Annotated in this window: 42 protein-coding genes and 1 rRNA gene (1 of these 43 running past the window's edge); 32 read left to right on the forward strand and 11 right to left on the reverse strand. The window is 74.4% G+C overall.

The window, feature by feature from the left end; genetic code table 11:
* Positions 1-87, forward strand: a 5S ribosomal RNA gene (gene rrf, locus ACFC0B_RS37565); the annotation flags it as partial.
* A gap of 95 nt (positions 88-182) precedes the next feature.
* Positions 183-1,019, forward strand: a complete 837-nt coding sequence (locus ACFC0B_RS37570; protein ID WP_376096890.1) for a phosphatase PAP2 family protein — start codon at positions 183-185, stop codon at positions 1,017-1,019.
* Between the two features lie 85 nt (positions 1,020-1,104).
* On the opposite strand, the gene ACFC0B_RS37575 is transcribed toward ACFC0B_RS37570, so the two are convergent.
* Positions 1,105-1,668, reverse strand: a complete 564-nt coding sequence (locus ACFC0B_RS37575) for an acetate uptake transporter (protein ID WP_376096893.1) — start codon at positions 1,666-1,668, stop codon at positions 1,105-1,107.
* Positions 1,669-1,966: 298 nt separating this feature from the next.
* On the reverse strand, positions 1,967-4,525 hold the full coding sequence (locus ACFC0B_RS37580) for a SpoIIE family protein phosphatase (protein ID WP_376096896.1): 2,559 nt from the start codon (positions 4,523-4,525) through the stop codon (positions 1,967-1,969).
* Between the two features lie 577 nt (positions 4,526-5,102).
* On the opposite strand from ACFC0B_RS37580, the gene ACFC0B_RS37585 reads away from it, so the two are divergent.
* The 9 genes from ACFC0B_RS37585 to ACFC0B_RS37625 all read left to right on the forward strand — a co-directional run bounded on the left by ACFC0B_RS37585 (position 5,103) and on the right by ACFC0B_RS37625 (position 18,583).
* Positions 5,103-9,665, forward strand: coding sequence for a HAMP domain-containing protein (locus ACFC0B_RS37585; RefSeq protein ID WP_376097019.1), 4,563 nt, complete (start codon positions 5,103-5,105; stop codon positions 9,663-9,665).
* A 344-nt stretch (positions 9,666-10,009) separates the two neighbouring features.
* Positions 10,010-10,648, forward strand: a complete 639-nt coding sequence (locus ACFC0B_RS37590; protein WP_376096899.1) for a response regulator — start codon at positions 10,010-10,012, stop codon at positions 10,646-10,648.
* A gap of 123 nt (positions 10,649-10,771) precedes the next feature.
* A complete protein-coding gene (locus ACFC0B_RS37595; RefSeq protein WP_376096902.1) occupies positions 10,772-13,459 on the forward strand; it encodes a DNA translocase FtsK in 2,688 nt (895 codons plus the stop codon).
* Positions 13,460-13,743: 284 nt separating this feature from the next.
* Positions 13,744-14,616 (forward strand): helix-turn-helix domain-containing protein, encoded by an 873-nt coding sequence (locus ACFC0B_RS37600; protein WP_376096905.1) that lies wholly within the window; start codon positions 13,744-13,746, stop codon positions 14,614-14,616.
* A 96-nt stretch (positions 14,617-14,712) separates the two neighbouring features.
* On the forward strand, positions 14,713-16,185 hold the full coding sequence (gene rimO / locus ACFC0B_RS37605) for a 30S ribosomal protein S12 methylthiotransferase RimO (RefSeq protein WP_376096908.1): 1,473 nt from the start codon (positions 14,713-14,715) through the stop codon (positions 16,183-16,185).
* Positions 16,182-16,820: a CDP-diacylglycerol--glycerol-3-phosphate 3-phosphatidyltransferase gene (gene pgsA, locus ACFC0B_RS37610; RefSeq protein ID WP_376096911.1), complete on the forward strand. Its 639-nt coding sequence runs from the start codon at positions 16,182-16,184 to the stop codon at positions 16,818-16,820. The genes rimO and pgsA overlap by 4 nt, the downstream gene beginning before the upstream one ends.
* Before the next feature lie 94 nt (positions 16,821-16,914).
* Positions 16,915-17,475, forward strand: coding sequence for a CinA family protein (locus ACFC0B_RS37615; protein WP_376096914.1), 561 nt, complete (start codon positions 16,915-16,917; stop codon positions 17,473-17,475).
* A 396-nt stretch (positions 17,476-17,871) separates the two neighbouring features.
* Positions 17,872-18,240 (forward strand): helix-turn-helix transcriptional regulator, encoded by a 369-nt coding sequence (locus ACFC0B_RS37620; RefSeq protein WP_350551437.1) that lies wholly within the window; start codon positions 17,872-17,874, stop codon positions 18,238-18,240.
* Between the two features lie 52 nt (positions 18,241-18,292).
* Positions 18,293-18,583 (forward strand): hypothetical protein, encoded by a 291-nt coding sequence (locus tag ACFC0B_RS37625; protein ID WP_376096917.1) that lies wholly within the window; start codon positions 18,293-18,295, stop codon positions 18,581-18,583.
* 99 nt (positions 18,584-18,682) lie between these two features.
* Here the strand turns inward: ACFC0B_RS37625 and ACFC0B_RS37630 are convergent, their stop codons facing one another.
* Entirely contained in the window at positions 18,683-23,401 is a 4,719-nt protein-coding gene (locus ACFC0B_RS37630; RefSeq protein WP_376096920.1) for an ATP-dependent helicase, read from the reverse strand.
* Positions 23,402-23,600: 199 nt separating this feature from the next.
* On the opposite strand from ACFC0B_RS37630, the gene ACFC0B_RS37635 reads away from it, so the two are divergent.
* The 7 genes from ACFC0B_RS37635 (at position 23,601) to rny (ending at position 31,485) form a co-directional block, all read left to right on the forward strand.
* On the forward strand, positions 23,601-25,181 hold the full coding sequence (locus tag ACFC0B_RS37635) for a S8 family serine peptidase (protein ID WP_376096923.1): 1,581 nt from the start codon (positions 23,601-23,603) through the stop codon (positions 25,179-25,181).
* An 87-nt stretch (positions 25,182-25,268) separates the two neighbouring features.
* Positions 25,269-25,817, forward strand: a complete 549-nt coding sequence (locus ACFC0B_RS37640) for a GNAT family N-acetyltransferase (RefSeq protein ID WP_376096926.1) — start codon at positions 25,269-25,271, stop codon at positions 25,815-25,817.
* Positions 25,818-25,867: 50 nt separating this feature from the next.
* A complete protein-coding gene (locus ACFC0B_RS37645) occupies positions 25,868-26,062 on the forward strand; it encodes a DUF3046 domain-containing protein (RefSeq protein ID WP_350551423.1) in 195 nt (64 codons plus the stop codon).
* Between the two features lie 246 nt (positions 26,063-26,308).
* Positions 26,309-27,448, forward strand: a complete 1,140-nt coding sequence (locus ACFC0B_RS37650; RefSeq protein ID WP_376096929.1) for an AI-2E family transporter — start codon at positions 26,309-26,311, stop codon at positions 27,446-27,448.
* 190 nt (positions 27,449-27,638) lie between these two features.
* Positions 27,639-28,754, forward strand: coding sequence for a recombinase RecA (gene recA / locus ACFC0B_RS37655; protein ID WP_376096932.1), 1,116 nt, complete (start codon positions 27,639-27,641; stop codon positions 28,752-28,754).
* 4 nt (positions 28,755-28,758) lie between these two features.
* Positions 28,759-29,814 carry a recombination regulator RecX gene (recX, locus tag ACFC0B_RS37660; RefSeq protein ID WP_376096935.1) on the forward strand — a complete coding sequence of 352 codons (1,056 nt, stop codon included), beginning with the start codon at positions 28,759-28,761 and terminating at the stop codon, positions 29,812-29,814.
* A 219-nt stretch (positions 29,815-30,033) separates the two neighbouring features.
* Positions 30,034-31,485 (forward strand): ribonuclease Y, encoded by a 1,452-nt coding sequence (rny, locus tag ACFC0B_RS37665; RefSeq protein ID WP_376096938.1) that lies wholly within the window; start codon positions 30,034-30,036, stop codon positions 31,483-31,485.
* 9 nt (positions 31,486-31,494) lie between these two features.
* Here rny and ACFC0B_RS37670 read toward each other — a convergent pair whose 3' ends face one another.
* From ACFC0B_RS37670 to ACFC0B_RS37690, 5 genes are all read right to left on the reverse strand, one after another.
* Positions 31,495-33,240 (reverse strand): FAD-dependent monooxygenase, encoded by a 1,746-nt coding sequence (locus tag ACFC0B_RS37670; protein ID WP_376096941.1) that lies wholly within the window; start codon positions 33,238-33,240, stop codon positions 31,495-31,497.
* A 146-nt stretch (positions 33,241-33,386) separates the two neighbouring features.
* Entirely contained in the window at positions 33,387-34,238 is an 852-nt protein-coding gene (locus ACFC0B_RS37675; RefSeq protein ID WP_376096944.1) for an amino acid ABC transporter permease, read from the reverse strand.
* The gene (locus ACFC0B_RS37680; protein ID WP_376096947.1) at positions 34,235-34,888 is read right to left on the reverse strand and encodes an amino acid ABC transporter permease; all 654 of its coding nucleotides are present in this window, start codon (positions 34,886-34,888) and stop codon (positions 34,235-34,237) included. Before ACFC0B_RS37680 ends, ACFC0B_RS37675 begins: the two co-directional genes overlap by 4 nt.
* Before the next feature lie 47 nt (positions 34,889-34,935).
* Positions 34,936-35,844 carry a glutamate ABC transporter substrate-binding protein gene (locus ACFC0B_RS37685; RefSeq protein ID WP_376096950.1) on the reverse strand — a complete coding sequence of 303 codons (909 nt, stop codon included), beginning with the start codon at positions 35,842-35,844 and terminating at the stop codon, positions 34,936-34,938.
* A 139-nt stretch (positions 35,845-35,983) separates the two neighbouring features.
* On the reverse strand, positions 35,984-36,757 hold the full coding sequence (locus ACFC0B_RS37690) for an amino acid ABC transporter ATP-binding protein (RefSeq protein WP_376096953.1): 774 nt from the start codon (positions 36,755-36,757) through the stop codon (positions 35,984-35,986).
* A gap of 426 nt (positions 36,758-37,183) precedes the next feature.
* Between ACFC0B_RS37690 and ACFC0B_RS37695 the strand changes: the two genes are divergently transcribed.
* Both ACFC0B_RS37695 and ACFC0B_RS37700 read left to right on the forward strand, forming a co-directional pair.
* On the forward strand, positions 37,184-37,936 hold the full coding sequence (locus ACFC0B_RS37695; protein WP_376096956.1) for a response regulator transcription factor: 753 nt from the start codon (positions 37,184-37,186) through the stop codon (positions 37,934-37,936).
* 6 nt (positions 37,937-37,942) lie between these two features.
* Complete coding sequence (locus tag ACFC0B_RS37700) at positions 37,943-39,382, forward strand: sensor histidine kinase (RefSeq protein WP_376096959.1); 1,440 nt, start codon at positions 37,943-37,945, stop codon at positions 39,380-39,382.
* An 11-nt stretch (positions 39,383-39,393) separates the two neighbouring features.
* Here the strand turns inward: ACFC0B_RS37700 and ACFC0B_RS37705 are convergent, their stop codons facing one another.
* Entirely contained in the window at positions 39,394-40,401 is a 1,008-nt protein-coding gene (locus ACFC0B_RS37705; RefSeq protein ID WP_376096962.1) for a TAXI family TRAP transporter solute-binding subunit, read from the reverse strand.
* 73 nt (positions 40,402-40,474) lie between these two features.
* Between ACFC0B_RS37705 and miaB the strand changes: the two genes are divergently transcribed.
* Both miaB and ACFC0B_RS37715 read left to right on the forward strand, forming a co-directional pair.
* Positions 40,475-41,977, forward strand: coding sequence for a tRNA (N6-isopentenyl adenosine(37)-C2)-methylthiotransferase MiaB (gene miaB / locus ACFC0B_RS37710; RefSeq protein WP_376096965.1), 1,503 nt, complete (start codon positions 40,475-40,477; stop codon positions 41,975-41,977).
* A gap of 79 nt (positions 41,978-42,056) precedes the next feature.
* Positions 42,057-42,755: a class III extradiol dioxygenase subunit B-like domain-containing protein gene (locus tag ACFC0B_RS37715; protein ID WP_376096968.1), complete on the forward strand. Its 699-nt coding sequence runs from the start codon at positions 42,057-42,059 to the stop codon at positions 42,753-42,755.
* A gap of 13 nt (positions 42,756-42,768) precedes the next feature.
* Here ACFC0B_RS37715 and ACFC0B_RS37720 read toward each other — a convergent pair whose 3' ends face one another.
* Positions 42,769-43,050 (reverse strand): antitoxin, encoded by a 282-nt coding sequence (locus tag ACFC0B_RS37720; protein ID WP_376096971.1) that lies wholly within the window; start codon positions 43,048-43,050, stop codon positions 42,769-42,771.
* A 145-nt stretch (positions 43,051-43,195) separates the two neighbouring features.
* Between ACFC0B_RS37720 and miaA the strand changes: the two genes are divergently transcribed.
* The 5 genes from miaA to hflX all read left to right on the forward strand — a co-directional run bounded on the left by miaA (position 43,196) and on the right by hflX (position 50,064).
* The gene (miaA, locus tag ACFC0B_RS37725) at positions 43,196-44,155 is read left to right on the forward strand and encodes a tRNA (adenosine(37)-N6)-dimethylallyltransferase MiaA (RefSeq protein ID WP_376096974.1); all 960 of its coding nucleotides are present in this window, start codon (positions 43,196-43,198) and stop codon (positions 44,153-44,155) included.
* A gap of 227 nt (positions 44,156-44,382) precedes the next feature.
* On the forward strand, positions 44,383-44,928 hold the full coding sequence (locus tag ACFC0B_RS37730; RefSeq protein WP_376096977.1) for a hypothetical protein: 546 nt from the start codon (positions 44,383-44,385) through the stop codon (positions 44,926-44,928).
* A 47-nt stretch (positions 44,929-44,975) separates the two neighbouring features.
* Positions 44,976-45,887, forward strand: a complete 912-nt coding sequence (dapF, locus tag ACFC0B_RS37735; protein ID WP_376096980.1) for a diaminopimelate epimerase — start codon at positions 44,976-44,978, stop codon at positions 45,885-45,887.
* A 203-nt stretch (positions 45,888-46,090) separates the two neighbouring features.
* Positions 46,091-48,403 carry a RelA/SpoT family protein gene (locus ACFC0B_RS37740; protein WP_376096983.1) on the forward strand — a complete coding sequence of 771 codons (2,313 nt, stop codon included), beginning with the start codon at positions 46,091-46,093 and terminating at the stop codon, positions 48,401-48,403.
* A gap of 152 nt (positions 48,404-48,555) precedes the next feature.
* Positions 48,556-50,064: a GTPase HflX gene (gene hflX, locus ACFC0B_RS37745; protein ID WP_376096986.1), complete on the forward strand. Its 1,509-nt coding sequence runs from the start codon at positions 48,556-48,558 to the stop codon at positions 50,062-50,064.
* 73 nt (positions 50,065-50,137) lie between these two features.
* Here the strand turns inward: hflX and ACFC0B_RS37750 are convergent, their stop codons facing one another.
* Positions 50,138-51,322 (reverse strand): trypsin-like serine peptidase, encoded by a 1,185-nt coding sequence (locus tag ACFC0B_RS37750; protein ID WP_376096989.1) that lies wholly within the window; start codon positions 51,320-51,322, stop codon positions 50,138-50,140.
* 328 nt (positions 51,323-51,650) lie between these two features.
* Between ACFC0B_RS37750 and ACFC0B_RS37755 the strand changes: the two genes are divergently transcribed.
* The 5 genes in view from ACFC0B_RS37755 to ACFC0B_RS37775 are tightly spaced (at most 15 nt apart) and all read left to right on the forward strand, a layout consistent with a single transcriptional unit that may run on beyond the window.
* Positions 51,651-53,510, forward strand: a complete 1,860-nt coding sequence (locus ACFC0B_RS37755; RefSeq protein ID WP_376096992.1) for an IucA/IucC family protein — start codon at positions 51,651-51,653, stop codon at positions 53,508-53,510.
* Positions 53,402-54,109 (forward strand): GNAT family N-acetyltransferase, encoded by a 708-nt coding sequence (locus tag ACFC0B_RS37760; RefSeq protein ID WP_376097022.1) that lies wholly within the window; start codon positions 53,402-53,404, stop codon positions 54,107-54,109. The genes ACFC0B_RS37755 and ACFC0B_RS37760 overlap by 109 nt, the downstream gene beginning before the upstream one ends.
* Before the next feature lie 15 nt (positions 54,110-54,124).
* Positions 54,125-55,540 (forward strand): lysine N(6)-hydroxylase/L-ornithine N(5)-oxygenase family protein, encoded by a 1,416-nt coding sequence (locus ACFC0B_RS37765; protein WP_376096995.1) that lies wholly within the window; start codon positions 54,125-54,127, stop codon positions 55,538-55,540.
* Positions 55,518-57,344: an IucA/IucC family protein gene (locus tag ACFC0B_RS37770; RefSeq protein WP_376096998.1), complete on the forward strand. Its 1,827-nt coding sequence runs from the start codon at positions 55,518-55,520 to the stop codon at positions 57,342-57,344. The genes ACFC0B_RS37765 and ACFC0B_RS37770 overlap by 23 nt, the downstream gene beginning before the upstream one ends.
* A gap of 12 nt (positions 57,345-57,356) precedes the next feature.
* On the forward strand, positions 57,357-57,671 hold the start of the coding sequence (locus ACFC0B_RS37775; protein WP_376097001.1) for an ATP-dependent DNA helicase. Its footprint extends 1,818 nt past the window's final position; only the first 315 of its 2,133 coding nucleotides appear in the window; it begins with the start codon at positions 57,357-57,359; its stop codon lies off the right edge, out of view.

Here is a 57,671-nt window from a genome sequence, read left to right on the forward strand (position 1 = left end):
GGTTACATTCCGAACCCGGAAGCTAAGCCTCACAGCGCCGATGGTACTGCAGGGGGGACCCTGTGGGAGAGTAGGACGCCGCCGAACAATCATTCCAAAAAGACCCCCTCCGGTTCAGGAGGGGGTCTTTTTGCGTTAACGTCTCCCCACCACATCGGAGCTTGGTGGAGAGGCGCGAACCGTTGCAGAACCTGACCCTGACCTGGCAGTCCGCCGGGGGCACCGCGGTCGCTCTCTACGGTGGCGCGTACGCGGCCGCCCGGGTGCGGCGGACAGGGCTCTCGGCGATCCTGCGGGAGGCCGGCACGCTCCTCGCGCTGTTCTCGCTCTGGCAGCTCGTCGGGCGGCTCTCGCTGATGAGTACCGAGCACGCGCTGGACCGGGCCCGCTGGATCCACCGGACGGAGCTGGCGGTCGGCCTGCCCGACGAGGCGTCCTGGCAGGCCGCGGTGACGCCGTACCCGGCGCTGGTGAAGCTGGCGAACTACTACTACGCGTCGATGCACTTCACCGTGATGATCGCGGTGCTGGTCTGGGTCTTCCTCAGACACCGGGAGCGGTACGCCTGGGTGCGGACCACGGTGGTCATCACGACGGCGGTCTGCCTGGCCGTCCAGTTCCTCCCGGTGGCGCCGCCCCGGATGCTGCCGGAGAACGGGTTCGTCGACGTCGCGGCGGAGTACGGGCAGTCGGTGTACGGCGGCGCGGTCGGAGGGGTGGTCAAGGCGGCGCAGCTGTCGGCGATGCCCTCGGTGCACGTGGCCTGGTGCGTGCTGGTGGCGGTCGCCGTGGTGCGGGTGTCGCGGAGCACGCTGCGCTGGCTGATCGTGCTGCACCCGGTGCTGACGATCACGGTCGTGGTGGTGACGGCCAACCACTTCTGGGCGGACGGGCTGGTCGCGGTGGCGATCCTGCTGCTGGCCTACGCGGCGCAGGGCGCCTTCGCCCGGTGGAGGGCCCGGCGGGCGGAGGAGGTCCGGCCGGCGGAGGAGCGGGAGCGGCTGGCGGCCCGGGGTTGAGGAGCCGCGCGGAGGAGCCGGCGCACGGCAGGCCGATGGGCCGGGCCCCGTGGGGGGTGGGTCCGGCCCATCGGTGTACCCGCCGTTACTTGACCGGCAGGGCCTCACGGCCCCACGCGCTGTTGGTCAGCGACGCGGTGGCCCAGTACCAGGCCGCCAGTCCGGAGGCGGCGGCGATCCAGCCGGCCGCCTTGGCGAGGCCGCCGGAGGTGTTGAAGGTGGCGATCGCGGTGAGCACCAGGGAGACCGTCAGCAGGCCGTAGACGGCGCGGCTGAGCAGGCCGGCGTTCCAGCCGGCCGCGGTCAGGGTGAGGGCGAGCAGGGCCCACAGGAGCAGGAACAGGCCGGCCGCGTTCTTGCCGGCGCCGGACGCCGTGGACCAGGTGGCCCAGAAGGCACCGAGGCTCGTGAAGGCGGTGCCGGTGAAGCCCTCGCCGCCGCGGAACTGCCAGAGGCCCGCGATGAAGAGGGTGAGGCCGCCGAGGAGGTGCGCGAGGTGGGCCGAGTTCCCGACGGCGGTGCCACTGAGCACGCCGGTGGAGAGCAGACCGTAGGCGAGCAGGGTCAGGCCGAGTGCGAGGTAACCGAGGTTACCGGCGTCGGCGCCGGAGGAGCGGGCGTTCAGTGCCCCGGTAGCTTCGTTGCTCACCGGAGGCTCCTTTCACTCATGGGCGCGCGCAGGGCGCAGTGAACGCGGGTGAGTGGCGATGAGGTGAAGGCGCGTGACCGCTCCGGGCGCGCACGGCTGGAGCGTGCGACGGCTGCGGTCGGAATGCTGGGCCAGCGGGAGAGCCGCTGGTCACGTCCCCTCCGGGGGATTCCCCGGTGAGGTCGGTGTACCCAGGGTGAGCGGCTTGTACCCTTGTGAATCGCACATTTTACGACCGTCCCCGCCATGGTTCGTTCAGGGACGGACATCGGTGCGACAGCTGTCGCACCGATGGGGCTCAGGCGGTCCGCTGGGTCGGCACCCGCAGGGTGAGGATCGCCATGTCGTCGGACGGCGGCTCCGGGGCGAACCGCTCGACGGCCCGCTGGACGCGCAGCGCGACCGCTCCGGCGGTCAGCCCGGTGCAGCCGGTGAGCACCTCGGCGAGGCCGTCGTCGCCCAGCATCCGCCGGCCCTCGCGGCGTTCGGTGACGCCGTCGGTGACGCAGAGCAGGACCTCGCCGGGGTTGAGCACCAGGCGCTCGGCGGTGAGGTCGAGGTCGTCCATGACGCCGAGCAGCGGCTGCGGCGTGGCGGCCCGGTCGACCCGGCCGTCGGTGCGCAGGCGCAGCGGCAGCGGGTGGCCCGCGCAGACCAGGGAGAGTTCGGTGCTGCCGTCCGGACGGGGCGTCAGTTCGCCGTACAGCAGGGTGAGGAAGCGGCTGCGGGCACCCTCGTCCAGGATGGCGGTGTTGAGCCGGCTGAGCACCTGCGGGGCGTCCAGGCCCTCGCGGGCGAGCAGCCGCAGGGAGTGCCGGGCGAGGCCGGTGACCGAGGCGGCCTCCGGGCCGGTGCCGCAGACGTCGCCGATCGCGAAGCCGTAGGTGCCCTCGCGGATCGGGAAGAGGTCGTAGAAGTCGCCGCCGACCTCGTTGCCCTCCCCGGCGGCCTGGTAGTAGACGTCCACCTCGACGCCCGGGATGTCGGGCAGGTCCGGGGGCAGCAGGCTGCGCTGGAGGGCCTGGCTGGTGGCGGTGCGCTCGGAGTACAGGCGCGAGTTGTCCAGGGCGAGGGCGGCCCGGCGGGAGAGGTCCTCGGCGAGTTCCAGGACCTCCTGGCGGAAGCGCACGCCGGCCGCGGTGCCGAGGGCGAGCAGGCCGATCACCCGGTTGCGGGCGGTCAGCGGCAGGACGACGGTCTCGCCGAGCAGGCCGGTGAGGCCGGGTTCGTCGGCGAAGCCGTGGCTGTCGGCGGTCTCGGTGGGGGCGGTCCAGAACCGGGTGCCGTGGGTGGGGCCGGAGTCCGGGGCGGGCGTCTTGTCGAGCAGGGCGCGCAGCGGGTCGATGCGGTCCTCGTCCTCGTGCAGGACGAAGGCGAGCGAGGCGGGCGCACCGTGGTCGCCGTTGGTGTAGACGGCGCACCAGGAGGAGAGGGTCGGGACGGCCATCTGGGCCATCAGGGCGAGCGTCTGCTCGTGTTCGAGGGTGCCGGCGAGCAGGTCGGAGGCCTCGACGAGGAAGGAGAGCGAGCCGCGGCGCAGCCGTTCGAGTTCGGCGAGCCGGGTGGACTCGACGGCCAGGGCGAGCCGGTCGGCGGCGAACTGGAGGCGCAGCGCGTCCTCGTTGTCGTAGCGGCCGGGGACGCCGGTGGCGATGCCGAGCGAGCCGATCAGCCGCCCCTCGACCTTGAGCGGGACGGTGAGCAGGGAGCGCAGTCCGCTGTCGTCGAGGACGGGCAGGCCGGTGGGCCGGGTGGTGAGGTCCTCGTGGACGGAGGGGAGGCGGGGCGAGTCGTAGCGGTTGCCGGTGTCGACCGGGAAGCGGCTGTGCGGGCGCGGCGCGGCGGGCAGTCCGGTGCTGGCGCGCAGTTCGAACTCGGCCTCGTCGTCGGTGGTGAGCAGGAGGTAGGCGGCGTCGGCGTCGAGCAGGTCGCGGGCGCGTTCGACGGTGTGCTGGAGCAGGGTGTCGAGGTCCTCGCCGGTGCCGAGGCCGGCCAGCAGGTCGAGCCGGCCGGCGGTTTCGCCGCGGTCGCCGGGCAGGGCGCGGGCGGGGGAGCGCAGGACGGCGCGGTCGTCGTCGAGGACGAGCAGGCAGAGGGTGGTCGGGGTGCCGTCGGTGTCGCGCAGCCGGACCTGGACGCCGTAGACGTCGGCCTCGGTGCCGTCGGCGCGGCGCAGCGCGTAGCCGCCCTCCCAGCGGGCGAGCCGCAGGACGGCGGCGAGGCCCGGGCCGTTGTCGGCGGGCTGCGGCCAGACGGCGAGCTCGGCCCAGGGGCGGCCGAGCACGCTGTCGGCGGGGTGCTGGAAGAGGGCCTCGGCGTCGGGATTCCAGGCGATCACCCGGCCGTCGTCGTCGAGCTGGACGACGGCGACGTGGACCGGGCCGTGGGTGCGGGGCAGTTCGCCGCCGGGGGCGGCGGGCAGGGCGTAGCGGGTGCCGGCGGTGTGCGCGGGCAGGGCGAGCCGGAACCAGACGGTCTTGCGGCCGGAGCCGTACTCGACGCCCCAGCGTTCGGCGAGCGCGGCGCACATCAGCAGGCCGCGGCCGCCTTCGCCGTCGGCGTCGGCGTAGTGGTCGGACGCGGTGGTGGGGACGTCGGCGAAGCTCGGCAGTCCGCGTTCGGGGTGGCGGTCGGTGACCTCGATCCGCACGGTGCCGTCCTCGCGCAGACAGCACACCTCGGCGGCGGTGCCGGCGTGCACGACCGCGTTGGTGACGAGTTCGCTGACCAGGACCACCGCGTCGTCGACGACCTCGGGCAGGCCCCAGCCCAGCAGGGCGTCCCGGACGAAGGCACGGGCGGCACCGGCCGACCGGCCCACGGGTTCGAAGGTGGCGGCTGCGCGTGCGGTGACCACGTTGCCACGTCTCCTCTGCTCTGGCCCTGGCTGTCCGGGGGTGCGGCGCCGCGTCCCGGTGCGCGCCGGCGGGGTGGGCGGCGGCGCCGGGGGGCGGTTGTGGCCCGGTGCAGCGCTCCACCCTACTTTCCGCTTGGTTCCCCGTGGGGGTGGGGAGTCGAAACAGGCACCGGAGGGTGATTCTGCCCACCCGTTTCGGACGGCCCGGCACCAACCGAGCGCAACCGCGCTTGTACCGGGCGCGAGTGCTGCCAGACTGGGGGGTCCGCGATGTCCGGTCCGAGCAGTACGGTCGTTGCGGGTTCCGGTGGGCCTGACCGTCCGCCGGGACGGTAGCGCCGGGACGGTGCTGCGCGACGGCCCCCGGCGGGGGCGCGTGCGCGGGGCGCCGGACAGTTCACGATCTGGGAGGGGCCCGTTGAGTTCGGCCACCAAGGACGCAACCGGTACGACGCCGCCCGCCCAGCGTGGCGGGCGCCCCGGGGCCGCGCCGCGGAGCGCGGCCGGCCGGCGTGTCAACCACAGCCGCGGCGCCGAGCCGGCCGAGCTGCGCAAGCTGCTGGCCGCGTTGACGGCGATGCGGGACGGAAACTTCCGGCGCCGGCTGACGGTGCCCGGGGACGGGCCGCTGGCGGAGATCGCCGCGGTGTTCAACGAGGTGGCGGAGCGCAACCAGCACCTGACGGGCGAGCTGGCCCGGGTGCGGCGGGCGGTGGGCCGCGAGGGCCGGTTGAACGAGCGGCTGGAGACGGGTGCCGGCGAGGGCGCCTGGATGGCGGCGGTCGACAACTGCAACGCGCTGATCGACGACCTGGCGCGGCCGATGGCCGAGGTGGGCCGGGTGCTGACCTCGATCGCCGAGGGCGACCTGGACCAGAAGATGGAGCTGCGCTCGCTGCACAGCAACGGGGTGAGCCACCCGCTGCGCGGCGAGTACCTGAAGATCGGCCGGACCGTCAACGGGCTGGTGGACCAGCTGTCGGAGTTCACCGACGAGGTGACCCGGGTGGCCCGCGAGGTCGGCACCGAGGGCAAGCTGGGCGGCCAGGCGAAGGTCCGCAGCGTGTCCGGCAGCTGGAAGGACCTCGGGGACTCGGTCAACACCATGGCCGGCCGGCTGACCGCGCAGGTGCGCAACATCGCGCAGGTGACGACCGCGGTCGCGAAGGGCGACCTGTCCCGCAAGGTGACGGTCGAGGTGGCCGGCGAGATGCTGGAGCTGAAGAACACCGTCAACACGATGGTGGACCAGCTGAACGGCTTCGCGGCGCAGGTGACCCGGGTGGCCCGGGACGTGGGCACGGAGGGCCGGCTGGGCGGCCAGGCGCAGGTGCCGGGTGTCGCCGGGGTCTGGCGGGACCTCACCGATTCGGTGAACTTCATGGCGGACAACCTGACGGGCCAGGTCCGCAGCATCGCCCAGGTGACGACGGCGGTGGCCCGCGGCGACCTCTCGCAGAAGATCGAGGTGGACGCGCGCGGGGAGATCCTGGAGCTGAAGAACACCATCAACACGATGGTCGACCAGCTCTCCGGCTTCGCCGAGCAGGTGACCCGGGTGGCCCGTCAGGTGGGCACCGAGGGGCGGCTGGGCGGGCAGGCCCAGGTGCCGTGGGCGGCCGGCGTCTGGCGGGACCTCACCGACAACGTCAACTTCATGGCGAACAACCTCACCGACCAGGTGCGGAACATCGCCCAGGTGACCACCGCCGTCGCGCGCGGCGACCTCTCGCAGAAGATCCAGGTGGACGCGCGCGGGGAGATCCTGGAGCTCAAGAACACCATCAACACGATGGTCGACCAGCTGGGCGCCTTCGCGGACGAGGTGACCCGGGTGGCCAGGGACGTCGGCACCGAGGGCATCCTCGGCGGCCAGGCGAGCGTGCCGGGGGTGTCCGGCACCTGGAAGGACCTCACCAACAGCGTCAACCTGATGGCCAACAACCTGACCAGCCAGGTCCGCAACATCGCCGAGGTGACCACGGCGGTCGCCCGGGGCGACGTCTCGAAGAAGATCACCGTCGACGCCCGGGGCGAGATCCTGGAGCTGGTCACCACCGTGAACACGATGGTGGACCAGCTGTCGGCGTTCGCCGACGAGGTCACCCGGGTGGCGCGCGAGGTGGGCACCGAGGGGAACCTCGGCGGCCAGGCCCGGGTGCGCGGGGTGTCGGGCATCTGGAAGGACCTGACCGACAACGTCAACTTCATGGCGTCGAACCTGACCAGCCAGGTGCGGAACATCGCCGAGGTGGCGGCCGCGGTGGCCTCGGGCGACCTCTCCAAGAAGATCTCCATCGAGGCCCAGGGCGAGGTCGCCGGGCTGGCCGGGACCCTCAACACCATGGTCGACCAGCTGTCGGCCTTCGCGGTCGAGGTGACCAGGGTGGCCCGCGAGGTCGGGACCGACGGCACCCTGGGCGGCCAGGCGAGCGTGCCGGGCGTGGCCGGGATCTGGAAGGACCTGACCGACAACGTCAACCTGATGGCCAACAACCTCACCGGCCAGGTGCGGAACATCGCGCTGGTGATCACGGCGGTGGCCCGCGGCGACCTCTCGCAGAAGATCGACGTCGACGCGCGCGGCGAGTTCCTGGAGCTCAAGACCAGCATCAACACCATGGTCGACCAGCTGTCGGCGTTCGCCGACGAGGTCACCCGGGTCGCCCGCGAGGTGGGCACCGACGGGCGGCTCGGCGGCCAGGCGCGGGTTCCGGGCGTGGACGGCACCTGGCAGGACCTGACCGAGTCCGTCAACGAGCTGGCCAACAACCTCACCCGGCAGGTGCGCGCGATCGCGCAGGTCGCCACCGCCGTGACCAGGGGCGACCTGTCGCTGCGGATCGACGTGGACGCCGCCGGCGAGCTCGACGAGCTCAAGGACAACATCAACCAGATGATCGCCAACCTGCGCGAGACCACCCGCACCAACCAGGAGCAGGACTGGCTGAAGACCAACCTGGCGCGGATCTCCGGCCTGCTGCAGGGCCGGCGCGACCTGGAGGCGGTGGCCTCGCTGATCATGACCGAGCTCACCCCGGTGGTCTCGGCGCAGCACGGCGCCTTCTTCCTCGCCCAGCCGGCCGGCCGCACCGCCGAGCTGATCACCGAGGACGACGACGAGAACGACACCGTGCTGCGGCTGATCGGCAGCTACGGCTACCAGCGGCGGGCGATGCCGACCACCTTCCGGCCCGGCGAGTCGCTGATCGGCCAGGCGGCGGTGGAGAAGCGGGCGATCATCCTCAAGGAGGCGCCGCCCGGCTACCTGAAGATCGCCTCCGGCCTGGGCGAGGCCTCGCCGGCCCACATCGTGGTGCTGCCGGTGCTGTTCGAGGGCCGGCTGCTGGGCGTGATCGAGCTGGCCACCTTCAGCTCGTTCACCACGGTCGCGCTGGACTTCCTCAATCAGATCGCCGACCTCATCGGCGTGACCGTCAACACCATCAGCGTCAACACCAAGACGGAGGGCCTGCTGCTGGAGTCCCAGCGGCTGACCGCCGAACTCTCGATGCGCTCGGCCGAGCTGGAGGCGCGTCAGGAGGAGCTGGAGCGCACCAACGAGGAGCTGCAGGAGAAGGCCGAGCAGCTCGCCCAGCAGAACCGTGACATCGAGATCAAGAACAGCGAGATCGAGGAGGCCCGGCAGGTCCTGGAGGAGCGCGCCGAGCAGCTCGCGCTGGCCTCCCGGTACAAGAGCGAGTTCCTCGCCAACATGTCGCACGAGCTGCGCACCCCGCTGAACTCGCTGCTGATCCTGGCCAAGCTGCTGTCCGACAACAACGAGGGCAACCTGTCGCCCAAGCAGGTCGAGTTCGCCGATACCATCCACGGCGCCGGGTCCGACCTGCTCCAGCTGATCAACGACATCCTGGACCTGTCCAAGGTCGAGGCGGGCAAGATGGACGTCCGTCCGGCCAGGATCGCCCTGGTCCAGCTGGTCGACTACGTCGAGGCGACCTTCCAGCCGGTCGCGCTGGACAAGAACCTGGAGTTCGGGGTGCGGGTCTCGCCGGCCCTGCCGGTGACCCTGCACACCGACGAGCAGCGGCTCCAGCAGGTGCTGCGCAACCTCATCTCCAACGCGGTGAAGTTCACCGACACCGGCGCGGTCGACTTCTCGATCAGCCCGGCCGGCCAGGGCGTGCCGCAGTACGTGCGCGAGCAGCTGCTGGAGGCGGGCGCGATCAAGGGCCCGGACGACCCGCTGATCTCCTTCGCGGTCTCCGACACCGGGATCGGGATCCCCGGCAACAAGCTGCGGGAGATCTTCGAGCCGTTCCGGCAGGCCGACGGCACCACCAGCCGCAAGTACGGCGGCACCGGCCTCGGGCTGTCGATCAGCCGGGAGATCGCCCGGCTGCTCGGCGGCGAGATCCACGCCGAGAGCGAGCTGGGCAAGGGCTCGACGTTCACCCTGTACCTGCCGCTGCGGGCCGAGGCGCCGGACGCCGGCGGGCCGGCGGGGCAGGCCGCGCCGCGCGCCGCGGTGGGGGTGACCCCGGTCGGGACGCCGGTGCCGGTGGGCGAGAGCCCGGCCGAGCACTGGGCCCAGGAGGTGCGCGAGCTGGTCGAGGTGCGCCGCCGGGGCGCCGTCGAGCGCCGCCGTGCGGCGGCCCTGGACGCGTCGCGCCCGGACGTCCGCGGGGCCGCCGGCGGGCCCGCCGAGGGCCGTGGCGCCGGTGGCAGGACGGTCGGGGGACGGGCGCCCGAGGCCGTCGCGGCGCCCCGCCCGTCGAGCCGTCCGGACACCCGCTTCGGCGGCGAGCAGGTGCTGATCGTCGACGACGACGTCCGCAACGTGTTCGCCCTCACCAGCGTGCTGGAGCAGCACGGCCTGACCGTGCTGTACGCCGAGAACGGCCGCGAGGGCATCGAGATGCTGGAGCAGCACGAGAACGTCGCGCTGGTCCTGATGGACATCATGATGCCGGAGATGGACGGCTACGCGACCACCGAGGCGATCCGCCGGATGCCCCAGTTCGCCGGGCTGCCGATCATCGCGCTGACCGCCAAGGCGATGAAGGGCGACAAGGAGAAGTCCCTGGAGGCCGGGGCCACCGACCACATCACCAAGCCGGTGGAGACCGACCACCTGCTGTCGGTGATGCACGAATGGCTCACCGCCCGGAAGTCCTGAGGGCGCCCGGGGCGGGTCCGGCCGGCCCCGGACCCGGCCGAGTCGCGACCGATCGGATGACGGGGGCGTGAATCCCGGAGTACGCTCCGGGATTCACGCCGGTGGGGTGGGCGGTTTGCTGGCGGGGAGGGCCGGGAACCGGGTAGGGTCACCGATCGTTGCGAACAGTGACCGGGTGGCGACTCGTTGGTGAGCGTACGCCGGTGCACTGACTGCGCGCCGCTCCGGATCCGGACACGACGGAGCGATGTGCCGGGCGAGGGGGTGCGGCTAGCATGACCGGGGTAGCGGTGGGCGGTACGCGGGTGCCTTCCCCAGGTAGGCAGGCGACAGGAGGGCGCGTCGTGATGCAGAAGGCGAAGATCCTCCTGGTCGACGACCGGCCGGAGAACCTGCTGGCGCTGGAGGCGATCCTCTCGGCGCTGGACCAGACCCTGGTCCGGGCGGCGTCCGGCGAGGAGGCGCTCAAGGCGCTGCTCACGGACGACTTCGCGGTGATCCTGCTGGACGTGCAGATGCCCGGGATGGACGGCTTCGAGACCGCCGCCCACATCAAGCGCCGCGAGCGTACCCGGGACATCCCGATCATCTTCCTCACCGCGATCAACCACGGCCCGCACCACACCTTCCGCGGCTACGCGGCCGGCGCGGTCGACTACATCTCCAAGCCCTTCGACCCGTGGGTGCTGCGGGCCAAGGTGTCGGTCTTCGTCGACCTCTACATGAAGAACTGCCAGCTGAAGGAGCAGGCCGCGCTGCTGCGGCTGCAACTGGAGGCGAGCGGCAACGAGCCGGCCATCGGCAGCGCACTGCTCGGCGAGCTGTCGGCCCGGCTGGCGGCCGTCGAGGAGCAGGCCGAGTCGCTCACCAAGCAGCTGGACGGCACCGAGGACGGCGGGGTGGCGGCCACCGCGGCGCACCTGGAGCGCAAGCTGGCCGGTCTGCGGCGCGCGCTGGACGCGCTGCGCCCCGGCACGGACTGAGCGCGTCGCGGATTGCCCCGTTCGGGTGAACCGGGGCGGGGTGACGGTGTGTCGGCGACACGTCCCGGGGCCCCGGACGCACGACGTGGGAACAGGTCGCGTGCCCCGGTAGGCTGCTGACCCATGGCCACACGCACGCCCGGAAGCGCGGCACGCAACCCGAGTCCGGGACCGTCCAAGAAGGCCGCGGCGAAGGCTCCGGCCAAGCCGCCCGCCAAGAAGGCGGCCGCGAAGAAGGCCGCCCCGGCGAAGAAGACGGCGGCCAAGGCGGCCGCTCCGCCCCCCGCGCCCCGGCCGATACTCCTCCGCGCCGTACGCGCCGTCTGGCTCGGCACGGCGCACGGCATAGGCGCGGTCTTCCGGGGCTTCGGCGACGGCGCGAAGAACCTGGACCCGGCGCACCGCAAGGACGGCCTCGGCCTGCTGCTGCTCGCGCTGGCCCTGGTCACCGCCGCCGGCACCTGGTTCAGCCCGCAGGGCTGGCTCGGCGAGGCGGCCACCAACGTGGTCTCCGGCCTGTTCGGCCGGCTCGACGTGCTGGTGCCGTTCCTGCTCGCCGCCGTCGCGATCCGGCTGATGCGCCACCCGGAGCTGCCGGAGGCCAACGGGCGGATCATGATCGGCCTGACCACCCTGCTGGTCGGCGTGCTCGGCCTGGTCCACATCGGCTGCGGCGCGCCCATGATGGGCAGCGGCGCGACCCGGATACGGACCGCCGGAGGGATCGTCGGCTGGGCCGCGTCCACCCCGATGATGGCCGCCGCCGGGCCGGCCCTCGCGGTGCCGCTGCTGCTGCTGCTCGCCTTCTTCGGCCTGCTGGTCACCACCGCCACCCCGGTCAACCGGATCCCCGAGCGGATGCGCGCGGTCGGCGTCCGGCTGGGCGTGGCCGAGCCCGGGCCGCAGGACGCCGACGAGGGGCGTGCGCCGGAGCGCGAACTCTCCACCGAACCCCCCGAGGACGCCGACCCCTCCGCGCTGCCGTTCACGGTGGACACGGACAGTGACGACCCCTCGGACGAGGTGGCCGCCCGCCGGCGCCGCCGCAAGCGCAAGCCGCCGGAGGAGGAGCCCGCCGCCGAGCCGGACATGTTCGCCAAGGAGGCGCTGGACCCGTACACCACCCGCAACCTCGCCGCCGGCGCCGCCGCCGACCTGGACGGCGCGCTGGTCTACGGCGTGCCGGCCTCCTCGGCGGTGGCGGACATGATGCACCAGGTGCAGGACCGCACCGCCCCGCCGGAGGAGGCCGCCGTCCCGGCCGCCCGCACCGGCGGCGCCGGCCCCGGCGCCCCCGAGGAGCACGGTCCCGCGCCGGTCCGGATGGAGCAGCTCCAGCTCGCGGAGGGCCTCACCTACACCCTGCCCTCGCTCGACCTGCTGGAGCGCGGCGGTCCGGCCAAGGCCCGCAGCGCCCTCAACGACGAGGTGGTGGCCCAGCTCACCGGCACCTTCACCGAGTTCAAGGTGGACGCCCGGGTGACCGGCTTCACCCGCGGCCCGACGGTCACCCGCTACGAGGTCGAGCTCGGCCCGGCGGTCAAGGTCGAGCGGATCACCGCGCTGGCCAAGAACATCGCGTACGCGGTGGCCAGCCCGGACGTGCGGATCATCAGCCCGATCCCGGGCAAGTCCGCGGTCGGCATCGAGATCCCGAACCGGGACCGCGAGATGGTCAACCTCGGCGACCTGCTGCGCTCGCGCACCGCCGCCGAGGACACCCACCCGATGGTCGTCGGCATGGGCAAGGACGTCGAGGGCCACACCGTGATGGCCAACCTCGCCAAGATGCCGCACATCCTGGTGGCCGGCGCGACCGGCGCCGGCAAGTCGTCCTGCATCAACTGCCTGATCACCTCGATCCTCGCCCGGGCGACCCCGGACGAGGTGCGGATGGTGCTGGTCGACCCCAAGAGGGTCGAGCTGACCGCCTACGAGGGCATCCCGCACCTCATCACGCCGATCATCACCAATCCGAAGAAGGCCGCCGAGGCCCTCCAGTGGGTGGTCCGCGAGATGGACATGCGCTACGACGACCTCGCGGCGTTCGGCTTCCGGCACGTGGACGACTTCAACGCGGCGGTCCGGGCCGGCACCGTCACCCCGCCGCTCGGCAGCGAGCGCGAGCTGAGGCCGTACCCGTACCTGCTGGTGATCGTCGACGAGCTGGCCGACCTCATGATGGTCGCCCCGCGCGACGTCGAGGACTCGGTGGTCCGGATCACCCAGCTCGCCCGCGCGGCCGGCATCCACCTGGTGCTGGCCACCCAGCGGCCCTCGGTCGACGTGGTCACCGGTCTGATCAAGGCCAACGTGCCGTCCCGGCTCGCCTTCGCCACCTCGGCGATGGCGGACTCCCGGGTCATCCTGGACCAGCCCGGCGCCGAGAAGCTGATCGGCAAGGGCGACGCGCTGTTCCTGCCGATGGGCGCCAGCAAGCCGATCCGCATGCAGGGCGCCTTCGTCACCGAGGCCGAGATCGCCGCCCTGGTGAAGCACTGCAAGGACCAGCTGTCCGCCGTCTACCGGGACGACGTGATGGTCGGCGGCGGACCGAAGAAGGAGATCGACGAGGAGATCGGCGACGACCTGGAGCTGCTGATCCAGGCGGCCGAGCTGGTCGTCTCCACCCAGTTCGGCTCCACCTCGATGCTCCAGCGCAAGCTGCGGGTCGGCTTCGCCAAGGCCGGGCGGCTGATGGACCTCATGGAGTCGCGCGGCATCGTCGGGCCGAGCGAGGGCTCCAAGGCCCGCGACGTCCTGGTGAAGCCGGACGAGCTGGACGGGGTGATCGTCTCCATCCGCGGATGAGGCCGGGCCCGCGCCGACGGGTGTTCGCCCGTTCGGACGGGGGTAGGCGGCGGGTGCGGAACCGGTCGGATGCGCACCGCGTCCCACGAGCGACACCGGACGCGCGGGCGGCGGTGCGGGGGTCCCGGAGACGGCGGCCCCCCGCACTGACGGGCGGTCAGTGCACGCCCGTCCCCGGAGCGGGGCGGCCGAGCGCATTCGGGCCTGTTCCGCTTGAGAAACGATCCGCCCACGCCCCTAGACTGTTCCCCAGCAGGTGGCCAACCGCTCGAAAGGCGTGCACCGTGACCATCGGCAAGTCCCCCGACCGCGAGAACGCCCCGACCTCCGACCGGCCCGCCGGAGCCGCGGAACCGGCGGCCGATGCCCCGAGCATCGGCCGGGTGCTGTCCGCCGCCCGGATCGAGGCCGGACTCACGGTGGATCAGGTGAGCGGCGCCACCCGGGTCCGGGTGCCGATCGTGCACGCCATCGAGGAGGACGACTTCGGCCGGTGCGGCGGTGACTTCTACGCCCGCGGCCACATCCGCGCGATCGCCCAGCTGGTCGGCGTCGACGGCGAGGCGCTGGTGGCCCGCTACGACGCCGCGCACGGCGGCTCGCCGGCCTCCAAGCGGCCCACCGAGCTGATCGAGAGCGGCCCGATCAAGGTCCCCGGCCGGGGCCGGCCGAACTGGACGGTGGCGATGGTCACCGCGATCGTCGTGGTGGTCGGCGTGATCGGCTTCAACCTGGTGAGCGGGAAGACCGGCACCGGTACCACCGGCTCGGCCAGCGCCCCGCTGCCGGCCGGCTCCGGCACCGGCTCGGTCGCCCCCGCGGCCCCCGCGGCCTCCCCGGCCGTGCAGCCGCCCGCCCCGGCGCCCAGCGCCCCCGCGATCGCCGCCGCGCCGGCCGACAAGGTCACCGTGAAGCTGGTCGCCGAGAAGGACACCAGCTGGGTCTCGGCGGTCGACGGCACCGGGAAGTCGCTGTTCCAGAACAACATCGAGGAAGGCCAGGACCAGACCTTCACCGACCCCAAGCAGATCAAGCTGGTGATCGGCAACGCGGGCGCCGTGCACGTGTACGTCAACGGCAAGGACCTCGGTCCGGCGGGCAAGAACGGCCAGGTGGTGCACGTCACGTACACCCCCGGCGACCCGCAGGCGGGCTGATCGCGGGGGCCGTCCGCCCCGGGGCGGAACCGGCCGGAGGGGGCGCGCGGCCTCCGGGGCGAACGGCTCCGGCGGTCGCGCGTTAATCTTGGCCCTATGCCTGAACGCCGTACTGTCGCCCTTGTCACGCTCGGATGCGCCCGCAACGAGGTGGACTCCGAGGAACTCGCCGGGCGACTGGAAGCCGACGGCTGGTTGCTCGTGGACGACGCCGCCGAAGCCGATGTCGCCGTCGTCAACACCTGCGGCTTCGTCGAGGCCGCCAAGAAGGACTCCGTCGACGCCCTGCTGGAGGCCAACGACCTCAAGGACCACGGCCGCACCCAGGCCGTGGTCGCGGTCGGCTGCATGGCCGAGCGCTACGGCAAGGAGCTGGCCGACGCCCTGCCCGAGGCCGACGGCGTGCTCGGCTTCGACGACTACGCCGACATCTCCGACCGCCTGCAGACCATCCTGTCCGGCGGCCACCACGCGCCGCACATCCCGCGCGACCGCCGCAAGCTGCTGCCGCTGAGCCCCGTCGAGCGCCAGGCCGCCGCCGCCGAGGTCGCCGTGCCGGGCCACGGCGCCCCCGAGGACCTGCCGGAGGGCGTCGCGCCCGCCTCCGGGCCGCGCACCCTGCGCAAGCGCCTGGACGACAGCCCGGTCGCCTCGGTCAAGCTCGCCTCCGGCTGCGACCGGCGCTGCTCGTTCTGCGCCATCCCGGCCTTCCGCGGCTCGTTCATCTCCCGCCGGCCCTCCGACGTGCTGCACGAGGCCCAGTGGCTGGCCGGGGAGGGCGTCCGCGAGGTCGTCCTGGTCAGCGAGAACAACACCTCGTACGGCAAGGACCTCGGCGACATCCGGCTGCTGGAGACCCTGCTCGGCGAGATCGCCGTGATCGAGGGCGTCGAGCGGGTCCGGGTCTCCTACCTGCAGCCCGCCGAGATGCGCCCGGGGCTGATCGACGCGATGACCGGCACCGAGGGCGTGCTGCCCTACTTCGACCTGTCGTTCCAGCACTCCGCGCCGGCCGTGCTGCGCCGGATGCGCCGCTTCGGCTCCACCGACCAGTTCCTGGAGCTGCTCGGCACCATCCGCGACAAGGCCCCGCAGGCCGGCGCCCGGTCCAACTTCATCGTCGGCTTCCCCGGCGAGACCGAGGAGGACTTCGCCGAGCTGGAGCGGTTCGTGACGCACGCCGGGCTGGACGCGATCGGCGTCTTCGGCTACTCCGACGAGGAGGGCACCGAGGCCGCCACCTACGGCGACAAGCTGCCCGAGGACGTGGTCGCCGACCGGCTGGCCCGGCTCAGCAAGCTCGCCGAGGAGATGACCGCCCAGCGGGCCGAGCAGCGGATCGGCACCGAGGTCGAGGTGCTGGTCGAGTCGGTCGACGGCGACCTGGTCGAGGGCCGCGCCGCCCACCAGGCGCCCGAGACGGACGGCCTCACCACGCTCACCGGCGTCGAGGACCCCGAGGTCGGGCGGTTCTACCGGGCCCGGGTCGTCGCCAGCGAGGGCGTCGACCTGGTCGCCGAGGCGCTGGAGCAGGTGCGGGTCCGCCGGGCACCGGGAGCCGGGGAATGACCCAGGGGCCCGGCGCCCCGACCGCGGCCCACCCGGGCAGACCGGCGGCCGCGGTGCCCCCGGCGCCGGGGATCTGGAACATCGCGAACATGCTGACCATGCTCCGGCTGCTGCTGGTCCCGGTCTTCGTCACCCTGCTCTTCGCCGACGGCGGTCACGACCCCAAGTGGCGCTCGGTGGCCTGGGCCTCCTTCGCGATCGCGATGATCACCGACCTGTTCGACGGCGAGCTGGCCCGGCGCAAGGGCCTGGTCACCGACTTCGGCAAGATCGCCGACCCGATCGCCGACAAGGCGATCATGGGCGCTGCGCTGATCGGCCTCTCGGTGCTGGGCGACCTGCCGTGGTGGATCACCGTGGTGATCCTGGCCCGCGAGCTCGGCATCACGCTGATGCGGTTCTGGGTGATCCGCTTCGGCGTGATCCCGGCCAGCCGGGGCGGCAAGCTCAAGACGCTCACCCAGGGCATCGCCGTCGGCATGTACGTCCTGGAGCTGACCGGCTGGCTGGCCACCGCCCGGGCCGTGCTGATGGGCGTCGCGGTACTGCTGACCGTCGGCACCGCGCTGGACTACGTGGGGCAGGCCGTGCGCCTGCGCCGGGAGGGGCTGGCGGCGCAACGCCCGCGCGGGTGACACGCCGCGGATCCCGGCCGCCGGCCGCCCCCGCGGACCACAATGGCGGGTACGCCGGGGCGGGCCCGGAGGAGCGCGAGGGAGGGACGTGGGGATGGGTGCGGGATCCGAGGCCGGCGCGGCCGGTCACGGGACGGCCGACCACGGGACGGCCGGTCACGGGACGGCCGACTACGGGCTGGCCGAGCGGGCGCACGCCGCGCTGCGGGCCCGGGGCGGCACGGTGGCCGTCGCGGAGTCGCTGACCGGCGGGCTGCTGGCGGCCGCGCTGGTGGACGTCCCCGGGGCGTCCGCGACCTTCCGCGGGTCGGTGACGGCCTACGCGACCGAGCTGAAGGCCTCGGTGCTCGGCGTCGACGAGGGGCTGCTGGACGTCCACGGCCCGGTCCACCCGGTGGTGGCCCGGCAGATGGCCGAGGGCGTGCGCAAACTGCTCGGCGCGACCTACGGGGTCGCGACGACCGGGGTGGCCGGTCCGGAGCCGCAGGACGGGCAGCCGGTCGGCACGGTACACCTCGCCGTCGCCGGTCCGGGGGGAACTCTGGTCAGTTCGCCACGGTTGTCGGGAGAGCGTGCCACAATCCGTCACAGGGCGGTGACCGCCGCTCTGGAGCTGCTCGTCGGGCGGCTCCCGTCCGGTACGTCCGCGCACTGAACCGTCGTCCGCACTGTCGTCACCGTCCGTCCGCCGGCCACCTGTCAGCCACCCGTCACCCGGTCCCCGGTGTCCTCCGGGGGCCGCCCGCCGAGATCCCTGTCGAACCGGGATCTGCCGAACTGGCGTGCGGGCATCGCGCATCTGGAGGATCGTGTTACATCGGAGGGCCTGGTTGGGCAGAAACCAGGTGGCGAACGAGTGGCGTGACGGTGGCCGGGTGCCGCCCGGAGGGTACGACGCGGTGCCCGCTGACCCGGGTGCGACACCGAAACAGGGGAGGGGACAGCCTTGCAGCCCAGAGTGAACACGACCATGGTCCCCGCACGCGAAGCGGGCAAGGCGGTACGGTGGGGGCGTGACATCTCGATCCGCAGTCCGAGGAGGGAGGCACCGATGATCCTGCTCCGTCGCCTACTGGGCGATGTACTGCGTCGGCAGCGCCAGCGCCAGGGCCGCACACTCCGCGAGGTGTCGGCGGCCGCCAGGGTTTCGCTCGGGTACCTCTCCGAGGTCGAGCGGGGACAGAAGGAGGCCTCCTCGGAGCTGCTCTCCGCCATCTGCGACGCGCTCGACGTCCGGATGTCCGAGGTCATGCGCGAGGTCAGCGACGAACTGTCGCTCGCCGAACTTGCGGCGATGGCCACCCTCTCCGAAGGTGAACTGCTGAGGCCGGTGCTCGAACCGGTTCCGCTGCCGGCTCCCGGCACCGACCGGGCGAACATGTCGCCCAAGGCCGCCGCGATGGACGTGGTCGCCGCCTGACCTGGCCTCGGTACGGGCCCCATCCGGCCCGCGTTGAGCGAAGGAGGCGGTCGTGCGCAGTGCGGCGGCGATGTGTGCCGGGGCCCGAATACGGTTCCGGCGGGCCCTGCCGGTGCTGGCGGTCCTGGCCGGCGGGCTCGGCTGGTGGCTCTGGGCGCTGTGGGCCGGCCCCGGGCGGCTGCCCGGTGGCGCGGTTCCGGTCCTGCTGGCGGCCGGCGGCTGGGGGCTCGGGCTGATCCCGGTCCACGCCGACTGGCGGTCCACCGGGCCGGCCCGCCGCCGGGCGGACCAGTCGGCGGCACCGGTGGAGACACGGTGGGAGGCCGGGCCTCCGGCCGGGTGACGAGACGCGGACGAGGGCCGTGGGACCGATGGGTCCCACGGCCCTCGTCGTGCTTCCGGCCTGGGTGCTTCCGGTCCCCGGCCCGGGAACCGGCGGGGCTCAGGGGCGCAGCCGCAGACCGCGCGGGGTGGCGTGGAAGCCCGCCTGCTCCAGCGCGGCGCCGAGCGCCGACCCGAGGGCCGGCTCGCCGTTGGCCCGTTCGACGGTGACGCTGCCCAGCGCCCCCGCCCGGGCGGCCCCGGCCAGCGCGGCCGCCGCCGCGGCGAGGGTGGCCCCGTCCTGCGCCCAGGCCAGCAGCGACTTGCCGCCGCGCTCCACGTACAGGCACAGCTCGCCGTCGACCAGCACCACCAGGGCGCCGGCCTTCCGGCCGGGCCGGTGCGCCTTGCCCGCCGCCTCGGCGGACCCGGCGGGCGGCTCGGGCCAGGGCAGGGCGGCGCCGTAGGCGTTGGCCGGGTCGGCGGCGGCCAGCACCAGGGCCTGCGGCGGCTCGGCGCTCGGGGCGGCCGGCCACTCGGTGCCCCGGGCCCGCTCCAGCCGCCCGCTGACCGAGCGCAGCCGGTCGGCCGCCCCCTCCATGGCGAACTGGGCGCCGCCCAGCCCCTCGACGAAGTAGCCCCGGCGGGTCCGGCCGCGCTGCTCCATGGCGGAGAGCACCCGGTAGACCCCGGCGAAGCCGCCCGGGATCCGCTCGGCGGCGACCGTGCCCCGGGTGAGCAGGCCGTGCCGGTCCAGCAGGTTCTGCGCCTGGGCGGTGGCCCGGACGGTCGGGTCGGCGGCGAACGGGGGCAGCAGCGACCAGCGGCCGCCGACCGTCGGCGGGCCGCTGCGCAGCGCGCCGCCGACTCGCCCGAACGGGCGGCCCGCGCCGCCGATGCGGCCGCGCGGGGTGGCCCGGGGCGCCCGGTGGGCGGTGGCGCCGGCGGTCCGGCCGGAGCCGAGCAGGGCGCGCAGCGGGGCCAGGGTGTCGTTGCTGACGTACCCGGCCCAGACGAGGTCCCACAGGGCCTCGACGACCTCCGGCTCGGGTGTCTCAGGGAGGTGGGCGACCAGTTGTCGGAAGAACAGCCCGTAGCCGCCGGTCAGCGCCTCCAGGAGCGCGGTGTGCACCGGGGTGACGGTGGGCGGCACCGGTTCGGGGCGCAGCAGGTGGGCGTTCTCGGCCAGGTGCAGGCTGATCCAGCCGTCCTTGCCGGGCAGCGCGCCGGCGCCGGCCCAGCCGATCTCGCCGGCCGCCATCAGCTCGTCGAGGAGTCCGGGGGAGTAGTCGACGAGCCGGGCCGGGAGGATCAGCTTCTCCAGGGCGGAGGCGGGCAGGGCGGTGCCCTGGAGCTGTTCGATCACCCGGAGCAGGCCGTCCGGGCCGCGCAGCCGGTGGCCGGCCAGGTGCTGCCACTGCGGCAGGAAGGCGGCCAGGGCGCGCGGCGGGACGGGTTCGACCTCCTGGCGCAGGGCGGCCAGCGAGCGGCGGCGCAGCCGGCGCAGGACCTCGGCGTCGCACCACTCGACGGCGGCGGTGTGGCCTTCGGGAGGGGCGGCGCGAAGCGCGTCCGGAGAAGGGTGGTGGGCGACGGTCGGGCGGAATTCGCCCTGGACCAGTCGGCCGGTGGCGGTGAGGCGGTGCAGGGTTCCGGTGACCACGGCGGTGCCCAGGCCGTAGCGGGCGGCGGCCTCGGCGGCGGTGAACGGGCCGTGGGTGCGGGCGTGCCGGGCGAGCAGGTCGCCCAGCGGGTCCTTGACCGGTTCGGTGAAGGCCTCCGGTACGCCGACCGGCAGCGGGGTGCCGAGGGCGTCGCGCAGCCGGCCGGCGTCCTCGATGGCGGACCAGCGCTGCTCGCCGCCGATCCGGACCTGGATCACCCGGCGGGCGGCCTCCAGTTCGAGGGCCCAGAGCGGTTCGGCGCCGCGGGCGGTCAGCTCGGCCTCGCTGAGCGGGCCGAGCAGGCGCAGCGCGTCGGCGACGCCCTCGGCGTCCTTGATCCGGCGCTCGGGGGTGAGCCGCTGGAGTTCGGCCTCCAGCTCGGCGAGGACCTGGGGGTCGAGCAGTTCGCGCAGCTCGGCCTGGCCGAGGAGTTCGGACAGCAGCCGGGAGTCCAGGGAGAGGGCGGCGGCGCGGCGCTCGGCGAGCGGGGAGTCGCCCTCGTAGAGGAACTGGGCGACGTAGCCGAAGAGCAGGGAGCGGGCGAACGGGGAGGGCTCGGGGGTGGTGACCTCGACCAGCCGCACGGCGCGGGATTCGAGGTCCCCCATCAGCTCGACCAGGCCGGGGACGTCGAAGACGTCCTGGAGGCACTCGCGGACGGCTTCCAGGACGATCGGGAAGGAGCCGTACTCGGCGGCGACCTCCAGTAGTTGGGCGGCGCGCCGGCGCTGCTGCCAGAGCGGGGTGCGCTTGCCGGGGTTGCGGCGGGGGAGCAGTAGGGCGCGGCCGGCGCACTCGCGGAAGCGGGAGGCGAACAGGGCGGAGCCGCCGACCTGGTCGGTGACCAGTTGTTCGATCTCCTGCGGGTCGAACAGGGCGGCGTCGGCGCCGATCGGGGCGTCGTCGGTGACCGGCTTGTCCGAGGGGAAGTCGAGGAGGTCGGCGTCCGGCAGGCGGAGCACGATGCCGTCGTCGGCGTGCATGACCTGCGGGTCGAGGCCGTGCTTCTCGCGCAGCCGGGCGGCGAGGGCGAGGGCCCAGGGGGCGTGCACCTGGGCGCCGAAGGGGGAGTGCACGACGATCCGCCAGTCGCCGAGCTCGTCGCGGAAGCGCTCGACCACGATGGTGCGGTCGTCGGGGAGGTGGCCGCAGGCGGCGCGCTGCTCGGCGAGGTAGTCGAGCAGGTTGCCGGCGGCCCAGTCGTCCAGGCCGGCCTGCCGTAGCCGGGCGGTGGCGGCCTGCGGGTCGAGTGCGCCGAGTTCGCGGGTGAAGGCGCCGAGGGCGCGGCCGAGTTCGAGCGGGCGGCCGAGGCTGTCGCCCTTCCAGAACGGGAGCCGGCCGGGCACGCCGGGGGCGGGGGTGACCAGCACCTTGTCGTGGGTGATCTCCTCGATCCGCCAGGAGGTGGTGCCGAGGGTGAAGACGTCGCCGACCCGGGACTCGTAGACCATCTCCTCGTCGAGCTCTCCGACCCGGCCGCCGCCCTTCTTCGGATCGGTGCCGACGATGAAGACGCCGAACAGGCCGCGGTCGGGGATGGTGCCGCCGGAGGTGACGGCGAGCCGCTGGGCGCCGGGGCGGCCGCTGACGGTGCCGGCCACCCGGTCCCAGACCAGGCGGGGGCGCAGCTCGGCGAAGGCGTCCGAGGGGTAGCGGCCGGCCAGCATGTCGAGGACCGCGTCGAAGGCGGACTGCGGGAGGGTGGCGAACGGCGCGGCCCGGCGGACGGCGGCGAGCAGCTCGTCGACCTGCCAGGTGTCGATCGAGGTCATCGCGACCAGCTGCTGGGCGAGCACGTCGAGCGGGTTGCGCGGGATGCGCAGCGCCTCGATCCGCCCGGCCCGCATCCGTTCGGTGACCACGGCGGACTGCACCAGGTCGCCCCGGTACTTGGGGAAGACGACGCCGGTGGAGACCGCGCCGACCTGGTGGCCGGCCCGGCCGACCCGCTGGAGGCCGGAGGCGACCGAGGGCGGGGACTCGACCTGGACCACCAGTTCGACGGCGCCCATGTCGATGCCGAGCTCCAGGCTGGAGGTGGCGACCACGGCGGGCAGCCGGCCGGCCTTGAGCTCCTCCTCGACCAGGGCGCGCTGCTCCTTGGAGACCGAGCCGTGGTGGGCCCGGGCGATCACCGGCGGGGCGCCCCTGGCGGCGCCGGCGTTGCCCATCAGCAGGGCGGGGGCGTGGTCCTCGGGCAGCGCGGTGCCGGTGGCGCGTTCGAGGGCGATCTCGTTCAGCCGGTTGCAGAGCCGCTCGGCGAGGCGGCGGGAGTTGGCGAAGACGATGGTCGAGCGGTGGGCCTGGACGAGGTCGACGATCCGCTCCTCGACGTGCGGCCAGATCGAGGCTTGGCGCTGCGGGTCGCTCTCGGCGGCGCCGCCGAGGGCGGGGGCGGCGGGCAGGTCGTCGAGGTCGGGGACGGGGACGACCACGGAGAGGTCGAACTCCTTGGCGGCGGGCGGCTGGACCACCTCGGCGCCGCGCCCGGGGCTGAGGAAGCGGGCCACCTCCTCCACCGGCCGGACGGTGGCGGACAGGCCGATCCGGCGGGCCGGCCGGTCGAGCAGGTCGTCGAGCCGCTCCAGGGAGAGCGCGAGGTGGGCGCCGCGCTTGGTGCCCGCGACGGCGTGCACCTCGTCCAGGATCACCGTGTCGATGCCGCGCAGGGCGTCCCGGGAGGCGGAGGTGAGCAGCAGGAAGAGTGACTCGGGGGTGGTGATCAGGATGTCCGGCGGACGGGTGGCGAAGCGGCGGCGGTCGGCGGAGGGGGTGTCGCCGGAGCGGATGCCGACCTGGACCTCCGGTTCGGGCAGGCCGAGCCGGACGGCGGCCTGGCGCAGGCCGGCCAGCGGGGCGCGGAGGTTGCGCTCGACGTCGACCGCGAGGGCCTTGAGCGGGGAGATGTAGAGGACCCGGCAGCGGCGCTTGGGCTCGGCGGGGGGCGGGGTGCTGCTGAGCCGGTCCAGGGCGGACAGGAAGGCCGCGAGGGTCTTGCCGGAGCCGGTGGGGGCGACCACCAGGACGTCGGTGCCCCGGGCGATGGCGCGCCAGGCCTCGGCCTGGGCGGCGGTGGGCGCGGAGAAGGCGCCGGTGAACCAGGCCCGGGTGGCGGGGGCGAAGCCGGCCAGCGGGTCGGCCGGGGACGGGGGCGGGGTCGGGTGCGCGGTCGCCATGCCCCCATGGTGCCGGGTGGCACCGACAAGGGAGGGGTGTTCGGCGGGGTGGTGGCCGTTCGGGGCAACCGGGAAGGCAGAACGGACAAACGGATCATATGGTGATGATTCAGTCCTTGTGATGCTCCTGTGAAGACCAGCCCTCCTGCGGCCGGCCGCCCCGGCGCGGCCGCCGGGACCGACGAGCGGAGACCGTGCCATGGCGCAGGCGGACCCGTCCGGCCGCGGTTCCGCCGCGGTTCCCGGCCGCGGTCGCGCTCCGGCGGCCGTCCGGGTGGCCGGTCCGGGCGGGGCCGCCCGGCGCCGCGGCCGGGGGCCGTTCCGCGTCCTGCTCGCGATGCTGCTCACCGCGCTGGTCGCGGGCGGCGCCGTGCCGTACGTCGCCGGACCGGGGCGGGCGTACCTCAGCTACCTGGTCCTCGCCGAGCGGGCGGACGCCGACGGGGCCGACCGGGCGGCGGAGCAGGCCCGGGCGGCCGGCGGGCAGGTGGTCCAGGAGTACCCGCAGATCGGCGCGGTGCTCGCCTACGCCTCCGCGGGCTTCGCGGAGAAGGTGCGCGGGCGGCCCGGGGTGGCCGCGGTCGGCGCCACCCGCACCTCGCCGGTGCCCGGCCCGCCCCGTTCGGTGGACGGTGCCGGGGACTTCCGGACCGGGGCGGACGGCGGAGACCGCGCGGGCGGGGCGGACGGTGCGGACGACACCACCGCGACGGTCCCCGACCCGGGCGAGCGCGACGCCTGGAACCTCGCGCTGCTCGGCGCCGCCCCCGGCGCGGGCGCGGACACCGCCCCGGGCCCGTCGCGCGGGCCGGCCGCCCCCGCCGCCGCCCTGCGCGAGGTGCTGGTCGCCGTCCTCGACTCCGGCGTCGACGACACCCACCCCGACCTGCGCGCCGCCGTCGACCCGAAGAGCTCCGCCTCCTGTGCGGACGGCCGGCCCGACGCCCGCACCGGCTCCTGGCGCCCCGAGGCCGGGGTCAACGAGAGCGGCCACGGCACCCATGTCGCCGGGATCGTCGGCGCCGCCCGGGACGGCCGGGGCGTCAGCGGGGTCGCCCCCGGCGTGCGGATCGCCGCCGTCCGGCTGCTCGGCCCGCTCGGCCAGTACTACGCCGAGAACATCGTCTGCGGCATGCTCTGGGCCGCCGACCACGGCGCCCGGGCGATCAACAACAGCTACTTCGCCGACCCGTGGAAGTACAACTGCCCCGAGGACCCCGACCAGGCCGCGCTGACCGCCGCCGTCGGCCGGGCCGTCGAGTACGCCCGCCGGCGGGGCGCGGTGGTGGTCGCCTCGGCCGGCAACGACGCCCAGGACCTCGGCGCCGTCCGCACCGACGAGCGCAGCCCCAACGACCGCACCGCCGGGCCCTCGCAGTCCCGCTCCCTCGGCCCCGAGTGCGTCCGGCTGCCCGGCGAACTGCCCGGCGTGGTCACGGTGACCGCCGTCGACCGGGACGGCCGCCCGTCCGTCTACACCAACCACGGGCGCGGCCGGGTCTCGCTGGCCGCGCCCGGCGGGGACCCGGACGGCGGAGCCCAGGGGGCGGTGGTCTCCGACTGGCCCGGCGGCCGCTACGCCGCGCTGGCCGGCACCTCGATGGCCGCCGCGCACGTCAGCGGCGCGGTCGCGGTGGCCGCCGCGCTGCACCCGGACTGGGACTCCGACCGGCTCGCCGCGCTGCTGGCCGCCACCGCGGACGCCGCCTGCCCGCCCGGCCCGCACGCCTGCGGCGACCGCGAGTACTACGGCGCCGGGGCGCTGGCCCTGCCGCGCTGAACGGGCGGCCCGCCGCGCCGGACGGGCCGGACGGGCCGGACGGGAAAACCGGGTGACGGGCCGGGGCGGGCGGGACAGGATCGGAGGATGGACGCCTTCCTCACCACCGAGCGGCTGGTGCTGCGCCGCTTCACCGCCGCCGACGTGGACGCGCTGGTCGAACTGGACGCCGACCCGGAGGTCACCCGCTACCTCACCGGCGGGCGGGCGACCCCGCGCGAGGTGGTCGAGTCCACCCTGCTGCCGCTCTACCTCGACCACTACCGCCGGTACGGCGACCTCGGCTGGTGGGCCGCCGAGGAGCGGGCGGGCGGGGCCTTCCTCGGCTGGTTCGAGTTCCGCCCGCTGTCCGGCCGCACCGAGGTCGAGCTGGGCTACCGGCTGCGCCGCCCGGCCTGGGGGCGCGGCTACGCCACCGAGGGCTCCCGGGCGCTGATCCGCCGGGGCTTCACCGGCCTCGGCGTCGAGCGGGTGGTGGCGTACACCATGGCGGTCAACCGCGGCTCGCGGCGGGTGATGGAGAAGGCCGGGCTCTCGTACGTGCGGACCTTCCACGAGGACCACCCGGAGGCGATCCCGGGCAGCGAGCACGGCGAGGTCGAGTACGCCCTGGCGGCGGCCGACTGGCGCCCGTAGGGACCGGTGGGGCCGAGGGGGCCGTCCGGCGGTCCGGGATACTGGTGGGCATGAGGCTGACGGAGTTCTGGCGCCGGATGTACGCGCACTTCGGCGAGGCGTACGCGGAGTCCTTCGCGAGCGACCACGTGATGAGCGAGCTCGGCGGACGCACCGTCCGGCAGGCGCTGGAGGCGGGCTGGGAGGCCAAGGACGTCTGGCGGGTGGTCTGCGACACCCAGGGCGTCTCCTCGGTGCTCCGCTGACCCGGCCGGACCGGTTCGACCCGGTCCGGCCCCGGCCGCCGCTCGGCGACCCCTCGCCCGATGCTCGAACGCGCGTCGGGCATGGGTCAGACTGTGCGGGTGGCAAGCAGTGCAGAACAGCAGAATTCGGACAGGTCGGCGCAGGTCGCCGGCGAGGCCGCGGGCCCTACGCCCGCCTCCCCGGGCACCCCGGCCCCGGAGCCGACGCCGGATCGGACCGCGGGGAACGGGCTCTGGGGTTCCGGGATGCCGCGCTGGCTGCCCCGGGCGATGGTGTTGGCGCTGCTCATGGTCGGGCTGTTCCAGCTCGCCGACTGGGCCTTCCACGAGCTGATCGACCTCTTCGTGATGCTGCTGGTCTCCTTCTTCCTGTCGCTGGCGCTGGAGCCGGCGGTGGACCGGATGGCCGCCCGCGGGGTGCGCCGCGGGGTCGGCACCTTCCTGGTCTTCGTCGCGGTGGCGATCGCCGTCGGCGGCTTCCTGACCGCGCTCGGCACCCTGCTGGTCGACCAGGTGGCGAAGATCGCGAGCGACCTCCCGCACCTGCTCGACAACCTGATCGACTGGATCAACCGCACCTTCCACCAGGAACTCTCGCTGGACGAACTGCAGCAGAAGCTGCTCAAGGACTCGGGTGCGATCGAGAACTACGCCCAGTCGGCCGCGGACAACGTCTGGGGTGTCTCCTCGACCCTGATCGGCGGGCTGTTCCAGGCCTTCACGGTCGGCCTCTTCACCTTCTACTTCACCGCCGACGGGCCCCGGGTGCGGCGGACCGTCTGCTCGATGCTGCCGCCCGCCAAGCAGGCCGAGGTGCTGCGGGCCTGGGAGATCGCGCTGGCCAAGACTGGCGGCTACCTCTACTCCCGGGCCCTGCTCGCGGTCGCCTCGGCGGCCGCGCACTGGGTGATGTTCGCGCTGCTCGACCTCCCCTACGCGGCCGCGCAGGCGGTCTGGGTCGGCGTCATGTCGCAGTTCGTGCCGACCATCGGCACCTATCTGGCGGGGGCGCTGCCGGTGCTGGTGGCGCTCACCACCGACGAGCCGGTGGACGCGCTCTGGGTGCTGGTCTTCGTGGTGGTCTACCAGCAGATCGAGAACTACCTGCTGCACCCGCGGATCACCGCGAAGACGGTGGACGTGCACCCGGCCGTGGCGTTCGGCTCGGTGCTCGCGGGCGCGGCGCTGCTCGGCGGGGTCGGCGCGCTGATCGCCATCCCGGCGGCGGCCACCCTGCAGGGCTTCGTCGGCACGTACGTCCGGCGGTACGAGGTGACCGACCCGCGGGTCGACCGCGGTGAGCAGCGCCGGCAGCGGCGGGAGCTGCGCCGGGAGGCGGCGCGCCGGCTGCGGCGGATGGTCGGCGGGGACTCGGAGCGGAAGTAGTCCGGGGCCGCGGTCCGGACCCGGGGTCGATCATGACCCGAACGGCTTAGGCTTGATTCGAACACGTGTTCTTTGTACTCTCCGGCGCAGAGTTCTCCCCAGGCGGAGCCGGGTCGGAGCCGATTGTCGGTGGGACGCGCTAGCGTCGAGGACGATGAAGCGCACAGCACAGAACCCGAGGGTGGAAGCCATGGCAGGTACGGACCGCGAGAAGGCCCTTGAGACGGCGCTCGCCCAGATCGAGCGGCAGTTCGGCAAGGGCTCGGTGATGCGCCTCGGCGAGAAGGCCAACGAGCCGATCGAGGTGATCTCCACCGGGTCCACCGCCCTGGACGTGGCTCTCGGGGTCGGCGGCATCCCGCGCGGCCGGGTGATCGAGATCTACGGTCCCGAGTCCTCCGGCAAGACCACGCTGACCCTGCACCTGGCGGCCAACGCCCAGCGGGCCGGCGGCACGGTCGCCTTCGTCGACGCGGAGCACGCGCTCGACCCGGAGTACGCCAAGAAGCTCGGCGTGGACACCGACGCCCTGCTGGTCAGCCAGCCGGACACCGGTGAGCAGGCCCTGGAGATCACCGACATGCTGATCCGCTCCGGCGCGATCGACCTGGTGATCATCGACTCCGTGGCGGCGCTGGTCCCGCGCGCGGAGATCGAGGGCGAGATGGGCGACTCGCACGTCGGTCTGCAGGCCCGCCTGATGAGCCAGGCGCTGCGGAAGATCGCCGGTGCGCTGAACCAGTCGAACACCACCGCGATCTTCATCAACCAGCTGCGCGAGAAGATCGGCGTGATGTTCGGCTCGCCGGAGACCACGACCGGTGGCCGCGCGCTGAAGTTCTACGCCTCGGTCCGTCTGGACATCCGCCGGATCGAGACCCTGAAGGACGGCACCGAGGCGGTCGGCAACCGCACCCGGGTCAAGGTCGTGAAGAACAAGGTCGCCGCGCCGTTCAAGCAGGCCGAGTTCGACATCCTCTACGGCGTGGGCATCAGCCGCGAGGGCGGCCTGATCGACATGGGCGTCGAGCACGGCTTCATCCGCAAGTCGGGCGCCTGGTACACCTACGAGGGCGACCAGCTCGGCCAGGGCAAGGAGAACGCCCGCAACTTCCTGCGGGACAACCCGCAGCTGGCCGACGAGATCGAGCGGAAGATCAAGAGCAAGCTGGGCATCGGCCCCAAGGTCGAGGAGCCGGCCGAGGCCGCCGCGGACGGCGCCGCCGAGGGCGCGGCCAAGCCGATCACCGCGACCGCCGCCAAGACGGCCGCGGCGAAGAAGACGGCGGCGGCCGCCAAGGCCTGATCCGTTGACGCAGCACAGTGGGCCGACCGGCCCGGAGGACGACGACCACGGGCCGCCGGACTGGTTCGCGGCCGTGGCCGAACCGGAGCCCGCGTCCCGACCCGAGGCCGAGCCCCGATCCGAGGCCGAGCCCGGTCCCGGACGGCGGCGCCGGTCCGCTCCGGCGGTCGCGCCGGAGCGCGCCCGGTCCGCGCGGCGGCCCGCGGCACGCCCGGCGGACGTCGAGGAGCTCGGACTGGTCTCCGCCTCCGAGCTGCCCTCGGGGCGGCGTCGGCGCCGCTCGGCGCTGGTGGCGGAGCAGCCCCCCGGCCGGCCGGCCGGTGAGGGCGACGGGTACGACGGAGCGGGTGCGGCCGGTCACGGGGGTGCGGCCGCCCCCGTTCCGTCGTACCCGGAGGAGCGGCCGAGGCGCCGCTCCGGCCGCACCCGGCGCGGCGGGGCCCGCGAGGGCGCCGATCACGACGGCGGGTGCGGCGAGGACGGCGCCGGCGCCCCGGAGCGGACCGGCGGGGCGTCCCGGCGCGGCCGGGCCGAGGAGCCGGCCGACCCCGAGAGCCAGGCCCGGGACATCTGCCTGCGCCTGCTGACCGGCGCGGCCAAGACCCGCAAGCAGCTCGCCGACGCCCTGCGCAAGCGGGAGATTCCGGACGAGGTCGCCGAGGAGGTGCTGACCCGGCTGGAGGAGGTCGGGCTGATCGACGACGCGGCCTTCGCCCGTGCCTGGGTGGAGTCCCGGCACAGCGTCCGGGGGCTGTCCCGGCGCGCGCTGGCCCAGGAGCTGCGGACCAAGGGCGTCGTGGGGGACCTCGCCGAGCAGGCCCTCGCCCAGGTCGACCCGGACGACGAGACCGAGGCCGCCCGCGCCCTGGTCGAGCGCAAGCTGCGGACCACCCGGGGCCTGGAGCGGCAGACCCGCACCCGCCGGCTGGTCGGGATGCTCGCCCGGCGCGGCTACTCCGAAGGGCTGGCCTTCCGGGTGGTCCGGGAAGCGCTGGACGAGGAGGAGGCCGGTGCCGGGGAGCCGGATGCGGCGTACGGGGACACGGCGGACGGGGGCTGACGCCCGGGTCACCCGGGGTTATCCGAGGGTTGGTCAACTACCTGGCCAGTCTTGACCGTTTCGTAACCCGCGCCTAGCCTCGCACTCAGTGCGGGAGCACGTCGATCATCCCTCGGCCACCCCCGGCCGCGCTCCCGGCCGTGCTCGCGACCGGGTGGTTCCGGGCCGGCCGCGCGACAGTCGGGGCGGCGTGCCGCGGCGGGACGGGGAGTGGGCAGCATGAGGACCGCGGTGAGCGCCGGATCGGCCGCCTCCCTGCTGGTGGCGGCCGTGTCGGCGGCCCTGGTGACGGCCTGGCTGCTGGCCCGGCGGCTCCGGGGCGCGCAACGCCGGGCCGCCGCCGAGACCGAGCGGACGCGGCGGCAGAGCGAGCGGCAGGCGGACCGGCTGCGCGCCGAACTCGACCGGCGCGAGGAGTGGTTGGCCGGGGAGCTCGACCGGCTGCGGGCCCGTGAGGGTGAACTGGCCGAGCGGACCGCCGAGGTGGCGCGCGCCAGGGACACCGCGGAGGAGCTGGTCCGGCACCGGGCGGCCGAACTGGAGCGGACCGCCGGGCTCTCCGCCGCCGAGGCCCGCGCCGAACTCGTCCGCGCCGCCGAGGCGCAGGCCCGCCGGGAGGCGGCGGTCACCGTCCGGGAGATCGAGCGCGTCGCCCGCGAGGAGGGCGAGCAGCGGGCCCGGAACATCGTGGCCGGGGCGATCCAGCGGCTGGCGGCCGAGCAGACCGCCGAGACCGCGGTGTCGGTGTTCCGGCTGCCCGGCGAGGAGATGAAGGGCCGGGTGATCGGGCGCGAGGGCCGCAACATCAAGACCTTCGAGTCCGTCACCGGAGTCAATCTGATCATCGACGACACTCCGTCGGTGGTGCAGCTCTCCTGCTTCGACCCGGTCCGCCGGGAGACCGCCCGCCTCACCCTGGAACAGCTGGTCGAGGACGGCCGGATCCACCCGCTGCGGATCGAGCACGTCCACGCGCGCAGCCGCGCGGAGGTGGAACGCCGCTGTGTGCGGGCCGGCGAGGACGCGCTGCTCGCCGTCCGGGTCGGCGGCATGCACCCGGAGCTGGTCCGCACCCTGGGCACCCTGCGCTACCGGGCCTCGTACGGGCAGAACGTGCTCGGCCACCTGGTGGAGTCGGCGCACCTGGCCGGGATGATGGCCGCCGAGCTCGGGGTGGACCCGGAGCCGGTGCGGCGCGCGGCGCTGCTGCACGACATCGGCAAGGCGCTGACCCACGAGGTCGAGGGCAGCCACGCGGCGGTCGGCGCGGACTTCGCCCGGCGGCACGACGAGCCGGCGGACGTGGTGCACGCGATCGCCGCCCACCACGGCGAGGTGGAGCCGAAGACCGTGGAGGCCGTGCTGGTCCAGGCCGCCGACGCCTGTTCGGGCGGCCGGCCGGGCGCGCGCAAGGAGTCGCTGCAGGCGTACGTGCGGCGGCTGGAGCGGCTGGAGGAGATCGCCCGGGCGCACGACGGCGTGGCCGACGTCTACGCGATGCAGGCCGGCCGGGAGGTCCGGGTGATGGTCCGTCCGGAGGTGGTCGACGACCTCGGGGCGCAGGTGATCGCCCGCGAGGTCGCCAAGCAGGTCGCCGAGGAGCTGACCTACCCGGGCCAGATCCGGGTCACCGTGGTCCGGGAGAGCCGGGTCACCGAGGTCGCCCGGTAGAGCACGTCCTCAGCGCCCGGCGCCGTCACCGCCCCGGGCCGCGGCCGGGCGGGTGGCGGCCGAGTGGGGCGGCGGGGGCTCTGGCTCGGAGCCGCCGGTGAGCGAGGCCGGGCCGCCCCGGGCCCGGTCGGCGAGCGCCTGGAGGTCCTCGCCGTCCACGCCCTGGGTGGTGCCGACCAGGTGGCCGTCGGGCCGGATCAGCAGCACGGTGTGCGGGCCGGCGCCCGGGTAGGCCTCGGTGACCAGGACCTCGGCCGGCACCGGCAGCGCGGCGGCGACCTCGGCCAGCCGGGGCATCAGCCCGGCGCCCAGCCAGCGCTCGGCGGACCAGACGGCGGTGCCGGGGGCGACCAGCAGCAGCAGGAAGCCGGCGCCGAGCCGGGCGTGCAACTGGTCCGGGGTGCCGTCGGTGGCGAGCACCGGAAGGTCCGGGACGAGCACGCCGGGCGCGGTGGCCGGCAGCAGTTCGCTGAGCGAGGTGGCGCTGCGCGCGCCGCGCTGGACGGGGACCCGCCCGGGCACGCCGGAGGGGGCGGCCGGGTAGGCGGGGGCGCCGCCGAACCGGCCGGTGCCGAGGTGGCCGTCGGCGAGCAGCGGCGCGTGCTTGCGGAAGGAGCCGGTGAACAGCGAGCGCCGGGTCTGCGCCCAGCCGCGCAGCGGGCGCAGCAGCGGCATGGACTGGTCGACGGCGCGCAGCCGGGCGCCGACCGCGCCGCGCCGCTCGGCCTCGTAGCCGTCGAGCAGGGAGCCGCCGGGCTGCGGGCCGCCGGAGTGGAGGTGCCAGGCGAGGGCGAGCCGCCAGGCCAGGTTGTCGGCGTCGCGCAGGCCGTCCGCGAGGTTCTGCATGCCGAGCGCGCCGTGCAGGTGGGCGGCGTCGCCGGCCAGGAAGCAGCGGTCGACCCGGAAGCGGGCGGCCAGCCGCTGCTGGGCGGTGTGGTCGGCGGCGGCGAGCAGGTCGAACGTCGGGAGTTCGCCGCACCAGCCGGTGAGGGTGGCGGTGACCCGGGTGAGCAGGGTGTCGCCGGTGACGATGCCGGGCCAGGTGGCGTGCGGGTCGACCGGCTCGGTGACCGCGGGCCGGCCCGGGGGCAGCCGCCAGTCGAGCCGCCAGACGCCGTGCGGCAGCGGGCGGGCGGTGGCCTCGCGGTCGCCGCGCCACGGCGGCTCGCGGTGCAGCCGGGGCTCGGTGAACGGCAGGTCGACCCGGACGGTGGCGACGGCGCTGCGGTCGACGGCGGGGCGGCCGGGGAAACGGATCTTCAGCAGTTTGCGGACGGCCGAGCGGGCGCCGTCGCAGCCCACCAGGTGGCTGCCGCGCCACCAGGTCTCGGTGCCGTCCTTCGGGTTGCGGGTGAGCACGCTGACGCCGTCGCGGTCCTGTTCGAGCCGGGTGACCCGGCTGAGCGGGACCAGCCTGACCAGCGGGGTGCCGGTGAGGGCGTCCTGCAGCCCGCGCTGGAGGCGGTGCTGGGGCAGGTGCAGGACGGGGGTGTCGGAGAGGTCGATCCGGAGCGCCTCCTGGCGGCGGCGCCAGACGGTGAAGGCGTCCCAGCGGGCGGAGTCGGCGACGGCCCGGGGGTAGCCGATCCGGGTGAGGAAGGCGGCGGTGTCGGTACCGAGGACGACGCTGCGCGGGCTCTCGGGGCAGAGCCCGGAGCCCTCGTCGAGGACGACGGTCGGCACCTCGTGCCGGGCGAGCGCGAGGGCCAGGGCCAGGCCGACCGGCCCGGCCCCGACCACGATCACCGGATCCATGCCGTGCCCTTCGGGCCCGGACGGTCCGCTGAGCCGCGGCCGTGGACCTCCGGGTGAGGGCAGGCCGCCGGGCCGCCGTCATATGCCGCGTGGATGCTCCCGGATGGTGTCACGAAGAGCAATGCAACAGTTCACCTGCGTGCCCGTCAAGCAGCAGGTGAAGTGCGCCGGTTCGCGCCGCCTCGTCCGCGTGCCTCGATCCACCGGGCGAGCGCGGTGAGCACCAGGCACATCGCGATGTACAGGGGTCCGATCACCAGGACGACGGGGATGTAGGGGAAGCCCGCGGCGTTCAGCGGCTGGCTGGCGATGGCCTTACCGACGAAGAGCAGCTCGTGGTAGGTGATGATGAAACCGAGCGAGGTGTCCTTGAGGGTGACGACCAGCTGGCCGATCATCGAGGGCAGCATCGAGCGGACCGCCTGCGGGACCAGGATGGTCGTCATCACCTGGGTCTTGCGCAGGCCGAGCGCGTACGCCGCCTCGCCCTGGCCGCGCGGCACCGCGTTCACCCCGGTGCGGATGATCTCCGCCTGCACCGAGCCGTTGTAGAGGGTGAGCCCGAGCACCAGCGCCCACATCGGCTGCTTGGCGAAGAACGCGTAGTAGAGGGCGACGATCAGGATCAGCAGCGGCATCGCCCGGAAGAACTGGACGAAGGCGGTGGCCGCCCAGCGGACCGGCTTGTGGTCGGAGAGCCGCCCGGCGGCGAGCAGCGCGCCCAGCGCCAGCGAGAACACCGCGGCCAGCCCGAAGGCCTCCAGGGTGGAGAGCAGGCCGTCGACGATCCGCTGCTGGACGGTCGTGTACTGGAACGCGTCCCAGAGGCCGGGGTCGAACTGGCCGTTGTCGTTCAGCGCGCTGACGGCGTACCAGAGCAGTCCGGCGATGGCGAGCAGCGACAGCACCCCGAAGATCCGGTAGCGGGTGCGGGCCCGCGGGCCGGGGGCGTCGTAGAGGACGCCCGGTGCGGCGGAGCGGGTGAAGAGGGTGCTCATCGGGCCACCGCCAGTCGGTCTTCGAGGAAGCGGAACAGCAGGGAAACGGCGGCGCTGATCAGCAGGTAGGCGCAGGCCACCCAGAAGAAGATCGCGAAGATCGAGTAGCCGTCCCCGTCGGAGAAGCCCTGCTGGACGCTGTACAGCTCGCTGACGCTGAACGCTCCGGCGATCGCGGAGTTCCTCGGGAGCGCGATGAAGACGCTGCTCATCGGCGCCAGCACGGTGCGGGCGGCCTGCGGCAGGACGACCAGGACGAGCGTCTGGCCGAAGGTCATGCCCAGGCTGCGGGCCGCCTCGGCCTGGCCCAGCGGCACCGTGTTGATGCCGGAGCGCAGCACCTCGCAGACGAACGACGCGGTGTAGCCGCCGAGCGCCAGCACCGCGAAGGTGAGGTGGCTGAAGTGCACGCCCAGCGGCGGCAGGCCGAAGGTCACGGCGAAGAACAGCAGGGTCAGCGGGGTGTTGCGGAAGACGGTCACCCAGGCGGTGCCGAAGGCCCGCAGGACCGGGACCGGGGAGACCCGGAAGGCCGCCAGCAGGGTGCCCAGCAGCAGGGCGAGCAGCGCGCTGAGCGCGCTCAGCTCGATCGTCTGCAGGAAGCCGTCGCGGAACAGCGCGAAGTTGCCGTCCTCGAACAGGAAGCCCATCCGGCGGCCCTCCTCTCAGGGGTTCGTCGACTCGGGGAGCGGGCGGATCAGTAGCGGTCGAGGGCCGGCGGCTGCGGCGCGGTGGAGCCGGAGAGGCCGAGGGTGGCGTCGTAGGCCTTCTTCCAGTCGCCGTTGTCCTGGTGGGCCTTGATCGCGTCGCTGATCGCGTCGCGCAGCGCCTTGTCGTCCTTGTTCAGGCCGACGCCGTAGTTCTCCTTGGTGAAGGGCTGGCCGACCACCTTGAGCTTGGGCGCGTACTTGGAGGCGTAGCCCTTGAGGATGGCGTCGTCGGTGGTGACCGCGTCGACCTCGCCCGACATCAGCTTCTCGACGCAGGCCGAGTAGGTGTCGAACTGGGTGATCTTCGGCGAGTACTTCTCGATGTTCTTGATCGAGGTCGAGCCGGTGGCGGTGCAGACGTTCTTGCCGTTGACCGAGTCCGGGCCGGTGATCGCCGTGTTGTCGGCCTTGACCAGCAGGTCCTGGCCGGCGATGTAGTACGGGCCGGCGAAGGAGACGGTCTTCTTGCGCTCGTCGTTGATGCTGTAGGTGCCGACGTAGAAGTCGATCTGGCCCTTGGAGATGGCCGGCTCGCGCTGCGAGGAGACCAGGGTCTGCCACTTGATCTGCTGCGGGGTGAAGCCGAGGTCGGCGGCGACCATCTTGGCGATCTCGATGTCGAAGCCGCTGCGGTCGCCGCTGGCGAGGTCCTCGAAGCCGAGGAACGGCTGGTCGGCCTTGGCGCCGATGATCAGCTGGCCGCGCTGCTTGGCGGCGGCCAGGATCGCCGAGTCCACCTTGACGTCGGTCTTCACGGTGTAGGTGGGCAGGGCCGGCGCGGCGCTGCCGCCGGACGCGGTGGCGGCGGCACCGGGGGTGCCGTCCTTGCCGCAGGCGGCGGTGGCGGTGAGCGCGACGGCACAGAGCGCGACGGCGAAGGTGCGACGGGTCCTCATGGGGGTCTCCTCGGGCTGGGCCACGGGTCAACCGGGCTCTGGCGAAGGCAGGTCGGAACGGCCGGACGGGGGCCGGCCGGCCGGGCGGGAGGGCGCGCGGCGGCGCCCCCGCCGCCGTTGGCCGGGACCGGTCCGGGGGTCAGTGGTGCAGGATCTTGGAGAGGAAGTCCTTGGCGCGGTCGGAGCGCGGCGCGGTGAAGAAGGCCTCCGGGGTGTTCTGCTCGACGATCCGGCCGTCGGCCATGAACAGCACCCGGTTGGCGGCGGAGCGGGCGAAGCCCATCTCGTGGGTGACGACCACCATCGTCATGCCGTCGGCCGCCAACTGGCGCATGACCTCCAGCACTTCGTTGATCATCTCGGGGTCGAGGGCCGAGGTGGGCTCGTCGAAGAGCATCACCTTGGGGTTCATCGCCAGCGCCCGGGCGATCGCGACGCGCTGCTGCTGGCCGCCGGACAGCTGGGCCGGGTACTTCGCGGCCTGGGCGCCGACGCCGACCCGGTCCAGCAGCTCGCGGGCGGTCGCCGCGGCCTTGTCCCGGGCGATGCCGCGGACCTTCACCTGGCCGAGGACCACGTTCTCCAGCACGGTCTTGTGGGCGAACAGGTTGAAGCTCTGGAAGACCATGCCGACCTCGGCCCGCAGCCGGGCCAGCTCCCGGCCCTCGGCGGGCAGCGGGCGGCCGTCGATGGTGATCGTCCCGGAATCGATGGTCTCCAGCCGGTTGATCGTCCGGCACAGCGTGGACTTGCCGGAGCCGGACGGGCCGATCAGGACGACCACCTCGCCCTGGTGGATCTCCAGGTCGATGTCCTGGAGCACGTGCAGCGCACCGAAGTGCTTGTTCACGTTGCTCAGGACCACCAGGGGAGCGGCGTCGGCACGGGAGTCCTTGTCGAGGCTCGTGGTCATCGCGCCGGCTCCCTCGGGTCGGCCGCAGGGGGTGAACTCCCTTGGGCGGCAATGGTGGTAGGAATCCGAGGGCCGCAACCGGCGGAGTCGCGACCCTCGGTGGGGCGACCATAGGAGTCCTGACGACGCCACGTCAGCCGATCTGAGCGGAACTTGAGGATCACGATCCGGCCACACGGTCGGCGGGTGCTGTTCACCTGGGGCCGATCCGGGCACAGTGACAGCGTCCGCGGCCGCGCCGGGCGTGATCGCGGAGCCCCGGCGGGGCCGGCCGCCCCCGCCACCGCCGCCGCCGGAGCCTGGCGTCCGGGCCGTCCCTGGCCCATACTGCGCAGAACCGGGACCTGCCCGGCAGGGGGAGCGGCCACGACGCACGACGGCCGCGGTACAGACCCCCGGAGAACCGTCCGGGAGAGGAGGAGACCCATGCGACTGCTGCTCGTCGAGGACGACGAACGCGTGGCCGCCGCGCTGGTCGCGGTCCTGGGCCGGCACGGCTTCCAGGTCCGGCACGCCCGCAGCGGCCACGAGGCGCTGGACGCGCTGGTGCCGGACGGCAACGAGCCCTACCGGGTGGTCCTGCTCGACCTCGGACTGCCCGACCGGGACGGCTTCGAGGTCTGCAGCCGGATCCGGGCCGGCAGCGGCGTGCCGGTGATCATGGTGACCGCGCGCGCCGACATCCGCTCCCGGATCCACGGCCTCAACCTCGGCGCCGACGACTACGTGACCAAGCCCTACGACATGGGCGAGCTGCTCGCCCGGATCCACGCCGTGGCCCGCCGCGGCGCGGCCCCCTCCGCCGTCGCCGTGCCCGCCCCGGACGCCGTCCCGCAGCAGCGCGGCCCGCTGGAGTCCCGCGGCATCGTGATCGACCGCGAGCGCCGCCGGGTCAGCGTCGACGGCCGGGACGTCCCGCTCACCCGCAAGGAGTTCGACCTGCTGGCGCTGCTCGCCCAGAGCCCCGGCGTGGTCTACCGCCGCGAGCAGATCTTCAGCGAGGTCTGGCGCAGCGGCTGGGAGGGCAACGGCCGCACCCTGGAGGTGCACATCGGCTCGCTGCGCACCAAGCTCGCCCTGCCCGGCCTGGTCGAGGCCGTCCGCGGCGTCGGCTACCGCCTGATACCCGAGTGCCCGACCGCCGCCGACCCCGCGCCCCCGGCCCGCGCGGAGCACTGACCGCACGTGCGCACCCGCCTGCTCGGCATCCTGCTGGCGCTGATGCTCTGCGTGCTCGCCGCGCTCGGACTGCCGCTCGCGGCGGCGTTCGCGGCCGCCGAGCAGAGCCGGGTGGTCGTCGACCGGCTGGACGACGCGGCCCGGTTCGCCCAGGACCTGCCGACCTCCGGCGTCTCCGGCCTGGAGTCGGCGCTCAAGGGCGAGCCGCAGCCCGCCCCGGGCGACCTCAGCCGCCGGCACGCGCTGGACGCCGAGGTGGCGCGCTACCACGAGCTCTACGGGGTGCGGATCGGCATCTTCCAGCGCGACGGCATGCCGCTCGCGGTGGCCCCGACCGGCTGGCGGGTGCCCTCCGGGGGCTGGGCCGACCAGGCCTTCCAGGAGGCGCTGGACGGCCGGCGCAGCCACAACCCGCCGCAGGTGTGGCCGTGGACCCCGGACCGCACGCTCACCGTCGCCACCCCGGTGGTCCGCGACGGCGACGTGGTCGCCGTGGTGCTCAGCGAGTCCCCGACCGGTGCGCTGCGCGCCCGGGTGGTGCGCAAGTGGCTGGTGATCGGGGCCGGCGAGGCCGCCGCGATGATCGTCGCGGTGCTGCTCGCGGCCCGGCTCACCGCATGGGTGCTGCGCCCGGTCCGCACCCTGGACCGGGCCACCCACGACATCGCCACCGGCCGGATGAACGCCCGGGTGGCGCCCGGCGGCGGGCCGCCCGAGCTGCAGCGGCTCGCCCGCTCGTTCAACGAGATGGCCGACCACGTGGTGCTCGCCCTGGACCAGCAGAAGGCCTTCGTCGCCGACGCCTCGCACCAGCTGCGCAACCCGCTGGCGGCGCTGCTGCTGCGGGTCGAGCTGCTGGGCCTGGAGCTGCCGGAGGGGCACGAGGAGGAACTCGGCGGGGTCCGCGAGGAGGGCGCCCGGCTGGCCCGGGTGCTGGACGACCTGCTGGGGCTGGCCACCGCCGAGCACGCCCGCCCCGAACCCGAGCCCACCGACCTGGCCGTGCTCGCCCTGGACCGGGTGGACGCCTGGCGGCCGCTGGCCGGGCAGCGCGGGATCGAGCTGGTCTGGGAGGGCCCGGCGCTGGCGCTCGGCCTGGCCGACCCGATCGGCTTCGGCAGCGCGCTGGACGCGGTGCTCGACAACGCGCTGAAGTTCGGCCCCGAGGGGAGCCGGGTGCGGGTGCTGGTCGCGGCCCGGCGCGACGAGGTCGCGGTGACCGTCTCCGACCAGGGCCCCGGCCTCACCGAGGAGGAGCTGGCCCGGGCCGGCGACCGCTTCTGGCGCAGCCCGCGCCACCAGAACGTGGACGGATCGGGCCTCGGCCTGTCGATCGCCCGCACCCTGCTCCAGGCGGCCGGCGGCTCGCTCACCTTCGGCACCGCGACCCCGTCCGGCCTCGCCGTCACCCTTGCGGTGCCCCGGGCCGGGCGCAAGAAGCCCTAGTCAGGGCCCGGTCAGGGCTTCACCGAGCGGTAGTAGCGGGCGGCGCCCTCGTGCAGGGGGAGCGGGTCGGTGTAGACGGCGGTGCGCAGGTCGACCAGCTGGGCGGCGTGCACCTGGGCGCCGATCTGGTCGCGGCTGTCGATCACCGCCCGGGTCATGCCCTGGACCAGGTCGGCGTTCACATCGGCCCGGGTGATCAGCAGGTTGGGCACGGCGACGGTGGCGACCGCGTCCTGGGGCTCGGCGTTCGGGTAGGTGCCCTTCGGCATGGTGGCCGCCCGGTAGGCGTCCGTCCCGCCGCCCTCGACCAGGTGGATCGCCTCGGCGAGGTCGCTCAGCGGCACGACCCGGATCCGGACGTGCTCGGACAGCGCGGTGAGCGCGTTGGTCGGCAGGCCGCCGGACCAGAAGAACGCGTCCAGCCGGCCGGCCCGCAGCTCGTCGGCCGCGTCGCCGATGCCCAGGAAGGCCGGCTTGATGTCGCGGTCCGGATCCAGTCCGGCCGCCGCCAGCAGCCTGCGGGTCACCAGGTTCACGCCGGAGAGCGACTGGCCGACGCCGACCCGCAGGCCCTTGAGGTCGGCGGCGCGGTGCACCGGGGAGCCGGCCGGGACGATCAGCTGCAGGTAGTCGTCGTAGAGCCGGGCGATGGCCCGCAGCTTCTCCCGGCCCGGGCCCGTGTACTGGGCCACGGCGTCGGCGGTGGCGATCGCGAAGTCGTCCCGGCCCGAGGTGACCCGGGCCAGGTTGTCGAGCGAGCCCTCGGAGTTGTCCAGCTCCAGCCGCACCCCCGGCATCGCCTTGGCGAGGTGGGCGTCCAGCAGCTGTCCGTACCGGTCGTACACCCCCTGCTTGACGCCGGTGGCCAGCCTGGTCTCGCCGTACGGGCGGCCGGTCGGACCGCTCGCGGACAGCCACCAGCCGCCCAGGCCCGCGACCAGGAGCACCAGGGCCAGCACGATCCGCCACAGCGGCCGGCGGGCCGCGGCGCGGAGGCGGGAGGGAGTGCGGGAGGCCATGCAGGGATAGTGCCAGGCGAGTGCGGGGAACGGGAGGGGAAAACCTCTTCGCGGGTGCCCGTACCCTGGTCGGGTGAGCGGTGACAGCGGATCGAAGAGCTACAAGGTCGTCACGTACGGCTGCCAGATGAACGTCCACGACTCCGAGCGGCTCTCCGGGCTGCTGGAGGACGCGGGGTACGTCAAGGCGGGGCAGGACGGCGACCCGGACCTGGTGGTGTTCAACACCTGCGCGGTGCGGGAGAACGCCGACAACAAGCTGTACGGCAACCTCGGGCAGCTCGCCCCGGTCAAGAGCCGCCACCAGGGCATGCAGATCGCCGTCGGCGGCTGCCTGGCGCAGAAGGACCGCGACACCATCGTCCGCAAGGCCCCCTGGGTCGACGTGGTCTTCGGCACCCACAACATCGGCCACCTGCCGGCCCTGCTGGAGCGCGCCGCGGTCGAGCGGAAGGCCCAGGTCGAGATCCTGGAGTCGCTGGAGACCTTCCCCTCCACGCTGCCCACCCGCCGGGAGTCCGCCTACGCCGCGTGGGTCGCGATCTCGGTCGGCTGCAACAACACCTGCACCTTCTGCATCGTCCCCGCGCTGCGCGGCAAGGAGGAGGACCGCCGTCCCGGCGACGTCCTCGCCGAGATCGAGGCGCTGGTCGACGAGGGCGTCATCGAGGTCACCCTGCTCGGCCAGAACGTCAACGCCTACGGCTCCGACCTGGGCGACCGCGAGGCCTTCTCCAAGCTGCTGCGCGCCGCCGGGCAGATCGAGGGCCTGGAGCGGATCCGCTTCACCTCGCCGCACCCGCGCGACTTCACCGACGACGTGATCGCCGCGATGGCCGAGACCCCGAACGTGATGCACCAGCTGCACATGCCGCTGCAGTCCGGCTCGGACACCGTGCTCAAGGCGATGCGCCGCTCCTACCGGCAGGAGCGATTCCTCGGCATCATCCGCAAGGTGCGGGAGGCGATGCCGGACGCGGCGATCTCCACCGACATCATCGTCGGCTTCCCCGGCGAGACCGAGGAGGACTTCGAGGAGACCATGAAGGTCGTCCGCGAGGCCCGCTTCACCAACGCCTTCACCTTCCAGTACTCCAAGCGCCCCGGCACCCCGGCCGCCGAGATGGACGACCAGATCCCGAAGGCGGTCGTCCAGGCCCGCTACGACCGGCTGATCGCCCTCCAGGAGGAGATCTCCTGGGAGGAGAACAAGAAGCAGGTCGGCCGCACCCTGGAGATCCTGGTCGCCGAGGGCGAGGGCAAGAAGGACGACCGGACCGACCGGCTCTCCGGCCGCGCCCCCGACAACCGGCTGGTGCACTTCACCCGGCCCGCCGAGCCGGTCCGGCCGGGCGACACGGTCACCGTGGAGATCACCTACGCCGCCCCGCACCACCTGCTGGCCGAGGGCCCGACGCTCGCGGTGCGCCGCACCCGGGCGGGTGACGCCTGGGAGAAGCGCCAGGCCGGGCCCGCCGCCAAGCCGGCCGGCGTGATGCTGGGCCTGCCGTCCGTCGGCGCCCCGGTGGCGCTGCCACTGGCCGCCCCGGCCGGCGGCGCCTGCTGCGGGGACTGACCCCGCCGCCGCGTGAGCGGCCCGGTGGGACCCTCCGGTCCCGCCGGGCCGTTCCGCGTTCTTGGTTAGAGTGATCCGCATGCTGGTTGCCGCCGCCGTCTGCCCCTGTCCGCCGCTGCTCGTCCCGGAGGTCGCCGCCGGGGCGGCGGCCGAGCTGGAGCCGCTGCGCGCGGCCTGCGACGAGGCGCTCGGGGTGGTGCTCGCGGCCGCTCCGGAACTGCTCGTGGTGGTCGGCACCGGGCCGGAGGCCGAGGTGTGGACCGAGGGCGGGGCCGGCTCGTTCCACCGCTACGGCGTGCCGCTGGTGGCCGCGCTGCCGGGCGGCCGGGCCGAGGGGCCGGAGCTGGCGCCCTCGCTGACCGTCGGCGCCTGGCTGCTCGGGCGGGCCGGGGTGACGGTGCCGACGCACGCCTGCGCGGTGCCGGCCGACGCGCCCGCCGACCGGATGCTCGGGCTGGGCCAGGGGCTGGCCCAGCTGGCCGACCGGGTCGGGCTGCTGGTGATGGGGGACGGCAGCGCCTGCCGGTCGCTGAAGGCGCCCGGCTACCTGGACGAGCGCGCCGAGGGCTTCGACGCGGGGCTCGCGCGGGCGCTGGGCTCCGCGGACACCGCCGCGCTGGCCGCGCTGGACGCGGGACTGGCCGCCGAGCTGAAGGCCGAGGGCCGGGCGCCCTGGCAGGTGCTGGCCGGCGCCGCCGAGGGCGCCGGCCTCACCGCGCGGCTGGGCTACCGGGACGCGCCGTACGGCGTGGGGTACCTGGTCGCCTCCTGGAGCTGAGCCGCCGGGCCGGTCAGGCGGGCGGGGTGGTGCCCGGGCCGGTGCCGGTGCCGGGGTCGGTGCCCGGGCCGGGGCCGGGGCCCTCGGGCTTGTGGGCGAAGTCGTCCACGGCGCCCTTGGCCTTGCTGGTGCCGTGCTCGATCTTCTCCGTGTACTTGCCCTTGGTGGCCTTGTCGATCGCGCCGCCGGCCTTCTCCACCGCGCTCCCGATCTGATCGCTGTGCTTGCCGGCGAACTCGCTGGCCTTGTCCTTGAGCTCCTCGGCCTTGCCCTTGAGGTTGTCCATCAGACCCATGACGCCTCACCGTTCCTCTCTGTCTCTCTCACAACGTCCGTCAGGGCGGAACCGTTCGCAACGGGACGGGTCGGTCGAAACCGGGGAAACCGGGTGCAACCGGCCGGGCCGACGGCGGACCGGCGTTCCCTGGCAGACTTGACCGGTGAGCAGCTCCACCACCGCCCAGTCCGCCCGCCCCCGCGTCGTGTCGGTCGTCGGCGCGACCGCCGCCGGAAAGTCCGACCTGGCCGTCGCCCTGGCCCGCGCCCTCGGCGGCGAGGTGATCAACACCGACTCGATGCAGCTCTACCGCGGCATGGACATCGGTACCGCCAAGCTCACCGAGGAGGAGCGCGGCGGCATCCCGCACCACCTGCTGGACATCTGGGACGTCCGCGAGGCCGCCAGCGTCGCCGAGTACCAGCGGCTGGCCCGGGCCGAGATCGACCGCCTGCTCGCGGCCGGCCGCACGCCCGTGCTGGTCGGCGGCTCCGGCCTGTACGTCCGGGCGGCGATCGACGAGATGGAGTTCCCGGGCACCGACCCGGCGGTCCGGGCCCGGCTGGAGGAGGAGCTGGAGCAGGCCGGCCCGTACGCGCTGCACCGGCGGCTGGCGGAGCGGGACCCGGCCGCGGCCGAGGCGATCCTGACCAGCAACGGCCGGCGGATCGTCCGGGCGCTGGAGGTCATCGAGATCACCGGGCAGCCGTTCACCGCGAACCTGCCGAGCAACACGGCCGTGTACGACGCGGTGCAGATCGGCGTCGCCGTGCCGCGTCCCGAGCTGGACGAGCGGATCACCCTGCGGGTGGACCGGATGTGGCGGGCCGGGCTGCTCGACGAGGTGCGGGAGCTGGAGGGGGCCGGGCTGCGCGAGGGCCGGACGGCCTCCCGGGCGCTCGGCTACCAGCAGATGCTCGACCACTTCGCCGGCCTGTGCACGGAGGACGAGGCGCGCGCCGAGACGGTCCGGGCCACCAAGCGGTTCGCCCGCCGGCAGGAGTCCTGGTTCCGCCGGGACGACCGGATCCACTGGCTCGCGCGGCCGGCCGGTACCGACCCGGTGGAGCTGCTGGACCGCTCGCTGGAGCTGATCGACCGTCAGGAACTCGCCGCCCGGTAGGCGCTTTCCGGCCATTCGGCGGTGCAGTTGCGCGCGCAGAAGGCCGTGCAGGACGGCATGGCGGTCACGGCCGGATCACGTGATGGCCACGGATCACCCGTCGGCCCCGGTCAGGCCCGGAACGCCACTCTGGACATGCCATCATCGATGTCATAAGGGCCGGCCCGGGCGGGTCGGCCGCGCCCGGCCGCGAGTCGCACTCGTGTCGAACTGTCAGGGGAGGCCGCGTGTCCACGGGTACCGGCCCCGATACCGGCCAGACCGCCGGGTCCGTCAAGGGCGCGCCCGGCAGCGGCGGCAGTGCCACGGCGCAGGCCGCCGGACTCGACGCCTCGACGCTGCCCGACCTGCCGGTGCTGCCCGGCCTCGACGCGCCCACCTCCTACGCGGTCGCGCTGCCGGTCCTGGACACCAACGCCCCCGCCGGCGCGGTGCACGAGCGGGAGATCCGGCCGCGCCGCCGGCTCCGCTGGTGGCAGATCCTGCCGATCGCCCTGCTGGCCACCACCGGCTCGCTGATGTTCGCCTTCCCGCTGGCCTTCGGCTCGGCCGGGGCGGGCTCGGCGATGATCGGGATGCTCGGCCTGCTGCTCACCGCGGCCTCGCTCGGCTGGGGTGCGATGGCGGCCCGGCACGCGGGGTACAAGTGGCCCGGCCTGCCGCGCCGCGGCACCGGTGAGCGGGCCGGGTGGAAGGCGATCGTGATCTACACCCTGATCATGCTGGCCGCCTGCGCGCTGGCCCTGTGGCGGGTCGTCCGGCTCTCCGGCTGACGCGCCCGCCCGGCGGGGGGCACCCCCTCCTCGGTACCATCGGGAGGGTGACCGCATCCTCCGCGCAGCCCGTCGGCCTCCCCTTCCTCAAGGGGCACGGCACCCAGAACGACTTCGTCATCGTCCCGGACCCGGACGGTCGGCTGGCCATCGGCCCCGAGGCCGTGGCCGCGCTGTGCGACCGCCGGTCGGGCATCGGCGGCGACGGACTGCTGCGCGTGGTGCGCTCCGCCGCCGAGCCGGTGGCGGCCGACCAGGCCGACCTCGCCGAGTGGTTCATGGACTACCGCAACTCCGACGGCTCGATCGGCGAGATGTGCGGCAACGGCATCCGGGTCTTCGCCCGCTACCTGGTCGAGGCCGGGCTGGCGAAGCCGGGCGAGCTGCCGGTGGCCACCCGGGCCGGCCTGCGGACCGTGCGGGTCGCCGAGGACGCCGAGGACGGCACGCCCGGCGAGATCACCGTCGACATGGGGCGCGCGCTGCTGCCCGGCCCGGACGGGATCGAGGTGGCGGTCGGCGGGCGCAGCTGGCCGGCCCTGAACGTCAACATGGGCAATCCGCACGCGGTCGCGTTCGTCGAGAGCCTGGAGCACGCCGGCGAGCTGCGGACCGCGCCGCCGGTGAGCCCCGAGGGCGTCTACCCGGAGGGCGTCAACGTCGAGTTCGTGGTGGACCGCGGGCCGCGGCACGTCGCGATGCGGGTGCACGAGCGCGGCTCCGGCGAGACCCGCTCCTGCGGCACCGGCGCGTGCGCCGTCGCGGTGGCCGCCGCCCGGCGGGACGGCGCGGACCCCGCGGTCACCGGCGAGGCGGTGACCTACGCGGTGGACGTGCTGGGCGGCCGGCTGACGATCACCGAGTACCCGGACGGCCGGGTGGAGAAGACCGGCCCGGCGGTCATCGTCGCCCGCGGCGAGCTGGACCCGGCCTGGTCGGCGCTGGTCCGGGGGGCCTGACCGGCCGTCACCCGGCGACGACCGCTCAGTTGTGCGGGCCGGTCACGGCCGGCCCGCGTTTCCCCAATTCCTCCGGAATCGAATCCCCCCGTTCGGGTGATACCCATGACGGACGGGAAGCGGGGCCTCGCGGAACGTGCTCTGCTCGGTAGCATGGACCACCGGGTCGGCCCACGCCCCCGGTACTGCTGCCGGAGGTGCCGATGACCATCGAAGCCGGGCAGCCCCTGGCGGGGCAGCCGACGTCCGAACGGCAAGCCGGGCCCAGGCGCCCGCTCGGCGGGCTGGGCCGGGCCGCGCTCGGCCGCGCCGGGCGCGCCGCGCTGCTGGCCACCGGCCGCCCGCCAGTGCCGGACGCCCTCGAACCGCTGGTCCGGGCCCACCGCAGACACCATCCGCAGGCCGACCTCGGCCTGCTCGGGCGCGCGTACCGGCTGGCCGAGGCGAGCCACCGCGGCCAGAAGCGCAAGAGCGGCGAGCCGTACATCACCCACCCGCTGGCCGTCACCGTGATCCTGGCCCAACTCGGCGCCGGGACGACCACCTTGGTCGCCTCGCTGCTCCACGACACGGTCGAGGACACCGAGTTGACGCTGGAGCAGGTGGCCGAGGGGTTCGGGCCCGAAGTCGCCTATCTGGTCGACGGGGTGACGAAGCTGGAGAAGGTGGACTTCGGCGCGGCGGCCGAGGCGGAGACCTTCCGCAAGATGCTGGTCGCCACCGGGGACGACGTCCGGGTGATGGTCATCAAGCTCGCCGACCGGCTGCACAACATGCGCACCATCCGGCACATGAAGCCGGCCAGCCAGGTGCGGATCGCCAAGGTCACCCGGGACGTGCTGATCCCGCTGGCCGAACGGCTCGGGATCCAGGTGCTCAAGGCGGAGCTGGAGGACATCGTCTTCGCCACCCTGCACCCCGAGGAGCACGCCCGTACCCGCGCCCTGCTCGGCCGGCACGAGACCGGGCCGGACACCCTGCTGGCGCCGTTCGCCCGGACCCTGGCCCGCCAGCTCGCCGAGGCGGGGATCGCCGCCGAGGTCACCGTCCGCCCCCGGCACTGCGTCTCGCTGCACCGGGTGCTGCTCAAGCGGGCCGCCGCCCCGGGGCCGGACGGCAAGCCGCAGGGGCCGCAGCCGGCCGACTTCGGGCGGCTGCTGGTGGTGGTCGAGGAGAACGCCGACTGCTACGCGGTGCTCGGCGAGCTGCACACCTGCTGGACCCCGCTGCCGGGGGAGTTCAAGGACTTCGTGGCCGCGCCGAAGTTCAACCTCTACCAGTCCCTGCACACCGCGGTGGCGCTGGCCGGCGGCGCGGTGGTCGAGGTGCTGGTGCGCACCCGCCGGATGCACGGGGTCGCCGAGACCGGGGTGGTCGCGCTCGGCGACCCGCGCCAGCCCGGGACCGGCGGCGACCAGGGCCGGGACGAGCTGGACCGCACCGACCCGGCCCGGCCCGGCTGGCTCTCCCGGCTGCTGGAGTGGCAGCAGGAGACCCCGGACCCGGACGCCTTCTGGTCCGCGCTCACCGCCGACCTGGCCGGGGACCGCGAGATCACCGTGGTCACCGAGCGCGGCGAAACGCTTCAGCTCCGGGCCGGCGCCACCTGTGTGGACGCCGCCTACCTGCTCGGCGAGGAGACCGGCCACCGCTGCATCGGGGCCCGGGTGAACGGCCGGCTCGCCGCGCTCTCCACCGTGCTGCACGACGGCGACCGGGTGGCCATCCTCACCGAGGAGACCGCCGGCCCGGCGCCCGAGTGGCTCGCGCACGCCCGCACCCCGGGCGCCCGGCTGGCCATCGAGCGCTGGCTGGCCGACCACGCGCCGCGCCGCCCGGTGGTGCGCACCGGCCCCTCCGCCGGGCAGCCCGCGCCGCCGGACCGCCCGGTCGCGGCCGGCCGGCCGGCCGCCCCGGTCGCCGTGGAGGGCCGCCCCGGGGCGCCCGTGCGGCTGGCCCGCTGCTGCACCCCGGTGCCGCCGGACGAGATCGCCGGCTACCCGATCCGCGGCGGCGCGGTCGCCGTGCACCGGGCCGGCTGTCCGGCGGGTGAGCGGATGCGGGCCGACGGGCGCGACGCCCTGGACGTCCGCTGGCGCCCCGGCGGCGCCCCGGCCGGCGGCTACCGGGCCACCCTGCGGGCCGAGGCGCTGAACCGGCCCCGGCTGCTGGCCGACCTCACGGCGGCGATCTCGGCGGAGGGCGTCGGGATCGTCTCGGCCGAGGTGGAGCCGCCCCAGGAGCTGCGGGTGCGGCACACCTACACCGTCGAGCTGCCGGACCCGGCCGTGCTGGCCGCCGTGCTGCGGGCCATGCTGCGGGTGTCCGGGGTGTACGACGTGGAGCGCCCGTACGCCCCGGCGGGCGGCGGCCCGGGCCGGGCCCCGCACACCCCGGCGGTCCGGCCGGCGGAGGACCCTCCGGCCGCACCGGCGCAGCCGGAGGAAATGGGGATGACCGGCGCGCGCCCGGCGTGCGACCATCATGGGGAATTCACGGCCGGACCGCGGCGTTGACCGGGCGGAGGAGTCTCAGCCCGACCCGCGGCCCCGAGGGGTAGCTCACACCTCGCCCGAGTGGTAGACGGGGCGGCAGCTGGGCAGACTCCGGGTACGACCGTCCGTACGGTCGTGCGCAGGCCAACCGTTTCCAGCAGCCAAAGGACAGAATGACCTCCACGTTCGACACCCGCGACCACGCCGACGCCCCGCGCCGCTTCGACGGTCTGCGGGCGGAAGCCCTCATGGACGAGGACCTCGCGGCCATCGACGAGGACCGCGGCCACCACTACGACGGCGACCAGTACGACCGCAGCGAGCGCGCCGCGCTCCGTCGTGTCGCCGGCCTCTCCACCGAACTCCAGGACGTCACCGAGGTCGAGTACCGCCAGCTCCGACTGGAGCGCGTGGTGCTCGTCGGCGTCTGGACCGACGGCACGCTGGAGGAGGCGGAGAACTCGATGGCCGAGCTCGCCGCACTGGCCGAGACGGCCGGCTCCGAGGTGCTGGACGGCGTCATCCAGCGCCGCGACAAGCCCGACGCGGCCACCTACATCGGCTCCGGCAAGGCCCAGGAACTGCGCGACATCGTCGCCTCCACCGGGGCCGACACCGTGGTGTGCGACGGTGAGCTCACCCCGGGCCAGCTGATCCACCTGGAGGACGTGGTCAAGGTCAAGGTCGTCGACCGGACGGCCCTGATCCTGGACATCTTCGCCCAGCACGCCAAGTCCCGCGAGGGCAAGGCGCAGGTCTCGCTCGCCCAGATGCAGTACATGCTGCCGCGGCTGCGCGGCTGGGGCCAGTCGCTCTCCCGGCAGATGGGTGGTGGCGGCTCCGGCTCGTCCGGCGGCGGCATGGCCACCCGCGGTCCCGGTGAGACCAAGATCGAGACCGACCGGCGCCGGATCCGCGAGAAGATGGCGAAGCTCCGCAGGGAGATCGCCGACATGAAGAAGGGCCGCGACACCAAGCGCCGGGAGCGCAAGCGCCACCAGGTGCCGTCGGTGGCCATCGCCGGGTACACCAACGCCGGCAAGTCCTCCCTGCTCAACCGGCTCACCGGCGCGGGCGTGCTGGTGGAGAACGCGCTGTTCGCCACCCTCGACCCGACCGTGCGCCGGGCGCAGACCCCGAGCGGCCGGGTCTACACCCTGGCCGACACCGTCGGCTTCGTCCGGCACCTGCCGCACCACCTGGTCGAGGCGTTCCGCTCCACCATGGAGGAGGTCGCCGACGCGGACCTCATCCTGCACGTGGTGGACGGCTCGCACCCCGAGCCGGAGACGCAGCTGGCTGCCGTCCGCGAGGTCGTCGTCTCGGTCGACGCGCAGAACGTGCCGGAGATCGTGGTGATCAACAAGGCCGACGCCGCCGATCCGCACGTCCTGCAGCGCCTGCTGCGCCGCGAGCCGCACGCGATCGTGGTGTCGGCCCGCACCGGCGAGGGCATCGACGAGCTGCTCAAGCTCATCGACGACGAGCTGCCGCGCCCGGCCGTCGAGGTGCACGTGCTCGTCCCGTACACCCAGGGCGCGCTGGTGTCCCGGGTGCATGCCGAGGGCGAGCTGCTCGGCACCGAGCACACCGGCGAGGGCACCCTGCTGCACGCCAAGGTGCCGGCCGAGCTGGCCGCCGAGCTGGAGCACTTCGCGGTGGCGCTGACCCCGCAGGGCTGAGCCTCCGCACCGCGCGAACGGGCCCCGGTTCCCTCCTGTGAGGGGGAACCGGGGCCCGTCCCGTGTCCGGCGGCTACTTCTTCTTCGAGATCCAGTCCAGCGCCTGCTTGGCGACCGTCTCCAGGTACGGCCCGCTCAGCGAGGTGTGCTCCTGGGTGCCGATCGAGGTGTTGGAGACCAGCGCGAGCTTCCCGTCCGGCATCGGCGCGAACCAGCCGCCGCCGCTGGAGCCCTGGGTCATGTTGCAGCCGACGGTGAGCATCGACGGGCGCTTCGGGTCGAAGGAGAGCCGGGTCGGCTTCCCGCCCTCGCACTTGTAGAGCTCCTGGCCGTCGAACGGCTTGTAGAGCGGGTAGCCGATCGCGGTGACGGCGAGCTTGTCGCGCGGTGCGTCGAACCAGACCGGGACCGCCCCGCCGACCGTCTCCTCCAGCGACTTCCCGCTGTCGTTCTGGTTGCTCACCCGCATGATCGCGAAGTCGTACTGGTTCGCCGCGTCACCGGTGCCGCCGCCCTCGACCAGCCACTGCGGCGAGGTCACCACGTCCTTGGCCCACCAGGTGCCGAGCGGCGCCAGCTCGGACAGCGGGGCCTTCTTGCCGCCGCTGGAGGCGCCCGAGTTGTTGTAGGCCGGGACGAAGACCAGGTCCTTGAAGTAGCTGCCGCCCTTGCCCGGGTGGACGCAGTGGCCGGCCGTCCAGACCAGGTTGCTCTTCCCGGGGTGCGCCGGGTCCTGGATCACGGTGGCCGAGCAGTTGCCGCGGCCGCCCTCGGCCGAGAAGAAGATCTTCCCGGAGGGCTGCTTGGTGTACGGGCGCGGCACCGGAACGGCCTTGACCAGCGGCGGCTCGGGGTCGGTGACCCCGGCGTCGTCGGCGGGCTTGGCGGTGGGCGGCGCCGGGTCGGCGGGCTTGGAGTCGCCCATCTTGTCCGGGTTCCAGAAGTCCTTGACGATCGGGTTGTTGAAGACGTGCTTGGACGCCCAGTTGTCCCAGTCCTCGAACTTCCACTTCGTCAGGTCGTCCCAGCTCTTCGGCAGGCCTTCCAGCAGGCCGGTCGGCAGGCCCGAAGGCAGGGTGATGCCGCCGATCACGCCACTGCCGCCCCCCGCGGCGGTGGCGGAGGCGGTGGCGCCGCCGGAGGGCGGCGGCGCGGCGGTGCCGCCGCCCGAAGGCCCGTCCGGGCCGCAGGCGGTGACGGCGAACAGGGTCCCCGCGGCGAGGAGCGCCGCCGCGGCTGACCGGTGGATCGCTGGCATGGTGCTGTCCCCCTGGTAGTTCGGTGTGGGCGGCGGACCGCCGTTCTGGAGTCTGCCACTGGTGATCTGGACGGCCCCGGGCGGCCCCGGGTTCCGGTTCCGGGCGAGGGTCACCGATCCGTGACGCGGGGACGGGCGGGCGGTCCGTGCGACGGGCCCGTGTTCGCCCCGGGGCGTGCACAATCGCCGATCTTCACCCGGACGAGTGAGCGGTCCTTGTGATCACCCCTCAGGGATAGGTAACCCTTACCTGACGCGACGGTGCGAGCGCGCGCCAGTTCCCTCCACCCCCTGCGCGTCGGCACTCCACGCGCATCAAGGAGCAGCATTGAGCACCGCCCTGACCGGAGCCCCGATCCACTTCCCGGCCCCCCGCCCCGCCCCCGCCCCCACCGCGACCAGCGCCGCGGGCCCGGCCCCGGCGCCGTCCGACCGGCTGCTCCACCCGGACCCGTCCGTCGCCGCCGAGCAGGCCGCCCTGGAGGCCCTGCTGCGCTGCTGGGCCCGCGAGACCGGCGCCGCCCCCGGCCCCGACGGGTACCTGCGGATCGCCGTCCTCGGCGGCGCCGCCCGGCTCTCCGCCCCGGTCCGGCACTGGTCGCCGGCCGGCTGGCACCGCTTCGGCCCGGCCACCCTCGCGGCCGGCGGGGCCGACGAGGCGGAGGACTTCTGCGACGCCCCGGTGGACGCCGTCACCGCCGCCGCCCTGCTCGCCGCCGCGGCCGCCGACCGGCCCGACCCCGGACAGGTCGCCGACCTCGCCGCCCGGGTCGCCGACTCGGTGGTCCGCACCGCCGACATCCTCGCCCACCACCGCGCCGCCACCGCCCCGGTGCCCGGCGGCCCCGAGCGCTCGGAGTTCCTCGCCGCCGAGCAGTCCCTGCTGCTTGGGCACCCGATGCACCCCACGCCGAAGAGCCGCGACGGCCTCGGCCCCGCCCAGAGCGCCGCCTACTCGCCCGAACTGCACGGCTCCTTCCAGCTGCACTGGTACGCCGTCGACCGGGACCTGCTCGCCGCCGGCTCCGCCGTCCCCGAGGCCGCCGACCGGATCACCGCCCGGCTGCTCGACGACCCCGCGCTGTTGCCGCCCGGCACCGCCGCCCTGCCGCTGCACCCCTGGCAGGCCCGCGAACTCGCGCATCGCCCGGCCGTCGCCGAGCTGCTCGCCGAGGGCCGGCTGCACGACCTCGGCCCGGCCGGCGACCCCTGGTACCCCACCTCCTCGGTGCGCACCGTCTACCGGCCCGGCACCCCCTGGATGCTCAAGCTCTCGCTGGGCCTGCGGATCACCAACTCCCGCCGGGAGAACCTCCGCAAGGAGCTCCACCGCGGCCTGGAGATGCACCGGCTGCTGGAGAGCGGCCTCGCCGCCGAGTGGCGGGCCGCCCACCCCGGCTTCGACGTCGTCCGCGACCCCGCCTGGATCGGCGTCGACCACCCCGGACTCGGCGACCCGGGCGGCCTGGACACCGTGCTGCGCGCCCAGCCCTTCGCCCCGGGGGAGCGCGCCTACTGCGTGGCCGGCCTGGTCGCCGAACGGCCGCACGGCGCCCGCGGCGGCGACCCCGTCCCCTCCCGGCTCGGCGACCTGCTGCGCGCGCTCGCCGCCCGCACCGGCCGCCCGCTGCCCACGGTGGCCGCCGAATGGTTCCTGCGCTACCTGGACGCCGTCGTGCTGCCCGTCCTCTGGCTGGACGGCGTGGCCGGCATCGCCCTGGAGGCCCACCAGCAGAACAGCCTGGTGCTGCTGGACGCCGCAGGCTGGCCGGAGGGCGGCCGCTACCGCGACAACCAGGGCTACTACTACCGGCGGAGCGCCGCCGACCGGCTCACCGCCCGGCTGCCCGGCCTCGGCGCGCACAGCGACACCTTCCTCGACGACCCGGTGATCGACCACCACTTCGCCTACTACCTGGGCATCAACCACGTGCTCGGACTGGTCGGCGCGCTCGGCTCCCAGCAGCTCGCCGACGAGTCCGTCCTGCTGGCCGCGCTCCGCCGCTTCCTGACCGGGCCCGCCGCCACCGCCACCGGCTCCGCGCTGCCCGGCCTGCTGCTGGACGCGCCGACCCTGCCCTGCAAGGCCAATCTGCTCACCCGGATCCAGGGCCTGGACGAACTGGTCGGCCCGGTCGCCACCCAGTCCGTGTACGTCGACATCCCCAACCCGGTGGCCGGCGCGTGAGCGGCCCCGGGGGCGCGGCCGCCCCGGGCCCGGGCTCCGGTGCGGACCCGGCCCGGTGGGGCGCCATGCCCACCGCCGCCGGGGAGTTCCGGCTGCGCGGCGTCCGGCTCCCGGCCGACCTCGGCCTGCTCACCGGCTGGATGAACGACCCCGAGGTCGCCGCCTTCTGGGAGCTGGCCGGCCCGCCCGCCGTCACCGAGCGGCACCTGCGCGGCCAACTCGACGGCGACGGGCACAGCCTGCCCTGCCTCGGCCTGCTCGACGGCACCCCGATGAGCTACTGGGAGGTGTACCGCGCCGACCTCGACCCGCTCGCCGCCCACTACCCGGCCCGGCCCCACGACACCGGCCTCCACCTGCTGCTCGGCCCCGCCACCAGCCGCGGCCGGGGCCTCGCCGCCGCGCTGCTCGCCGCCCTGGCCGACCGCCTCCTGCGGGAACGGCCGCGCTGCGAACGGCTGGTCGCCGAACCCGACGTCCGCAACCGGCGCTCCGTCCGCGCCTTCCGGCGGGCCGGCTTCCGGCTCGCCGCCGAACTCGACCTGCCCGGCAAGCGGGCCGCCCTGATGGTCCGCGACCGCACCCCGCACCCCGCCTAGGACTGCACCCGCCCCATGGACACCTCAGCACCCCCGCCCGGGCCCTACGACCTGCTCGGCGTCGGCATCGGCCCGTTCAACCTCTCGCTCGCCGCGCTGGCCGAGCCCGTCCCCGGCCTGCGCACCCTCTTCTGCGACCGGCGCCCGGAGTTCCGCTGGCACCCCGGGATGCTCGTCGACGGCGCACGGATGCAGGTGCCGTTCCTCGCCGACCTGGTCTCCCTGGTCGACCCGACCAACCCGTGGTCCTTCCTCAACCACCTGCGCGAGCAGGACCGGCTGTTCCCGTTCTACTTCACCGAGCGCTTCCAGCTCACCCGCCGCGAGTACGACCACTACTGCCGCTGGGCCGCCGAGCGGCTCGCCAACTGCCGCTTCGGCACCGAGGTCACCGCCCTGCACTGGGCCGGCGACCGGTACCGGGCCGAGCTGCGGGAGAGCGCCACCGGGCGGGAGCGCACCGTCGAGGCGCGCAACGTCGTCCTCGGCGTCGGCACCCGGCCCGTGCGGCCCGCGGCCTTCGCCGCCCTCGACGGCCACCCGCGGGTCTTCCACTCCGCCGACTACCTGGACCGGCGCGACGGCCTGGCCGGGGCCCGGGACATCACCGTCGTCGGCAGCGGGCAGTCCGGCGCCGAGATCTTCCTCGACCTGCTGCGCCGCCACGACGGCGACGGCGTCCGGCTGCGCTGGCTCACCCGCACCCGGGCGCTCGCGCCGATGGAGTACTCCAAGCTCGGCCTGGAGCACTTCACCCCCGACTACACCCGGTACTTCCACGGCCTGCCCGGGGGCGTGCGGGACAGCCTGGTCGAGGCCCAGTGGCAGTTGCACAAGGCCGCCTCCGCCGAGACCCTCGCCGAGATCCACGACCACCTCTACGCGCGCACCGTCGGCCGGCCGGTCGGCGACGCGCCGGTCGAGATCACCCCCGGCACCGCTGTCACCGCGGCCCGCTCCGGCCCCTGCGGCGGGTTCGAACTCGACTGCCGGCACACCGACTCCGGGACCGGTCACGTGCTGCGCACCGATGCGGTGGTGCTCGCCACCGGCTACCGGGCCGCCCGGCCGGCCGCCCTGGAACCGCTCGCCCGCCTCGTCGACTGGGACGCGGCCGGCCGCTACCGGGTCGACCTCGACCACCGGGTGGCCACCCTGCCGGAGGTCACCGGCGGGCTGTACGTGCAGAACGGCGAGCTGCACACGCACGGGGTGGGCGCCCCCGACCTCGGCCTCGGCGCCCACCGGGCCGCGGTGATCCTCAACGCCGTCACCGGGCGGACCGTCCACCGGCTGCCGGAGCGCACCGCCTGGACCGGCTTCGCGCCGCCCGCCCCCGCCCCTGCCCCCGCACCCGACCCCGTTCCCGCACCCGCACCCGCCCTTTCCCGACCCCAGGAGCCGACCCGTGCCGCAACCGCCGGCCGCTGAACCGCCGCTGTACCTGCCGCCGCAGCTCACCGCCGGGCACTGGCAGCGGGCCGGCCGCGCACTGCTGGCCAAGATGCTCGGCGAGTTCGCCTACGAGGAGCTCGTCACCCCCGTCGAGACCGGCACCCCCGGCGCGTACGTGCTCAAGCTGCCCGGGGCCGAGTACCGCTTCACCGCCCGGCGCGGCGCCTACGACAGCTGGCACGTCGCCCCCGGCTCGGTCGGCTGCGACGCGCCCGAGGGGGCCGACCCGCTGCGCTTCCTCGCCCACGCCCGGCACGTCCTCGGCCTGCGCGGCGACACCACCGGCCACCTGCTGCGCGAACTCACCGCCACGCTGACCGCCGACGCCCACCTGCTCGCCACCGGGCTCACCGCCGCCGAGCTCGCCGACCTCGGCCACACCGAGCTGGAGGGCCGGCAGGGCGGCCACCCGTGGATCGTCCCCAACAAGGGCCGGATCGGCTTCTCGGCCGCCGACGCCGCCCGCTGGGCGCCCGAGGCCCGCACCCCGCGCCCGCTGCCCTGGATCGCCGTCCACCGCCGGCTCGCCGAGTACCGCGGCGTGGCCGGCCTCGCCGACCCCGCGCAGCTGTACCGCCGCGAGCTCGACGACCCGGACGCGCTGCGCGCCCCGCTCGGCGCCGCCGCCGACGACTACCTGCTGCTGCCGGTGCACCCCTGGCAGTGGGACGAGACGGTGCTGCCGCTGTTCGCCCCGTGGATCGCCTCCGGAGAGATCGTCCCGCTCGGCACCGACGGCGACCTCCGGCTGCCCCAGCAGTCGATCCGCTCGTTCTTCAACGAGAGCCGCCCCGAGCGCTGCACCGTCAAGCTGCCGCTCGCCATCCTCAACACCCTGGTCTGGCGCGGCCTGCCCACCGAGCGCACGCTGGCCGCGCCCGCCGTCACCGCCTGGATCCACGGGCTGCGCGACGCCGATCCGTTCCTGCGCGACGAGTGCCGGGTGGTGCTGCTCGGCGAGATCGCCTCCGTCACCGTCGACCACCCCCTCTACCGGGAGCTGCCGGAGGCCCCGTACCAGTACAAGGAGCTGCTCGGCGCGATCTGGCGCGAGCCGCTCGGCCCCGCCCTGGCGCCCGGCGAGCGCGCCCGCACCCTGGCCGCGCTGCTGCAGACCGGCCGCGACGGGCGGCCGCTCGCCGCCGAGCTGATCGCCCGCTCCGGGCTGGCCCCCGCCGAGTGGACCGCCCGGCTGTTCGCCGCGATGCTGCCGCCGCTGCTGCACTTCCTCTACCGGTACGGGCTGGTCTTCTCCCCGCACGGCGAGAACGCCATCGTCGTCTTCGACGCGCGGGACGTGCCGGTCCGGCTGGCGGTCAAGGACTTCGTCGACGACGTCAACCTCAGCGACCAGGACCTGCCGGAGCTGCGCGGCCTGCCCGCCGAGGTGGACGCGGTGCTGTTGCGCGAGGACCCGCAGGGCCTGTGCCAGTTCCTGCACTCCGGGCTGTTCATCGGCGTGTTCCGCTTCCTGGCGCCGCTGCTGGAGGCACGGACCGGTCTGCCGGAGGCGGAGTTCTGGGCGCTGCTGCGCGCCGAGGTGCTGCGCCACCAGGCGCGCTTCCCGGAACTCGCCGACCGGTTCGCGCTGTTCGACCTGTTCCGGCCGCGGATCGACCGGCTCTGCCTGAACCGCAACCGGCTGCTGCTGGACGGCTACGGGGACCGCCCGCACCGCCCGCACGCCGCCCGGCACGGCACCGTGCCCAACCCGCTCTCCGGGGACGGGACGGCGCCGCTGCCCGGACGGCGGGACCGGATTGTCACCCCTGCCCCGTAGGCTGGGAGGGTCATGACGAACGACTCCGAATCCCAGCTCCCCGCCGAGGACGCCGACCCGGCCGGGAGTGCCGCGGACGCCCCGGTCGAGGCCGTCCCCCGCTCCCGCGTTCCCGAGCTGTTGCACGCCGCGGTCGCGGCCGTCGGCGGCGTCGAGCGCCCCGGTCAGCTCCGGATGGCCGAGGCCGTCGCCGATGCCGTCGACCACGACGAGCACCTGCTGGTGCAGGCCGGCACGGGCACCGGGAAGTCCCTCGCCTACCTGGTGCCGGCGCTCGCCCACGGGGACCGCGTGGTGGTCGCCACCGCCACCCTGGCGCTCCAGCGC

This window comes from Kitasatospora sp. NPDC056184, assembly GCF_042268405.1.
In the GTDB taxonomy this organism is placed as follows: Bacteria; Actinomycetota; Actinomycetes; order Streptomycetales; family Streptomycetaceae; genus Kitasatospora.

What these genes read in the sequence shown, in the direction of transcription:
- ACFC0B_RS37585 (WP_376097019.1), top strand. Translation starts at nt 5,103, where the DNA reads ATGCGGGACGGAAACTTCCGGCGCCGGCTGACGGTGCCCGGGGACGGG.
- ACFC0B_RS37595 (WP_376096902.1), top strand. Translation starts at nt 10,772, where the DNA reads ATGGCCACACGCACGCCCGGAAGCGCGGCACGCAACCCGAGTCCGGGA.
- rimO (WP_376096908.1), top strand. Translation starts at nt 14,713, where the DNA reads ATGCCTGAACGCCGTACTGTCGCCCTTGTCACGCTCGGATGCGCCCGC.
- pgsA (WP_376096911.1), top strand. Translation starts at nt 16,182, where the DNA reads ATGACCCAGGGGCCCGGCGCCCCGACCGCGGCCCACCCGGGCAGACCG.
- ACFC0B_RS37615 (WP_376096914.1), top strand. Translation starts at nt 16,915, where the DNA reads ATGGGTGCGGGATCCGAGGCCGGCGCGGCCGGTCACGGGACGGCCGAC.
- ACFC0B_RS37620 (WP_350551437.1), top strand. Translation starts at nt 17,872, where the DNA reads ATGATCCTGCTCCGTCGCCTACTGGGCGATGTACTGCGTCGGCAGCGC.
- ACFC0B_RS37630 (WP_376096920.1), bottom strand. Translation starts at nt 23,401, where the DNA reads ATGGCGACCGCGCACCCGACCCCGCCCCCGTCCCCGGCCGACCCGCTG.
- ACFC0B_RS37635 (WP_376096923.1), top strand. Translation starts at nt 23,601, where the DNA reads ATGGCGCAGGCGGACCCGTCCGGCCGCGGTTCCGCCGCGGTTCCCGGC.
- ACFC0B_RS37640 (WP_376096926.1), top strand. Translation starts at nt 25,269, where the DNA reads ATGGACGCCTTCCTCACCACCGAGCGGCTGGTGCTGCGCCGCTTCACC.
- ACFC0B_RS37645 (WP_350551423.1), top strand. Translation starts at nt 25,868, where the DNA reads ATGAGGCTGACGGAGTTCTGGCGCCGGATGTACGCGCACTTCGGCGAG.
- ACFC0B_RS37650 (WP_376096929.1), top strand. Translation starts at nt 26,309, where the DNA reads ATGCCGCGCTGGCTGCCCCGGGCGATGGTGTTGGCGCTGCTCATGGTC.
- recA (WP_376096932.1), top strand. Translation starts at nt 27,639, where the DNA reads ATGGCAGGTACGGACCGCGAGAAGGCCCTTGAGACGGCGCTCGCCCAG.
- rny (WP_376096938.1), top strand. Translation starts at nt 30,034, where the DNA reads ATGAGGACCGCGGTGAGCGCCGGATCGGCCGCCTCCCTGCTGGTGGCG.
- ACFC0B_RS37670 (WP_376096941.1), bottom strand. Translation starts at nt 33,240, where the DNA reads ATGGATCCGGTGATCGTGGTCGGGGCCGGGCCGGTCGGCCTGGCCCTG.
- ACFC0B_RS37675 (WP_376096944.1), bottom strand. Translation starts at nt 34,238, where the DNA reads ATGAGCACCCTCTTCACCCGCTCCGCCGCACCGGGCGTCCTCTACGAC.
- ACFC0B_RS37680 (WP_376096947.1), bottom strand. Translation starts at nt 34,888, where the DNA reads ATGGGCTTCCTGTTCGAGGACGGCAACTTCGCGCTGTTCCGCGACGGC.
- ACFC0B_RS37685 (WP_376096950.1), bottom strand. Translation starts at nt 35,844, where the DNA reads ATGAGGACCCGTCGCACCTTCGCCGTCGCGCTCTGTGCCGTCGCGCTC.
- ACFC0B_RS37690 (WP_376096953.1), bottom strand. Translation starts at nt 36,757, where the DNA reads ATGACCACGAGCCTCGACAAGGACTCCCGTGCCGACGCCGCTCCCCTG.
- ACFC0B_RS37695 (WP_376096956.1), top strand. Translation starts at nt 37,184, where the DNA reads ATGCGACTGCTGCTCGTCGAGGACGACGAACGCGTGGCCGCCGCGCTG.
- ACFC0B_RS37705 (WP_376096962.1), bottom strand. Translation starts at nt 40,401, where the DNA reads ATGGCCTCCCGCACTCCCTCCCGCCTCCGCGCCGCGGCCCGCCGGCCG.
- ACFC0B_RS37715 (WP_376096968.1), top strand. Translation starts at nt 42,057, where the DNA reads ATGCTGGTTGCCGCCGCCGTCTGCCCCTGTCCGCCGCTGCTCGTCCCG.
- ACFC0B_RS37720 (WP_376096971.1), bottom strand. Translation starts at nt 43,050, where the DNA reads ATGGGTCTGATGGACAACCTCAAGGGCAAGGCCGAGGAGCTCAAGGAC.
- ACFC0B_RS37740 (WP_376096983.1), top strand. Translation starts at nt 46,091, where the DNA reads ATGACCATCGAAGCCGGGCAGCCCCTGGCGGGGCAGCCGACGTCCGAA.
- hflX (WP_376096986.1), top strand. Translation starts at nt 48,556, where the DNA reads ATGACCTCCACGTTCGACACCCGCGACCACGCCGACGCCCCGCGCCGC.
- ACFC0B_RS37750 (WP_376096989.1), bottom strand. Translation starts at nt 51,322, where the DNA reads ATGCCAGCGATCCACCGGTCAGCCGCGGCGGCGCTCCTCGCCGCGGGG.
- ACFC0B_RS37765 (WP_376096995.1), top strand. Translation starts at nt 54,125, where the DNA reads ATGGACACCTCAGCACCCCCGCCCGGGCCCTACGACCTGCTCGGCGTC.